The 57671-nt window shown below is 71.2% G+C and carries 47 protein-coding genes and 1 pseudogene (2 of these 48 cut by a window edge); 20 read left to right on the forward strand and 28 right to left on the reverse strand.

The window, feature by feature from the left end; translation table 11 throughout:
* Nucleotides 1-172: the end of a TetR/AcrR family transcriptional regulator gene (locus tag AC07F3_RS16075; RefSeq protein WP_479114445.1), read on the forward strand. It extends 392 nt beyond the left edge of the window; 172 of the gene's 564 nt are visible here — the last part of the coding sequence; its start codon lies beyond the left edge, outside the window; the stop codon is at nt 170-172.
* 227 nt (nt 173-399) lie between these two features.
* On the opposite strand, the gene AC07F3_RS16080 is transcribed toward AC07F3_RS16075, so the two are convergent.
* Complete coding sequence (locus AC07F3_RS16080; RefSeq protein ID WP_479114446.1) at nt 400-1068, reverse strand: HAD-IA family hydrolase; 669 nt, start codon at nt 1066-1068, stop codon at nt 400-402.
* A 62-nt stretch (nt 1069-1130) separates the two neighbouring features.
* Entirely contained in the window at nt 1131-1568 is a 438-nt protein-coding gene (locus AC07F3_RS16085; protein ID WP_479114448.1) for a VOC family protein, read from the reverse strand.
* A 117-nt stretch (nt 1569-1685) separates the two neighbouring features.
* Here AC07F3_RS16085 and AC07F3_RS16090 point away from each other — a divergent pair, with 117 nt between their 5' ends.
* The 7 genes and pseudogenes from AC07F3_RS16090 (at nt 1686) to AC07F3_RS16120 (ending at nt 8121) form a co-directional block, all read left to right on the forward strand.
* Nucleotides 1686-2885, forward strand: a complete 1200-nt coding sequence (locus tag AC07F3_RS16090) for a flavin-containing monooxygenase (protein ID WP_479114450.1) — start codon at nt 1686-1688, stop codon at nt 2883-2885.
* Entirely contained in the window at nt 2882-3688 is an 807-nt protein-coding gene (locus AC07F3_RS16095; RefSeq protein ID WP_479114451.1) for an ABC transporter ATP-binding protein, read from the forward strand. Before AC07F3_RS16090 ends, AC07F3_RS16095 begins: the two co-directional genes overlap by 4 nt.
* Nucleotides 3685-4557, forward strand: a complete 873-nt coding sequence (locus tag AC07F3_RS16100) for a hypothetical protein (RefSeq protein WP_479114453.1) — start codon at nt 3685-3687, stop codon at nt 4555-4557. Before AC07F3_RS16095 ends, AC07F3_RS16100 begins: the two co-directional genes overlap by 4 nt.
* A 108-nt stretch (nt 4558-4665) precedes the next feature.
* Nucleotides 4666-5343: a Pr6Pr family membrane protein gene (locus AC07F3_RS16105; protein ID WP_479114455.1), complete on the forward strand. Its 678-nt coding sequence runs from the start codon at nt 4666-4668 to the stop codon at nt 5341-5343.
* Nucleotides 5344-5671: 328 nt separating this feature from the next.
* Complete coding sequence (locus AC07F3_RS16110) at nt 5672-6898, forward strand: serine hydrolase domain-containing protein (RefSeq protein ID WP_479114457.1); 1227 nt, start codon at nt 5672-5674, stop codon at nt 6896-6898.
* A 227-nt stretch (nt 6899-7125) separates the two neighbouring features.
* Nucleotides 7126-7711, forward strand: a pseudogene (locus AC07F3_RS16115) (dihydrofolate reductase family protein).
* The gene (locus AC07F3_RS16120; protein ID WP_479114459.1) at nt 7708-8121 is read left to right on the forward strand and encodes a VOC family protein; all 414 of its coding nucleotides are present in this window, start codon (nt 7708-7710) and stop codon (nt 8119-8121) included. The pseudogene AC07F3_RS16115 and the gene AC07F3_RS16120 overlap by 4 nt, the downstream one beginning before the upstream one ends.
* Nucleotides 8122-8241: 120 nt before the next feature.
* On the opposite strand, the gene AC07F3_RS16125 is transcribed toward AC07F3_RS16120, so the two are convergent.
* Complete coding sequence (locus AC07F3_RS16125; RefSeq protein ID WP_479114461.1) at nt 8242-8997, reverse strand: hypothetical protein; 756 nt, start codon at nt 8995-8997, stop codon at nt 8242-8244.
* A gap of 522 nt (nt 8998-9519) precedes the next feature.
* Between AC07F3_RS16125 and AC07F3_RS16130 the strand changes: the two genes are divergently transcribed.
* From AC07F3_RS16130 to AC07F3_RS16140, 3 genes are all read left to right on the forward strand, one after another.
* Nucleotides 9520-10122, forward strand: a complete 603-nt coding sequence (locus tag AC07F3_RS16130) for a DUF998 domain-containing protein (RefSeq protein WP_479114462.1) — start codon at nt 9520-9522, stop codon at nt 10120-10122.
* 272 nt (nt 10123-10394) lie between these two features.
* Nucleotides 10395-13100, forward strand: coding sequence for an AAA family ATPase (locus AC07F3_RS16135; RefSeq protein ID WP_479114464.1), 2706 nt, complete (start codon nt 10395-10397; stop codon nt 13098-13100).
* Between the two features lie 111 nt (nt 13101-13211).
* Nucleotides 13212-14168: an AraC-like ligand-binding domain-containing protein gene (locus tag AC07F3_RS16140; protein WP_479114465.1), complete on the forward strand. Its 957-nt coding sequence runs from the start codon at nt 13212-13214 to the stop codon at nt 14166-14168.
* Nucleotides 14169-14195: 27 nt separating this feature from the next.
* On the opposite strand, the gene AC07F3_RS16145 is transcribed toward AC07F3_RS16140, so the two are convergent.
* From AC07F3_RS16145 to AC07F3_RS16185, 9 genes are all read right to left on the reverse strand, one after another.
* On the reverse strand, nt 14196-14852 hold the full coding sequence (locus AC07F3_RS16145; RefSeq protein WP_479114467.1) for an FMN reductase: 657 nt from the start codon (nt 14850-14852) through the stop codon (nt 14196-14198).
* A complete protein-coding gene (locus tag AC07F3_RS16150; protein WP_479114469.1) occupies nt 14849-15934 on the reverse strand; it encodes an LLM class flavin-dependent oxidoreductase in 1086 nt (361 codons plus the stop codon). The genes AC07F3_RS16145 and AC07F3_RS16150 overlap by 4 nt, the downstream gene beginning before the upstream one ends.
* Before the next feature lie 38 nt (nt 15935-15972).
* Complete coding sequence (locus AC07F3_RS16155; RefSeq protein WP_479114471.1) at nt 15973-16668, reverse strand: GPR1/FUN34/YaaH family transporter; 696 nt, start codon at nt 16666-16668, stop codon at nt 15973-15975.
* A 50-nt stretch (nt 16669-16718) separates the two neighbouring features.
* Complete coding sequence (locus tag AC07F3_RS16160; RefSeq protein ID WP_479114473.1) at nt 16719-18593, reverse strand: amidohydrolase; 1875 nt, start codon at nt 18591-18593, stop codon at nt 16719-16721.
* On the reverse strand, nt 18590-19543 hold the full coding sequence (locus AC07F3_RS16165) for an alpha/beta hydrolase (RefSeq protein WP_479114475.1): 954 nt from the start codon (nt 19541-19543) through the stop codon (nt 18590-18592). Before AC07F3_RS16165 ends, AC07F3_RS16160 begins: the two co-directional genes overlap by 4 nt.
* Before the next feature lie 41 nt (nt 19544-19584).
* Complete coding sequence (locus tag AC07F3_RS16170) at nt 19585-20364, reverse strand: alpha/beta fold hydrolase (RefSeq protein ID WP_479114477.1); 780 nt, start codon at nt 20362-20364, stop codon at nt 19585-19587.
* 185 nt (nt 20365-20549) lie between these two features.
* A complete protein-coding gene (locus tag AC07F3_RS16175; protein WP_479114479.1) occupies nt 20550-21137 on the reverse strand; it encodes a Dps family protein in 588 nt (195 codons plus the stop codon).
* 13 nt (nt 21138-21150) lie between these two features.
* Complete coding sequence (locus AC07F3_RS16180) at nt 21151-21660, reverse strand: DoxX family protein (protein WP_479114481.1); 510 nt, start codon at nt 21658-21660, stop codon at nt 21151-21153.
* Between the two features lie 6 nt (nt 21661-21666).
* Nucleotides 21667-22329: a hydrolase gene (locus AC07F3_RS16185; RefSeq protein WP_479114483.1), complete on the reverse strand. Its 663-nt coding sequence runs from the start codon at nt 22327-22329 to the stop codon at nt 21667-21669.
* A gap of 655 nt (nt 22330-22984) precedes the next feature.
* On the opposite strand from AC07F3_RS16185, the gene AC07F3_RS16190 reads away from it, so the two are divergent.
* Entirely contained in the window at nt 22985-26761 is a 3777-nt protein-coding gene (locus tag AC07F3_RS16190) for a terpene synthase family protein (RefSeq protein WP_479114485.1), read from the forward strand.
* On the opposite strand, the gene AC07F3_RS16195 is transcribed toward AC07F3_RS16190, so the two are convergent.
* From AC07F3_RS16195 to AC07F3_RS16215, 5 genes are all read right to left on the reverse strand, one after another.
* Nucleotides 26751-27281: a hypothetical protein gene (locus AC07F3_RS16195; RefSeq protein ID WP_479114487.1), complete on the reverse strand. Its 531-nt coding sequence runs from the start codon at nt 27279-27281 to the stop codon at nt 26751-26753. The two genes, AC07F3_RS16190 and AC07F3_RS16195, sit on opposite strands and share 11 nt — an antisense overlap.
* 38 nt (nt 27282-27319) lie before the next feature.
* A complete protein-coding gene (locus tag AC07F3_RS16200) occupies nt 27320-27880 on the reverse strand; it encodes a hypothetical protein (RefSeq protein ID WP_479114489.1) in 561 nt (186 codons plus the stop codon).
* Between the two features lie 390 nt (nt 27881-28270).
* Complete coding sequence (locus AC07F3_RS16205; protein WP_479114491.1) at nt 28271-29572, reverse strand: NRAMP family divalent metal transporter; 1302 nt, start codon at nt 29570-29572, stop codon at nt 28271-28273.
* On the reverse strand, nt 29569-30936 hold the full coding sequence (locus tag AC07F3_RS16210) for a magnesium transporter MgtE N-terminal domain-containing protein (RefSeq protein WP_479114492.1): 1368 nt from the start codon (nt 30934-30936) through the stop codon (nt 29569-29571). Before AC07F3_RS16210 ends, AC07F3_RS16205 begins: the two co-directional genes overlap by 4 nt.
* Before the next feature lie 574 nt (nt 30937-31510).
* The gene (locus AC07F3_RS16215; protein WP_479114493.1) at nt 31511-32446 is read right to left on the reverse strand and encodes a LysR family transcriptional regulator; all 936 of its coding nucleotides are present in this window, start codon (nt 32444-32446) and stop codon (nt 31511-31513) included.
* A gap of 135 nt (nt 32447-32581) precedes the next feature.
* Between AC07F3_RS16215 and AC07F3_RS16220 the strand changes: the two genes are divergently transcribed.
* Nucleotides 32582-33820, forward strand: a complete 1239-nt coding sequence (locus AC07F3_RS16220; protein WP_479114495.1) for an MFS transporter — start codon at nt 32582-32584, stop codon at nt 33818-33820.
* A gap of 97 nt (nt 33821-33917) precedes the next feature.
* Nucleotides 33918-34595, forward strand: a complete 678-nt coding sequence (locus AC07F3_RS16225; protein WP_479114497.1) for a cysteine hydrolase family protein — start codon at nt 33918-33920, stop codon at nt 34593-34595.
* Between the two features lie 129 nt (nt 34596-34724).
* Here the strand turns inward: AC07F3_RS16225 and AC07F3_RS16230 are convergent, their stop codons facing one another.
* Nucleotides 34725-35174, reverse strand: a complete 450-nt coding sequence (locus AC07F3_RS16230; RefSeq protein ID WP_479114499.1) for an SRPBCC family protein — start codon at nt 35172-35174, stop codon at nt 34725-34727.
* A 354-nt stretch (nt 35175-35528) separates the two neighbouring features.
* Here AC07F3_RS16230 and AC07F3_RS16235 point away from each other — a divergent pair, with 354 nt between their 5' ends.
* On the forward strand, nt 35529-35822 hold the full coding sequence (locus AC07F3_RS16235) for a hypothetical protein (protein ID WP_114040194.1): 294 nt from the start codon (nt 35529-35531) through the stop codon (nt 35820-35822).
* Between the two features lie 99 nt (nt 35823-35921).
* Here AC07F3_RS16235 and AC07F3_RS16240 read toward each other — a convergent pair whose 3' ends face one another.
* The 3 genes from AC07F3_RS16240 to AC07F3_RS16250 all read right to left on the reverse strand — a co-directional run bounded on the left by AC07F3_RS16240 (nt 35922) and on the right by AC07F3_RS16250 (nt 39059).
* Nucleotides 35922-36578, reverse strand: coding sequence for a hypothetical protein (locus AC07F3_RS16240; protein ID WP_479114501.1), 657 nt, complete (start codon nt 36576-36578; stop codon nt 35922-35924).
* A 74-nt stretch (nt 36579-36652) separates the two neighbouring features.
* Nucleotides 36653-37735, reverse strand: a complete 1083-nt coding sequence (locus AC07F3_RS16245) for a NucA/NucB deoxyribonuclease domain-containing protein (protein ID WP_479114503.1) — start codon at nt 37733-37735, stop codon at nt 36653-36655.
* A 595-nt stretch (nt 37736-38330) separates the two neighbouring features.
* Nucleotides 38331-39059, reverse strand: coding sequence for an MgtC/SapB family protein (locus AC07F3_RS16250; RefSeq protein WP_479114505.1), 729 nt, complete (start codon nt 39057-39059; stop codon nt 38331-38333).
* A gap of 463 nt (nt 39060-39522) precedes the next feature.
* On the opposite strand from AC07F3_RS16250, the gene AC07F3_RS16255 reads away from it, so the two are divergent.
* Nucleotides 39523-39936, forward strand: a complete 414-nt coding sequence (locus tag AC07F3_RS16255; RefSeq protein ID WP_479114507.1) for a hypothetical protein — start codon at nt 39523-39525, stop codon at nt 39934-39936.
* Between the two features lie 12 nt (nt 39937-39948).
* Here AC07F3_RS16255 and AC07F3_RS16260 read toward each other — a convergent pair whose 3' ends face one another.
* Nucleotides 39949-41322, reverse strand: a complete 1374-nt coding sequence (locus AC07F3_RS16260) for an FtsW/RodA/SpoVE family cell cycle protein (RefSeq protein ID WP_479114934.1) — start codon at nt 41320-41322, stop codon at nt 39949-39951.
* A gap of 522 nt (nt 41323-41844) precedes the next feature.
* Between AC07F3_RS16260 and AC07F3_RS16265 the strand changes: the two genes are divergently transcribed.
* Complete coding sequence (locus AC07F3_RS16265; protein WP_479114509.1) at nt 41845-42621, forward strand: isocitrate lyase/PEP mutase family protein; 777 nt, start codon at nt 41845-41847, stop codon at nt 42619-42621.
* Nucleotides 42622-42845: 224 nt separating this feature from the next.
* Here AC07F3_RS16265 and AC07F3_RS16270 read toward each other — a convergent pair whose 3' ends face one another.
* Nucleotides 42846-44060: an amidohydrolase family protein gene (locus AC07F3_RS16270; protein WP_479114511.1), complete on the reverse strand. Its 1215-nt coding sequence runs from the start codon at nt 44058-44060 to the stop codon at nt 42846-42848.
* A gap of 101 nt (nt 44061-44161) precedes the next feature.
* Here AC07F3_RS16270 and AC07F3_RS16275 point away from each other — a divergent pair, with 101 nt between their 5' ends.
* Nucleotides 44162-44629, forward strand: a complete 468-nt coding sequence (locus AC07F3_RS16275; protein ID WP_479114513.1) for a MarR family winged helix-turn-helix transcriptional regulator — start codon at nt 44162-44164, stop codon at nt 44627-44629.
* Nucleotides 44630-44722: 93 nt separating this feature from the next.
* Here the strand turns inward: AC07F3_RS16275 and AC07F3_RS16280 are convergent, their stop codons facing one another.
* On the reverse strand, nt 44723-45451 hold the full coding sequence (locus AC07F3_RS16280; RefSeq protein ID WP_479114515.1) for a TetR/AcrR family transcriptional regulator: 729 nt from the start codon (nt 45449-45451) through the stop codon (nt 44723-44725).
* A gap of 241 nt (nt 45452-45692) precedes the next feature.
* On the opposite strand from AC07F3_RS16280, the gene AC07F3_RS16285 reads away from it, so the two are divergent.
* Nucleotides 45693-46280 (forward strand): flavodoxin family protein, encoded by a 588-nt coding sequence (locus AC07F3_RS16285; protein WP_479114517.1) that lies wholly within the window; start codon nt 45693-45695, stop codon nt 46278-46280.
* A gap of 210 nt (nt 46281-46490) precedes the next feature.
* Entirely contained in the window at nt 46491-47480 is a 990-nt protein-coding gene (locus AC07F3_RS16290; RefSeq protein WP_479114519.1) for an aldo/keto reductase, read from the forward strand.
* 16 nt (nt 47481-47496) lie between these two features.
* Here AC07F3_RS16290 and AC07F3_RS16295 read toward each other — a convergent pair whose 3' ends face one another.
* From AC07F3_RS16295 to AC07F3_RS16310, 4 genes are all read right to left on the reverse strand, one after another.
* Nucleotides 47497-48351 carry a chymotrypsin family serine protease gene (locus tag AC07F3_RS16295; protein WP_479114521.1) on the reverse strand — a complete coding sequence of 285 codons (855 nt, stop codon included), beginning with the start codon at nt 48349-48351 and terminating at the stop codon, nt 47497-47499.
* A gap of 9 nt (nt 48352-48360) precedes the next feature.
* A complete protein-coding gene (locus AC07F3_RS16300) occupies nt 48361-52488 on the reverse strand; it encodes a hypothetical protein (RefSeq protein ID WP_479114523.1) in 4128 nt (1375 codons plus the stop codon).
* Between the two features lie 2 nt (nt 52489-52490).
* Complete coding sequence (locus AC07F3_RS16305) at nt 52491-56222, reverse strand: hypothetical protein (protein ID WP_479114525.1); 3732 nt, start codon at nt 56220-56222, stop codon at nt 52491-52493.
* A 644-nt stretch (nt 56223-56866) separates the two neighbouring features.
* Nucleotides 56867-57671 carry the end of an ATP-binding protein gene (locus AC07F3_RS16310; protein WP_479114526.1) on the reverse strand. It continues 1574 nt past the right edge of the window, so the window shows 805 of its 2379 coding nt (coding positions 1575-2379); its start codon lies off the right edge, out of view; its stop codon occupies nt 56867-56869.

Here is a 57671-nt window from a genome sequence, read left to right on the forward strand (position 1 = left end):
GGCGATGGTGATCGAGGCAGGCGCCGCGGCGGGGGAGCTGCGCCCCGACATCGACCCGGCCGACGTGGGCAGCATCCTCGCCGGTCTGCTCTCCGTGGCAGGCGCACCCGAGCAGCGCCCCCAGCTGACCCGCATGCTGGCCGTCGTCGTCGACGGACTCAGGCCCCGCTAGACGTTCGCGAATCGCCGTGCCCGCAGCGGTCGTTCGCTGGGCGCGGCGCGGCCGTGGGCGCTACCTCAGCAGTTTGTCGGCGCCGTGCCGCGGCCCCCAACTTGCCGAAGCGGCACGGCAAGAGACCGCCAAGCGGCCTTCTTCGGGACGGCTCCAGCGCGCGTCCCCCCTCACCGCGCCCAGATCGCACTGCGGCCGACGTCGGCGGGCCGCAGAAAGCAGATCGCTCAGACCGTGGAACCCCGAACTGATCCCCTCGCGAAGGCGAGAATGTCGGGAATCGCGTCGAGCAGGCTCGCATAGTGACGGTGTACGCCGTCGACGGGTGCCGGGGTATTGACGCCCCAGACCGTCATGTTGGCTCGCAGTCCGGACTCGACGCCGGACGGCGCGTCCTCGATGACCAGGCACTCCTCCGGCTTCGCGCCGAGGCGCTCCGCGGCCAGCAGGTAGGGGACCGGCGATGGTTTTCCTTCCTCGACGGCGGCGGCGTCCACGACCACGTCCGGGACCGGTAGGTCAGTGCGGGCGAACCGACCTCGCACCCGGTGCTCGTAGTTCGAGGTGACCAGCGCCCAACGGCCCGACGGCAAGCCGCTCAGCAGCTCCGACGCGCCGTCGAACGCGCCGTAGACACCGGATCGGACGTCTTCGTCCTCGAGTTCATGCAATGCGGCCAGGCACTGCCGCGGGTCCTGCTGCGGGGCCACCGCAGCGAAGGTCTCCATGGGGCGCGTCCGCAGCGCGACCTCGTAGACCGAGGCGCCGTCGAGTCCGTACCTCCGTGCCCACATCTCCCAGACCCGACGCTGGTTGGCCACCGCGTCGATCAATGTTCCGTCGACATCGAAGAGGACGTACTGAGCAGGGCCCGGGCGGGGCGGTTCGCTGGTCACGCCGCGATCATGCCATCCGGCCGGGTGCGGGGCAGCACTTGCCAAACAGACCTGATCACCCGTCAGTTCTTCTTCAGCTCCTGCGCGAGCATCACAAGGATGCCGCTGGGGCCGCGGACGTAGGTGAGCTTGTAGATGTCCTCATAGGTCGCCACACCGCGAAGGGGATGGCATCCGTGCCTTGCGGCCGTCTCAAGGGCTTCGTCGATGTCGTCGACGGAGAAGGCGACGCGATGCATGCCGATGTCGTTGGGACGCGTGGGCTCCGACTCGATCGGCTCGGGGTGGACGTATTCGAAGAGCTCAAGGTGACCCTGGCCGTCCGGCGTCTGCAGCATCGCGATCCTGGCGTGATTGCCGTCGAGGCCGACGGCGGTGTCCGTCCAGTCACCACTCACCGTGTCGCGGCCGAGGACCGTGAGGCCGAGGTCGGTGAAGAAGGAGATCGCTGCTTCGAGGTCGCGCACGGTGATGCCGACGTTCTCAAGTTTGATGGCCATCGGCGCACGCTATCGACGCGGGCCGGGCTCGCGTGTCCTTTGCATGGGGGGCTCGTTGACGCGGTGATGCCGAAGACACCCCCAGCACCCCGAGAAACTCGTAGGGATGGCGCGCCCGTGGTCGTCATCGGAGCGGGGCCCAGCGGCCTTGCTGTCGCGGCGACCGTGCGCCGGACAGGCGTTCCGGTCGTGGTGGTGGAGCGCGGGGAACAGGTAGGCGTGAGCTGGGCGCAGCGCTATGACCACCTGCGGCTGCACACTGCCCGGGGCGGATCGCACTTGCCCGGTCTCGCGCTGCCTCGCCGGTTCGGCCCGTGGGTGGCGCGCGACGACTTCGTCCAATACCTGGAGCGCTACCGCGCACACCATCGCCTGGAGGTGCGGCTGACGACCCGGGCGCGACGCATCGAGGCCGTTCCAGCCGCTTCCGGATCCGGTACGGCAGGCCCGCACTGGAAGGTGTGGGCCGGTGACGAGACCATCGCGGCGCGGGCGGTGGTGGTGGCCACCGGGCGCTGCCACACGCCGCGCGTGCCCGACTGGCCCGGACGTGAATCGTTCAGCGGCGACTTCCTGCACTCCGCCGACTACCGCAACCCCGCGCCCTACCGGGGGCGCTCGGTCCTCGTGGTGGGCGCCGGCAACAGCGGCACCGAGATCGCCAGCGTGCTGGCCCGGGCCGGCGCGAGGAAGGTGTGGATCGCGTTGCGGACCCCGCCGAACATCCTGCCGCGCAGCTCCAGCCGCTGGCACACCGTCGGGCGCATGACGGAGTTCCTGCCCCTGTCCTGGCGCGACCGTTCCGCGCTGCTGATGCAGCGCTGCGCGGTGGCCGACCTCACCCCGTTCGGCGTGGCTCGCCCCACCGCCGGGCCGTTCACGCGCAATGCGCGCGAGGGAAACAACCCGGTCCTGGACCACGGCTTCGTCCAGTCGGTACGGGCCCGTTCGGTCCAGCCCGTGGCTGCCGTAATCGCCTTTGCCGGTCCGCGAGTTGAGCTGGCCGACGGCTCTCAACTGGTCCCTGACACCGTGATCGCCGCTACCGGCTACCGGCCTCACCTCGAGTCACTGCTGCCCGGCAACGACATGCTCGACGGGCTCGGGCAGCCGGTCGTGCACGGCGCGCGGACGATCCCGGGAGCGCCCCATCTGTACTTCGCGGGGTTCACCAACCCCCTCAGCGGCGCCCTCCACCAGGCCGGTGTGGAGGCCCGCGCCATCGCCCGTGCGATCGCGGCCCAGTACCCGTCCGTTCCCGGACAGCGCAGCGCCGCCTCCAACTCCGCGTCCGATTCGGTGAGTTCCGCCCCATGACAGGACGAGATCCGTACCCGGCACTGCCCGGCGAAGGACAGCACGGGCCGGCGCACACGCTGCTGCCCCACCTCTGTTTCGCCGAACGCCCACCGCACCGCGACCGTGGCCAGGCGCAGGCCGCGCCCCAGGTTCCCGCGCAGCACAGACCGCCGACGGCGAGGACCCCGGGCACCAGCGTCGGCCCGCCTCGGTTGCTGCTGAGCGGCATCAGCAAGTCCTACGGGCCCACTCGGGTCCTCGACGGCATCGACCTCACGGTGCCGCCGGGCGCCCTGGTGGGCGTGGCGGGGGAGAACGGGGCGGGCAAGAGCACGCTGCTGCGCATCGCCGTAGGGCAGCTGGCACCCGACCGCGGCCGCGTCGCTCGGTCGGGCGTCCTCGGCTACTGCCCGCAGCGGATCCACCTGGACGACACCCTGACCGTGGCCCAGCACTTGCGCCTTTTCCAGGCCGCCTACCGGCTCGCCGATCTCGACCGGGCCGGTGAACTCCTCCGCGTGCTGAACTTCGCCGACAGCCGGCATCAGCGCCTGGGCCGGCTCAGCGGCGGCACCCGCCAAAAGCTCAACCTCACGCTCGCCCTGATGCACGCCCCCGACCTGCTCATCCTGGACGAGCCCCACCAAGGCTTCGACTGGACCACCTATGAGCGCTTCTGGACCTTGGTGAGCCACCTCCGCGACGACGGGTGCGCGATCGTCGTCGTCTCCCATCTCCTGCACGACCAGGCACGCTTCGACACGGTCCACCACCTCCGCGCCGGTCGTCTCACACCGCTCGCGCAAGGAGAACCCCGATGAGGCCGTGGACCACGGCGTTTCTGGTGGCGCTGCGCCTGACCCTGCTCGGGCACGTGCACAACCGCCTCGCCGTGCTGATGGCCGTCGTCTTCATCCCGGGATGGGTGTGGATCGGAGGTGCTTCGCTGGCGCACACCCCCCTGACGTTCCGACTGGACGTCCTCGACGTCCAGGTCGTCAGCGACGTCAGCCAGGCCACTCAGATCACCAGCTCCTTGCCCGGCGCCGCCACGGTGATCGGCTTCATGATGTTCATGACGACGTTCAAGGCCCGGGAGATGGACCAGCGGCTCGTTCTCGCCGGGTACCCCCGCACCGCGCTGACCCTCGCCCGCTTCACCGCCATGATCGCCGTCGCCGCCCTGCTGGCAGTGCAGATCACGGCAGTGCTCCGTCTGGCCGTGGGGGCGCCGCAGCCCGGGATGCTCTGGCTGGCGGGCTGGGCCGCGGCACTGGCCTACGGGGGCATCGGCACCCTGCTCGGCGCGTCGCTGCGCAGCGAGCTGAGCGGGTTGTTCGTCGTGATCGCGTGCATCTTCGTCGAACTCACCCTCCAGAACCCACTGACCAACCCGCGCGCGGACCAGCCATGGCTGGTCCTGCTGCCCCTGTTCGGGCCCAGCCAGACCACGGCCGCCGCCGCGTTCACCCACACCAGCCCCGGCCTCTCCTACGCGGCGCTCGGCGTGCTGTGGTGCCTGGTCACCAGCGGTGCCGCGGCGGCGGTCCTGGCCGTTCGGACCCGCGGGTGCGGCGCGGCCGCTTCACCGGCGGACACCTCCCGTTCCCCGCGGCTGCCCTCGCCCCACACCGCCGCCGAGACCGGGCACGGCCCGGTCACCAGGCGGCGGGCATCGGAGCCCACCTGACGCGGCCTGATCCCAGGAGCCCGCAGCGTGCGGCGCGTGTCCCAGAGGTCGGCACTCACGCGCTGCTCGGGGTCATCCGCCGATCTACACGCAAGTAACATCCAGGCCATGTCAATAAGCACCAGGCTGGAAGGGTCGGTCAAAGCAGGGCTCGCGCTGCTGGCCGTCGCCGCACTCGCCGCCACACTGAACCGAGCGACGCATACCGACGAGGGCGCCGCGAACTGGATCTCGTACTTCACCAATCTCTCGAATTTGTTCGGTGTCGCCGTCCTTCTGACGAGTGCGGTGGCCCTGTTGCGGGGCACCCGCCCCGTCCCGGACCTGGTGCGGGGCGCCGCCACCCTCTATCTGGTGATCACCGGAGCGGTCTACTGGAGCCTGCTTGCCGGAACCATCGACGCGAACACGATCATCTGGGCCAACGACGTCGTGCACGGCGTCATGCCGGTCCTCTTCCTCGCCGACTGGCTCCTGCGCCCTCCGCCGCGCCCCATCCCGTGGACCAAGGCCCTCCCGTGGCTGGCCTTCCCGCTGCTCTACCTCGCCTACTCGCTGCTGCGCGGACCGAGCGCGGGCTGGTACCCCTACGACTTCCTCGACCCGCGCAACCCGGGAGGCTACGGGCACGTGGCGACCTGGTCGGTGATCATCACGCTGGCGTTCGCGATGGTGGCGTCCCTGCTCGTCCTGTACGCCAACGCGCGGAGCAGGAGCGGCGGAACGGGCGGCGCGGGCGGCATCGGCGAGCGGGACGGGCGGGACCAGGAACTGACGGCGGCCTGACGGCAGCTGGGCAGCAGGAGCTGATCCGGCCGGTGGTTTTCCGGCCCAGGGGCCCTCATCGAGGGGGTTCCGGGAGACCGCCTGAGCGCTCTGCCGCTCGGGGGCAGGGCCCGGGGCGTGCGGCCACGGCCGAGCGGGCGGCCATCGCAGGCGCCCCGGGACGGTGAGTCCCGGGGTGCCTGGGGTTGTCCCCACCCCGGGCCGGGTGGTCGCCCCATCGTGCCGCCCGCCGCGCCCCCGACACGATGGGGGAGGCGCGGGACGACGCGTCGACCCGAGGACGACGCGCGGCGCTGGACCGGGACCGGACTCACCATCGGGGACACACATGACCTCATATCCACGTGCGGTGGCCGGTCTGGTCGCACTGGTCGCGGTGGTCGGCGGCGCGGTGGGAGCGCGGGGCGACGACGGTTCGGCACGGCAGAACGCCGCGCATGCGACCACCGCTCATACCGCCGCCGACGACGCCCGGCTTCGCGTACTCCTGCACCAGCTGACCACGACGGACGGCGGTCCCGGGGCGCTCCTCGCAGTGACGGGCCGTCCCGGCACCACCGTGCTGACCAGCGGCGTCGCCGACGTGAAGAGCCGCGCGCCGATGCGTGGCGTCAGCCGGTTCCGGATCGGCAGCATGACCAAGCCGTTCGTGGCGACCGTCGTGCTTCAGCTGGCGGGAGAGGGCCGCGTGGGCCTCGACGCACCCGTGGAGCGCTACCTGCCGGGCATCGTGCGGGGCCACGGCAACGACGGACGACGGATCACCGTCCGCCAGCTGCTCCAGCACACCAGCGGCATCCCGGACTATCTGGACCACCTCCCGCCGCAGGACGTCCTCGGCCATCCCCTGGCCCATTACGACCCCCGCGACCTGGTGAAGCTCGCGCTCGCGCACCCTCCTGCGTTCACGCCAGGCAGCGGCTGGAGCTATTCCAACACCGGTTACTTGCTGGCCGGCCTGCTCATCGAGCGGGTGACCGGCCACCCGTACGGCGATGAGATCCGCCGACGCGTCATCGAACCGCTCGACCTGCGTCAGACGTCCGTCCCGGGCGACGACGCGGAGATGCGCGGGCCCCACCCGCGCGGCTACGCCCGGCCGGGCACGGACGCTCCGCTCCAGGACATCACCGCGTTCAACCCCACGCTCGCGGGGGCGAGCGGCTCGATGATCTCCAGCGGCGCCGACTTCAACCGCTTCCTGGACGCACTCGTGCACGGCAAGCTGCTCCGCCCCGCCCAGCTCCACGAGATGATGACGACCCGTCCGACCGGAAGCCCCGACGGCGGGGCCTACGGCCTCGGCCTGGAGAGTCACCCCCTGCCGTGCGGCGGTCTCGCCTGGGGACACGACGGCGGCGTCCCGGGCTTCCAGACGACCGGCGCCGCCACGGCCGACCGTCAGGCCACGGTGATGGTGAACCTCTACCCGGGCGGTACCGACGCCCAGAACGCCGACATGGCATCCATCGTCCAGACCGCCCTGTGTGAAGGCCGCGCGCCGGGAGCGCACCAGAACGCGGCACTCTCCGGGTCGGAGGTCGGCGGCCCGTGAACGTGCCCCGCCCGCTCGCCCGGGGGCGGGCCGGAACTCCGAACCGAGCGCCCGGCGCAGGCCCCGCGACGCACCCCGAACGACCGCAGCGGATCGACCCCTTCGGGAATCGCGCCACGTCAGGGCGATGAGTTTGCCCGCTGCCTGAAGTCTCCCCTTCGACACCCAGCCCCGACGGGGCAAGAGGTCAGGCGTCCCCAGACGACGGAGAAGAGGTGGAGGCCACCATGGGCAATCCGATTCGGCTGTACATGTCGATGTCGCTCGACGGCTACATCGCCGGTCCGGACGATCGACCGGGCCAGGAGCTCGGGCGCGCCGGTGGTCGTCTGTTCAACTGGCTCGACGACCCGGGAATCCGACGGGCCCAGCGGCCAGATCTACCGCGAGGCGCTGGAGACCGGCGCGCTGATCTCCGGCCGCAGGACGTTCGAACTCGCCGGACGCTGGCAGGGCGACCATCATGACGGCGTGCCCATCTTCGTCCTCACCCACCACGTGGACGACGGTGACGTGCCACCCGGCCACGCGCACTTCGTCACCGACGTCGAGGACTGCGCCCGGCAGGCCCGTGCGGCCGCCGGGGACCGGCCGGTCATGGTCCATGGGGCGAGCGCGGCCCAGGCGCTTCTGCGAGCCGGGCAACTCGCCGAGATGGAGATCCACCTGATCCCGGTGCTCCTCGGAGCGGGCCGGCGCCTGTTCGACCACCTCGGTAGTGATCACATCGAACTCGACCTCGTCCGACGGCTCGACGACCGAGACGTCACGCATCTGCGCTACCGGGTGCGCCGGACCGGGGAGGCCGCGTGAAGACGCTCTTCGTCTCCTACCGCGTCACCGACCTGGACCGCTCGCTCGGGTTCTACACCGCCCTGGGCTACGTCGAACTCGGCAGGGTCGAGGGCGGCGACGCGGGCCACCTCGTGATCCTCGGCTTCCCCGGCGAACCGGCGGCCTCGCTCGAACTGGTCCACCGCCCCGCGGGCGGCCGCGTCGACGTGGGCACCGGCTTCGACCACCTGGCGATCCAGGTGGACACGCTGACCGACACCCTGGAACGGCTGGCCGAAGCGGGCCTGGAACCGGGGCCCGTCCAGTATCCGGGCGGCCCGCGCGGCCCGAAGACTGCGTGGCTCACCGACCCGGACGGCTACCGGATCGAGTTGGTGGAGTGGCCGCCGGGACATCCCGATGGCATGACCGCCGCCGACTTCTCCTGAGCGGTTCGGCGAGCGGAGGCAGAAGTCCGCTCGGGCGGGGGCGGCGCTCGGGTCCGAGGCGCCTCGCCGACCGGGGGAGGACCGCACCGGGTTCCGGCACCAGCTGTGGGGCAGAGCCCGTCAGGTCTGGTGGTTTCGCAGGTACGCCAACGGGCCTTCCCGCACGCCCCGTTGGCCGTCGGCCCCGTCGACGAGGAAGGCTCTGCGGGCGCGTTCGTAGTCTTCACGGTGGAAGGGCTTCGGCTGCTGCGGGGCCAGCCAGAGGATCAGAGGGCGGACACCGGCCCGGCGGTAGGCCGCCAGTTTGTGATGGCCGTCGAGGAGATATCCCACCGGGCCGGACGGGGCCGGGAGCAGAACAATCAGCGCGGGCAGGCCGCCCCTCCTGATCCGCCGCGCATGGTCCCGTATGACGCCTTCGCGGCGCGGCGGCCAGTTGTCGGTGGGCAGCAGGGTGAGGTCCTCCTCCGGGTACCACTGCTCGACCTCATGGCCGCGTGGGTGGACGATGCGGAGGTGGTGGGGAGCCGGTTGGACCGTCATCACATATCGGCCCGGTGCCAGCAGCGTCAGCAGTGGCCGGAGCCGTCGCGGGTCGGGCGGCAGGTGGTGGCCGGTGGCGGGGTCCACCTTGAGATCCGGGCAGCCCAGCCATTCGGTGAGGGCTTTGACTTCGCTGATGCGGGGTGCGTCGGCTCCCGCCCGGGCGGCCAGTTGCCCGATGCTGCCCCGACCGTCGCCGCCCTCCAGCAGCACGGGGGCGCCGGCGAGTACGAGCAGGCTGGTCCTGGCATCCCCGGTGACCTCGATGACGCCGAGTCCGTCCGGGACTTCGCAGATGACGGCGGGCGGGGGTGGAGGGGGTTTGGCGGCCATCGGTCGAGTTTAGGGGGCCTGTCACCTGGACGATCTGGCCGCTCCACCCAGCGGGTGCCGCGGCGCCCTGCGGGACGCTGTCGCCGCGGTGGCCGTGGAGCGTGGCAAGGCGTCAGTGGGGTGGCCCACCGGTGGAAGCTGGGGTGTCGTGGTCTTGCTTCCGGAGGGCGTGTAGGAAGGTACCGCTATGTCCTTCGTCAAGCGGGGCGGGAAGTTCGCCAACGTCCCCGACATCGGCATGCGCGGGAGGTACCGCCGCAGAGCGGTGCGGAACGCGCTGATGCGGTGCCGGGCCAGGCGCAAGTGGGCTTGTGCGCGGGTGTCTCCGGACACTGGCGCTGCCAACAGCACGGTCCGAGCCCGCTTCAGACGGGGCGGCGCACCATGGTGGACGACGTCGGTGGTGGGCACATGGCTGGGCGAGACGCCGTGCCGAGATTCCGCGGGGTGCCCGGCGGACCGGGGCGCTACGGTTCGGGGTTCGACCGACGGCTGGCGGCGGGATGTCTGGCCGCCGGAGCGGTGGCGTACAACGACTGGCTTCTGCAGTTCTGGGTGGCGACGGGGCTGGACCAACGGAATTCCTACGTCAGTGAGGCCTTTGCCACCGACCAGCCCTGTCGACTGCTGTTCAGTGCGGTGGAGGTGGTCACAGCCGTCTTGGTGCTGACCGCCGCGTGCCTGGCCGTGCGGACGCGGCCGGGGAGCTGGCCTGCCGCCGGGTGGGGCGCGCTGGCGATGTTCGGGGCATGTTCGCTCGTGGACGTGGCATTCCCGATACCGTGCGCGCCCTCGCTGGAGGCGAGGTGCCCGGTGGACAGCGTGGCACACACGCTGACCAGCGGGCTGGTGCATTTCGCTCTGTTCGCCTCGATGGCTGCCTTCGTGATCGCGTCCCGGTCGGGTTCTGCTGAGGGGGTGTGGGCGGGACGTTGGGCGTGCCGGCTGCTGCCGGTGTCCTTGGCCGCGGCGGTCCTGTCCGCCGGACCGTACGTGGGCCTTCCCGGCGGACAGGGAGTGGCCCAGCGGGTTCATCTGATCACCGTGGGCCTGTGGCTGGGGCTGTTGGCGGTCTCCCTGAGGCGGGGCGCCGCGTCGAGCACTCACCGGGCTTTGGACCGCTGAAGGACCGGCGAACGTCCCCGCGAGGCCGGACCGCGTCCGCGGCTGCCCTCTTGCGTGCCAAGTACCCGGTAGCCCGGGTGGATCGGGCTCCCGCCGACCGGACCAGCTGCATCGCCGACGCGGCCGGTCCTCCCGCAGGGTCTGCCGGGGTGGCGCCTCGGGCGTCGGACGGAAAGGACTCGTTCCGCCGCCGACTATGCTCCCTGTCGTGCCGTCCGCTCCTCCGTACGTACGGCGGATGTCACTACTGGTGTGAAGGTTCGGTACCCCTCGTGTTGATCGGGCGTCAGGACATACGGTCGGCCATGGCCGCGGCATTGTCGTCGCGGACGGCTCCCGCGGCGATGTTGCTGCTCGGCGAGGTCGGCGTCGGCAAGACCACTCTCCTGGACATGGCGGTCCACGAGGCCCTCGACGAGGGGACCAGGGTCCTTCGCGTACGGGGCAGCGCGGCCGAGACCGAGCTCGCCTTCGCGGGGCTGCACCAGATGCTGATGCCGCTCCTGGACCGGGCCGAGCAGTTGCCGACTCGGCAACGGGCCGCGCTGCTCGGCGCCTTCGGGCTCGGTGACGACCCCACGCCTCCTGACCACATGATGATGAGCCTGGCCGTGCTGACCCTGACGTCCCAGTTCGCCTCGGAGCAGCGGCTGTTGCTCGCCGTGGACGACGCCCAGTGGATCGATCACGGCAGCCTCCAGGTGCTCGGGTTCCTGGCGCGGCGCCTCGCGGGCGAGCCGATCGGGCTGCTCGTCGCCGCGCGTGGCACGCGGCGGCCCGACTGGCTCGATCCGTCGGTCCCGGAGTTGTTGGTGCCCGCGTTGTCTCCGGCCGAGGCGGAGGAACTGCTCGGCGCTCAACCCGCACCGCCGGCAGGAGCCGTTCGGCGCCGCGTCCTGGACACGGCGGCCGGTAACCCGCTGGCCCTGGTCGAGCTGGCGCGTTCGGCGGCCCGGGACGGCGGCGTCTCGCCCCTGGGCCACCTCCCCGTGACCGATCTGGTCGAGCGGACCTTCACCGCGCAGGCCCGCGAACTTCCGTCGGCGACACAGGAAGCGCTGCTCGTCGCGGCGGCGGCCGAAGGCGCCGACCTGGCCGCGGTCCTCGCCGCCCTCGCGCCGGGCACGGACATGGAGGTCTGGAAACCCGCCGAACAGGCGGGCCTCGTGCGACTCCACGCGGACCGGATAGCCTTCCGGCACCCCCTGATCCGGTCGGCGATCTACAGCGCCGCGCCGTTCTCGGAGCGCCGCCGGGTCCACTTGGCGCTCGCCGCCGTGCTGGAAAACAACCCGGACCGTCGAGCGTGGCAGCTGTCGGCGGCGACCGTGGCCCCCGATCCCGGGGTGTCCGCCGCCCTGGAGGGCACCGCGATGCGGGCGTTGAGCCGCGGCGCCCTCGCCGAAGCCCTGAGCGGGCTTGAGCGCTCCGCCCAGCTGCACCCCGCGGCCGCCGACCGGACGCGCCTGCTGACGACGGCCGCCTACGTGGGGGTGCTGGTCGGTGACATCGCGCAGGCGGAGACCCTGGCGGCGAAGGCCGCGTCGGTGAATGAGGATCCGGCGGCGACACCCTGGATATCGGCCCTGACAGGGCTGGTGAACATGCTGATGATGCGGATGGAGTGCGCCTTCGCCCTGGTCGTCCCGGACACGTTGAGCGACGTGGCACGGCTGGACGAGGGCACCTCCACCATCGCCACCGGAATCGCCTACCACTCGGGCATTCCGAGCCAGCGGGAACGGCTGCTGCGGCTGCTGGCCGACCGTGCGCAGGAAGGCATGGAACAGCGCCCGTACGACCTGTGGGACGCCGGTGTCACCGACCCGTTCGGCACGGGGCACCGCGTGCGCGCCCACCTTCGGGCCGCCGCCTCGGCGCCGGGCCGGATTCCCACCGAGACCCACACGCTCGGGGTGCTGTGCATGCTGCTCGACGAGACGGAGACGGCGGTCGCCCTGCTCACCGAGGTCGCGAACCCGCAGTGGGAGCACGCCGCCGCCTTCCATGGCGGGATGACCGCCGCCGATCTGGCCTGGGCCCATCTCGACAGCGGCCGGTGGGCGGACGCCCGGCTCGGCGTCGAGGCGCTGGCCCAACGGTTCCTGACGGGGGAACACATGCTGGGAGCCGTACGGGCCCTGACCGTCCTGGCCACGCTGTGCGCCCTGACCGGGGAACCGGAGACCGCACTGAGGCACGCCCACGCGGCCCTGGCCGTGACGGAGCCCGCGGGAGCGGCCGGCACCGTGGTCCGCGCCCGCCGGGCCGCGGGCCTGGCGGCCACCGCACTGGGTGACCATGCTTCGGCCTACGGACACTTCCGGTCCCTCTTCGACTGGTCGGGGACGCCGGTCCACTACCACCTGTCCTGCTATGCCGTCGCCGACCTCGCCGCGGCGGCCCTGCTCACCGGGCACACCGACGACGCCTCGGCGGCCCTCAAGCAGGTCGTCGCGGAAGTGGCCGACGGCGCATCGCCGCGACTGCGGCAGATCCTGGACCGGGCACGAGCACTGCTGGCCGATCCGGGGGAGGCGGGCGCGCACTTCCAGAGCGCTCTGGAGGACCCGGCCGGACACCGCTGGCCCTTCGAACGCGCCCAGATCTGGCTGGAGTACGGCGAGTGGCTGCGCAGGCAGCGGCAGATCGCGGAGGCACGAGCCGCTCTGACCAAGGCACGTGAGGTGTTCGACGGCCTCGGCGCGGTGTACTGGAGCGAGCGCGCCCAGGCGGAGCTGCGCGCGGCGGGCGTGGCGATCGAGGCCGCGCCGCACAGCGCGTTCCGCACCCTGACCCCGCAGCGCCAGCGGATCGTCCGGCTGGCCGCGCAAGGGCTGACCAACCGTGAGATCGGAGAGCGCCTCTTCCTGTCGCCGCGGACCGTCGGGACCCACCTCTACCAGGTCTTTCCCGCACTCGGGGTCACCTCGCGGGGACAACTGCGCGACGTGGTGGAGCGCGAAAGCGCCGATTGAACAGAGGCGGGGCGATGACGTAACAGAGGCTAAGTCATCTGACGGATGGCACCGGCGGCGCGGGATTCAACACTGGCGACAAGACAGTCCCACCCCCGCTCGGAGGATCCGTTGAGCGTCGTCACCACCTCGCTGCTGTCGCCCGGTGAACGGGCGGACCACTGGCACAGCCTGTTGTCCGACACGTTCATCCCGCTCGATCTCACGCTGCACGAAGCCGATCCGTCGCCGGGCTCCATCGTCAGCCGACGGCTCGGGTCCCTGCAGTTCTCGGAGGTGGAAGCCGGTCCGCAGACGGTGTCGCGCGACCGGCGCCTGATCGCCCGCGGCGGGGCCCAGTTCCTGATGGTCACCCTGCAGCACGCGGGAACCGCCCGGCTCACGCAGGACGCCCGCCAAGCCCTCGTCACACCCGGCACCTTCACCTGCTCGGACGCCGGGCGCCGCTATACGCGGGAGCAACCGGACCACTTCCGGTTCACCGCGGTGCGCGTGCCCAAGAGCGAGCTGGGCGTGTCCGAATCCGACCTGCGGGCGATCACCGGAACGGTCTTCAACGGCCGGCACGGCACCTCCGGTCTGGTCGCCGGGCATCTGACGCGGCTCTCGCGCTGGGCGGCCGGATACGACGTGTACACCGCGAGACGCCTGGCCATGACCGCCACCGATCTGCTGGCCGTCCTCGTCCGGGAGCGCCGGGGCCTGCTGCACCCACAGTCCTCGGAGGCCACGTACGCCCTGCTGGCGCGCATCAAGGAGTACGCGCTGCGGCACCTGGCCGATCCCGGGCTCTCGCCCGAGCGCCTCGCGGCCGAGCACCACATCTCGGTGCGCTACCTCCACAAGCTCTTCCGGGCGCAGGGAACGACGGTGGGCCGCTGGGTGCGGCACGAGCGGCTGGAGCGCTGCAGGCGCGATCTCGTGGGGCGGCCGGGGGCGGCGGCTCCGGGCGTGTCGGCCGTCGCCCAGCGCTGGGGTTTCGCGAACCCGTCTCACTTCAGCCGAGCCTTCCGAGACGCCTACGCGGTGTCGCCGCGCGAGTGGCAGGCCGGGGTCCGGAGCGTGTGATCCGGGCACAGGCCCGCACGGCCCGCTTCATTGCCGCCGCGGCCGCAGCCCCCTCAACTGCGCGTCGAACGGCACCAGTTCGTCGAAGGGGTCCGCCGGGCGGCGGTGCCCGGCGCGCATGAGTCCGGCCAGTTCACCGGCGGCACGCGCCACCCGGGTGTCGAGCGCGGCGGTGTTGCGGACCCCGCCGCTCGCGCCCCAGTCCTCCGGAGCCGCGAACACGGCGGTCGGCGTCACCGTGGCCCGCAGGTGGGCGAAGAGCGGACGCATCGCGTACTCCAGCGCCAGGGAATGGCGGGCGGTGCCGCCCGTCGCGCCGAGCAGCACCGGTGTGGCGACGAGCGCGTCCCGGTCCACGAGGTCGAAGAAGGATTTGAACAACCCGTTGTACGAGGCGTTGAAGACGGGGGACACCGCGATGAGACCGTCCGCGGCCCTCACTGACTCAAGTGCCGTGCCGAGCGCGGGCGGTGGGAACCCGGTGACCATGTGGTGGGCGATGTCCACCGCCCGCTCGCGGAGGTCGATCACGTCCACGCCGAGGGTGAGGCCCGTGCCGTCCAGTGCGCGGGTGACAGCGGCCGCGATCCGGTCGGCGAGCAGCCTGCTGGAGGACGGTGCCGAGAGCCCGGCGGACACGACGGCCAGCCGCAGTGGACGCGCCACCGGTGTCGGCGCGCTCATCGCGGGTCCCCGACCGTGGGAGTGGTGCGCGACGCGTGGGTGGGGCCGGGCGGGACATCGGCGGGACGTCCCACCGCGAACTCCTTGCGCAGCACCGGTACGACCTCCGCGCCGAGGAGGTCGAGCTGTTCGAGTACGGTCTTGAGGGGCAGGCCCGCGTGGTCCATCAGAAACAGCTGCCGCTGGTAGTGGCCGAAGCTCTCGCGGAACGTCAGGGTCTTCTCGATGACTTCCTGCGGACTGCCCACCGTCAGCGGGGTCTGTTCGGTGAACTCCTCCAGGGACGGGCCGTGCCCGTAGACGGGGGCGTTGTCGAAGTAGGGCCGGAACTCGCGGACGGCGTCCTGGGAGTTGCGCCGGATGAAGGCCTGTCCGCCGAGCCCCACGACGGCCTGCTCGGGTGTGCCGTGGCCGTGGTGGGCGAAGCGGCGGCGGTAGAGCTCGATCAGGCGCCGGAAGTGGTCCTTGGGCCAGAAGATGTTGTTGGCGAAGAACCCGTCGCCGTAGTAGGCGGCCTGCTCCGCGATCTCGGGGCTGCGGATCGAGCCGTGCCACACGAACGGCGGCACACCGTCCAGTGGGCGCGGGGTGGCGGTGAACCCCTGGAGCGGAGTGCGGAATCGGCCTTCCCAGTCGACCACGTCCTCGCTCCAGAGGCGTCGCAGCAGTGCGTAGTTCTCGATCGCCAGGGGGATGCCGTCGCGGATGTCCTGCCCGAACCAGGGGTAGACCGGGCCGGTGTTGCCGCGGCCCATCATCAGATCGACGCGCCCGTCGGCCAGATGCTGGAGCATCGCGTAGTCCTCGGCGATCTTCACCGGGTCGTTGGTCGTGATGAGGGTGGTGGAGGTGGAGAGGATCAGCCGCTCGGTGCGAGCCGCGATGTAGCCCAGCATGGTCGTGGGGGAGGAGGGGACGAACGGCGGGTTGTGGTGCTCTCCGGTCGCGAAGACGTCCAGGCCCACCTCCTCGGCCTTGAGCGCGATGGCGACCATCGCCTTGATCCGCTCGTGTTCGGTGGGAGCCCGCCCGGAGGCCGGGTCGGGCGTGACGTCGCCCACGGTGAAAATGCCGAACTGCACTGGGGTCTCTCCTCGTCGTGAAGGTGGGGGAGGGGGTGTCACAGGGTGCGGCGCACGCCCGCGTGTCGCTCCAGGTCGCGGAGCTGGGTGGTGAGGTCGCCCTCGACGGCGTGATGGGCGGGTCCGCTGCGGCCGATGGGCAGGACTTCCTCGCTGCGCATGTCCTCCAGCATCAGGGCGTAGGCGGCATAGGTCGCGACGAGAGCCACCATTAGGCCGAGTGCGCCGGATGTCCGCGTGAGCCATTCCGCTCCGGGGAGCCCGGCAAGGGCGGTGGCCGCCCACCGGGGCAGCGAGGTGACGATGACGAACCACAGCGCCCGCTTGGGACGCGTCACGAAGGCCATCAGCGCGCCGAAGCACAGGAACGCCAGATTGAAGACGCCGAGCACGCGCACTCCTCCGGGCGCTCCGCTGCCCAGGACGAGGGAGTACGCCAGCCAACTGCCGGCGAACGTGCCCATGAGGGTGGCGGCGATGACGTCCCGGGCCCCGAACGCCAGGACACTGACGAGGAGTTGGAGGAAGAAGGCGGGCAGCACGCACAGGGCGACGGCGCGCCGGTCGGCGGGTTCGAAGACGCCCAGTTGCAGGCAGCCCGTCATCACCGAGGCGATCGCCACGGTGAAGAACCCCAGGGGCAGGGGCGAGGCGATGGGGCGCAGGGTGATCCGCGTCATCGCTCTGAGGTCGGGTTCGAAGCGACGGCCGCCGTCGGCGGGGTCTGTGGTCATCGGATTGGTTTCCTTGTGTGGTTCTGTGTCGGGTCGGCGAATGTCGGACCTCAGTGCGCGAAGCACGGGTCGACGAAGGACGGCGGCGCTTCGGAGCCGAGGCCGCGGACGGCCCGCCACTGGCGGTGGCGCTCGGATTCGGCAACCGCTTCGGCCATGGCGGCCGCCTGCCGCGCCCCGCCCGACTGGTAGCCGCCGAATCGGGCCACCGGTGCCCAGCCGGGGCTGACCGGGGGGATGTCCTCGTCCAGGCCCGCGTACTCGGCGGCCGCGTAGACGATCCGGCCACCGACGACGGTGCACACGGACTCGATGTCGGGGATCATCGCTTCCGGCACGCTGAAGTAGTCGTCGGAGAGGATCGCCAGGTCGCCGTAACTTCCCACGCGCAGACGCCCCTTGACGTGTTCCTCACCGGTGAGCCGGGCTCCTCCCTGGGTGTACAGGACCAGCGCGGTCTCCCGGTCGAGGAGGTTCTCGCGCGGATAGAGCGCCCTGCCGCCGACCGTGCGGCCGGTCACCAGCCAGTGCAGGGCCACCCACGGGTTGTAGGAGGAGACCCGGGTGGCGTCGGTGCCGGCGGCCACGGTCAGGCCCCGGTCGAGCATGGCTCTGACGGGCGGCGTGTGCGCGGTGGCCTCGGCACCGTACCGGTCGAGGAAGGCCGAGCCCTGGAAGGACATGCGGTTCTGCACCGACAGGGCGCCGCCGAGGGCCGCGATACGGTCGAGGCTGTCGCCCGAGACGGTTTCGGCGTGGTCGAACAGCCACCGGTTGTCGCCGGGAAACAGCCCTTCGGCGGCCAGCTTCTCGAAGACCGCCAGGTCACGGCGGATCGTCTCGTCATAGGTGGCATGAAGGCGAAAGCCCCATCCGTTCTCCAGGAGCAGTCGGACGGCCTGCTCGAACTCGCCCTCGTACGGGCCGAGTTCGGGCCGTGGCTCGGAGAAGTTCTCGAAGTCGGCGGCTGCCCACGTCAGATTCTCGCCCGCCCCGTTGAGGCGGAGCCACTCGTCTCCGTCCCCCGGTTTCACGGTCTCGGTCCAGCGTCTGAGATCGGCGAGCTCCTGCCCCGCGGTCTGCGGGAACAGGTGGTAGGCGATGCGCAGCGACAGCTCTCCCGACCGTGCCAGATCGACGACGGTGGCGTAGTGGTCGGGGAAGTTCTGGAAGCCGCCCGCGGCGTCGACCGCCGACGTCAGCCCGAACCGGTTGAGTTCGCGCAGGAAGTGCCGCGTCGAGGTCCGTTTGTCCGCCTCGTCCAGGGCGGGCGCCTTGGCCAGGGTGGAGTACAGGACGAGGGCGCTCGGCGCGGCCAGGAGGACCCCGTTCGGTTCACCGTCCCGGCCCCGGACGATCTGGCCGCCGCGGGGGTCGGGGGTGTCGCGGGTGAACCCGGCGGCCAGCACCGCGGCCCGGTTCATCAGGGCCGACTGGTACAGGTGCAGGACGAACACGGGAGTGTCGGGCGCCGCGGCGTTCAGTTCGGCGACGGTCGGCATCCGGCGCTCGGCGAACTGCTCGGCGGTCCAGCCGCCGACCACCCGGATCCACTGTCCCCTGGGCGTGCGGCCGGCCTGCTCGCGCAGCATCGCCAAGGCGCGACCCAGGCTGCGCACACCGTCCCAGCGCAGTTCCAGTACGTAGTTGAGGCCGCCGCGGATGACGTGCAGGTGAGAGTCGTTGAGACCGGGCACCACCCGGCGGCCCAGCGCGTCGACGACCCGGGTGGCCGGACCGATCAGCCCGGCCAGGTCGTGGTCGTCGCCGAGGGCCGAGACCCGGCCGTCGCGGATCGCGACGGCACGGGCCTCGGGACGGGCGGGGTCTCCCGTGAACACCTTCGCGTTGCGCACGACGACGTCGGCCGCCGGGTGCTCGGGGTGCTGGGCGGGCTGCACCCCGGCGACGGGCATGCTCGTCATGCGAGAGCCTCGCGCAGCGCGGTGACGGCGGTGGTGATGGCGAGCGACGCGGCCTGCGTGTCGCGCAGCGTGTTCAGCATGACGAAGTCGTGGATCGTGCCCAGGACGCGCAGGGCGGCGACGGGAACGCCCGCGGCCCGCAGCTTGGCGGCGTACGCCTCGCCCTCGTCGCGGAGCACATCGGCTTCGGCCGTGATGACGACGGCCCGCGGCAGACCGGAGAGCTGGCCGAGGGAGGCCCTCAGCGGGGAGGCGGTGATGTGCGCGCGCTCCGCCTCGTCGGTCGTGTACTGGTCCCAGAACCAGCGCATCGCATCGCGCCGCAGGAAGTAGCCCTCGGCGAACTGCCGGTAGGAGTCGGTGTCGAAGGCGGCGTCGGTGACCGGGTAGAACAGCACCTGGGCCGCGAGGCGGACGTCACCGCGCTGCTTGGCCATGAGGGTGAGGGCGGCGCTCATGTTGCCGCCCACCGAGTCACCCGCGACGGCGAGCCGGGTGCCATCGAGGCCTCTGCGGTGTCCTTCGTCGGCCACCCACTGCGCGACCCGGTAGTTCTGCTCGATGGCCACGGGGTAGCGGGCCTCGGGCGACAGGTCATACTCGGGGAACACGACCGCCGCACCGGTGCCGACGGCGAGTTCGCGCACCAGCCGGTCATGGGTGTGCGCGTTGCCGAAGACCCAGCCCGCGCCGTGGATGTAGAGAATGACGGGCAGCGGGCCGGTGACGCCGCGAGGACGGACGACGCGGACCCGGACCTCGCCGGTCGGACCGCCCTGGACGGTGATCCACTCCTCGTCGACCGGCGGCAGGGTGATCCCGTCTCCGCTCTGGACGTCGTCGACAGCCTTGCGGCCGTCCTGCACGGGCAGCTGGTAGAGGTACGGCGGCTCGGCGGTGGCCTCGGCGAAGGCCTGGGCGGCGGATTCGAGTACGGGCAGTTCGGACATGAGGGGTCTCCTTGTGGTGGAAGGTGTGGTCGGAGGCTTGTTCAGCAGGTGCTGCGGATGGCGTCGAGAACGACGCGGGCGACGGCATCGGGCCGTGACACCGCAACGGCGTGCGAGGCGTCGACCTCGGTGACCTGCGAGCCTGCGCGCTCGGCCATCCACCGCACGGCGGCCGGGGGGATGTTCTTGTCCGCGGTGGCGATGAGCGCCCACGACGGGATCGACTTCCACGCCGCGTCCCCGGCCGCCTCCTCCAGCGCGGCCGTAGCCACCGGACGCTGGGTCGCTGCCAGCACCGAGGCGTCGGCGAGGGGCACGTCGGCCGCGAACTGACCGGGGAACTTCGCCTGGTCGATGACGAGTTCGGTACCGGTGCCCTCGGGGAGGGGGTACGGCAGCTCCTGGACGGTCTCGCCGAGAGTGGAGCCGGGGAACTTGCCGGACAGCTCCAGCGCGCTCTCGCCGCGGTCGGGAGCGAAGGCGGCGATGTAGACGAGGGCCCTCACCTGGCTGTTGCCCACGGCCGCGCTGCTGATGACCGCACCCCCGTAGGAGTGGCCGACCAGCACGACGGGGCCTTCGACGGTGGCGAGGACGCCGCGCAGATAGTCGGCGTCGCCGGAGAGGCCGCGCAGCGGGTTGGCGGGTGCGATGACCCGGTGGCCCGCGTGGTGCAGTCGACGGATGGTGCCGCTCCAACTGGAGGCGTCGGCGAAGGCGCCGTGAACGAGGACGACGGTGGGCCCGGGGTGCTGCGGCTCGGCGGTGTCCGAGGCTGGTGTGGCCGCATCCGCCGGGCCGGGACGATGGGTCGAAGACATGAAACTCCTTCAGTGCATGGGTGGTTGGGGTTGATACGTCCTGGCTGAGCCGAGGAAGGGCGACCGGCCGAGCACGTTGCTGTGCACGCCGCCCGGCGGGGCGGGGGAGGGGCCGAAGGCGTCGTACGGACTGGCCGGGCCACCAGGGGTGGTGCTTATGGCCGCGACGCCCTTCGTCCGTCCTCCTACGCGCGCACCAGCGGGGTGTCGACGAGGTGCTCCGCCAGGAACCACACCTGCGCTTCGCCGGTGCGCAGGACCTGGGAGACGAGGAGGTCTGTGCTGCCCTCGTCTCCCTCGGCGGAGATGCGAGCTGCGGCATCGCGGGTGTCGATCAGGATGCGCTCGTGGGCGTCGAGCAGGCGCGACAGCATGACCGGGACCTCTTCGACACCGTCCGGCGGGCGGGGAACGGAGGTCAGCTCCGCGACATGGCGCGGGTCGGCGACGGCGACGCCGCCCAGGCTCTGGATCCGCTCGGCCAGGGCGTCCACGACGGCCAGTTGTTCGTCCGCGTGCTTGTCCAGCATGAGGTGGAGGGAGTAGAAGGTGGCTCCCCGCATCAGCCAGTGGTGCTTCTTGTAGAGGGAGTACAGGATCTGGGTGTCGGCGAGCACACGGTTGAGTCGCTGGCAGGCGTACAGCCGGGTGTCGTGGCTCAGGCCGATGGGCAGTTGCTTCAGGGTGCCGAAGGCCTGGGTCTCGGGTCCGCTCTGGTGAAGCAGCGGCTGGCCGCCGCTCCGTGCGGGCGAGGCAGTGGGGGCAGTGGGCAACGGATGCTCCAGTTCACAGGGTGTAGGTGGGGCGCGACGGGTTCGGGCGGTGCAGTACGAGTCGGGTGAGCAGGCCGCTGCCCGCCCCCGCCGCGACGACGAGGGCCGTCCACCACAGGGGGTACGACGCCAGTCCGAGGGCGGCGTCGAGGGAGAACGCGCCGGGCCCGATGGCGGCGAGGGAGCCGGACGTGACGATGAGCACCAGCGGGTACTCGTAGCCGTCGTTCTGCACCCAGAGGCCGTTGGGCCACTTCACGGTGAGGGCGACGGTCATGACGCCGATGGCTCCGGTCGCCGCCAGCGGAGTGAGGAGGCCGGCGGCCAGCAGCAGCCCGGAGCCGATCTGACCGCCGCCGGCCGCGAGCGCGGTGAGCGTGCCGCCGCGGAAACCGTCGGAGCTGAACTCCTGCGTGCCGCCGGCCAGCCCCTTTCCACCGAGGTGCCAACTGACCTTCTGCACGCCGTGGCCCGCGACGAGCAGGCCCACGAGCAGACGCAGGATCAGGATGCCGGTGTCCACGGTCCGTCAGCCGGCCGCGTGCGCGCCGAGCAGGCTCTGGGCGTACACGACGCCGAGCCCGTAAGCGCCCGCGTGCGCCTTGACGATCTCCATCACGGCGCCGTACGTCTCGGTGCGCGCCCAGTCGCGCTGGAGTTCCAGCAGTACCTGGACCCATGTCACCGGCACCGCGCCGGCGGCCGTCATCCGCTGGACGGCGTGCTCGTGCGCGAGGGGACTCACGCCACCGGAGGCATCCGACACCACGTAGATCTCGTAGCCCTGTTCCAGCGCGGACAGCGCGGGAAGCACGAGGCAGACCTCGGTCCACAGACCGGAGAGGATGATCTTCTGGCGTCCGGTCGCCTTGACCGCGGCGACGAGCGCCTCGTCCTCCCAGGCGTTCATCGACGTACGGTCGACGATGTCGTGGTCGGGGAACAGGTCGGCGAGCTGCGGCAGCAACGGCCCGGAGAACGATTCGGCGGCCACGGTGGTCAGGACGACCGGCACGTCGAAGGCCACCGCCGCCTTCGCGAGGCCGACCGTGCTGTTGATGATGGCGGCACGGTCGCCGCTCCCGGTGCCGAAGAACATCTGCGGCTGATGGTCGACGAAGAGCATGACCGAGTTGTCGGGGGTGAGCAGATCACCGCTCGGGGCTGCGTGCACGTTGTCGATGTCGAACATGGGTGGACCTCTTGGTAGGGCGGAAAGGAAGGCCGCCGCGATGACGCGCCGCGGCACACCCCGAAACTACGGAGGCCCGGGTGAGGAGAGTTGCCCGTGAGCGAACGGGCTGTGGCACGACAGCGCACTCTCGTCCGAGCCCGGTGCGGGCCCGTCGGCGGGATCGCTTACCGCCCGCGGCCGGGCCACCTGAGGCACTAACCCACCGCGCACTCCACGCACGGTTCCTGCTGTCCGGACCGCTGGACGGTTACGCGTCGGCCACTCGAACCGGGGTGACGCAGTGGGACACCCGCCGGTCGTGCACGGCTTATTCCGGACGGCCGGACTGGCCAGGTGAAGGCCGACGTGGACGGGCGCCAGGCGCAGTTCGGGCAGTTGGAGCGCCCGGGCCAGGTCGGCGCGAAGGAGGGCGGGCCATGAACTTCTCCCGTCTGCGGCCGTCGCCGGTGAGGCTGCTCGCCCGCGGCAGCTTCCTCGAACACGCTTTACGGAGTACTCCATTCCGGTAGCTTTCTCTCCGATGATTACAACGTGCATGCAAGCGATCGCGGTATGCAATGCCCGCTGGGTTGAGGCCGAACGCCAGGCCCGGGACTGGGCGTTGGGCCATGGCCTCGTCCCCGGGGAGGAGCAGCAGCGTCGGCTGGCGCGGATGGGGCACGGGCGCCTGGCCGGTTGGCTTGCCCCCCATGCCGGCAGCGCGGAGCTGGGAATTCTCGCGCAGTGGAGCGCCTTGATCGCGCTGGTCGACGACGGCTTCGATGAGCAGGGCACGTCGCCGGAGCAGGCCAGGGCCGTGCTGGATCAGCTCCTCGACGTCATCGGGGGCGCGGACGGAACCAGGTGTCCCGTATCGGCGGCGCCCGCGGTGCACGCTCTCGCCGACCTGTGGCAGCGCACCAGGATCGCGGCCCGGCCGGGATGGAGACAACGCTTCCTCGCGCTGTACCAGGACTTCGCCGACGCCACCTGCACCGAGATGCGGCTGCGTGCCCGGGGTGAACGGCTCGGACTCGACGACTACTTGGCGCTGCGCCGCCGCACCATCACGGTGCTGCCGGTGCTCGCCGTGGTGGAACGCGCTCTGCCCGCGGCCGGGGAGCTCGATGGGTTGCGGGACGCGGCCGCCGACATCGTCGCCTGGACCAACGACGTGCGGTCCGCGCCGCGGGAACTCGACGAGGGTACGGACAACCTCGTCGGTGTGCTGGCCCGCCACCACCGGTGCAGCCGGTCCCAGGCGGCGTCGCGGGCCCGGAGCATGCTGGCGGAGCGGATGGACGACTTCGACGGGATCGCGGGCGGCGAGCGGGCGGCGCCGATCCGCCAGGTTCGGGACGGATCGCTGGCCTGGCAACGGGAAACCCACCGCAACCCCACAGGCGCGGGCGTCACCGCCGACCCTCACGAGCGGGGCGTGCGCGCACTCACCCAGCACTTGGCCGCCGCCCTGGATACGCGTGGCGGCGTGGACGACCGGTGCGCCAGCCGTGTGCTGGAGTCCGCGCTGTTGCTGGCCCTGCTGCGCGCACAAGGGGTGGCAGCGGGGGAGCAGAACCGGCTGACGCGCTTCCTTGAAGGGCGTCGGCCGGGTGCGAGCCGCCTCGACGCCCTGCTGATCGACGCTTGTCTGGACCCGGCGGCCATGGCCGGGCGGGCAACGGAGTTGGCGGCCGACCTGCCGACGACGGTCAGCAGCGGCACCGCCGGGCGAGGACGGCTCAAGTCCGCCATGCTGGCCACGGTGCTGCACCTCTTGTGCGGGGCGCCCGTCGATCACGTGGACGCTCCGGCGGCGGCCGGGCCCGACGGCATCACCACCTTCACCGACGTGCATCTTCTGTCGACGCGGGTCATCCACGCGCACGCCAGCGGCCGTCCGTACGCGGTCACCGACGCGGAACGGGCTCGTCTGGTGTCACTGATGTCCTTGGGACAGGACAGGGTGTTGTGGGAGGCCAGCGCCACCACCCACCTGCTCGGGCTGCACGCCGTGCGCACCTTCCGTCCGGGTGCGAAAGTGCTCGACGACGGCGTGCTGCGGTTGTGCCTGGCGATCAACGCCGACGACGGCATGCCGTTCCTGGACAGTCAGGACCTGTGGCTCACCGCCGTGGCGGGACTTGCCTTCACCGGCGAAGACGCCCTGGCGCCGTTCACCGCCCGGATGGCTGATCTCGTGGCGTCCTGGCAGGCCCCGGACGGGGGCTGGCCGTTCGCCACGGGCATGCGGCAGACCGATGTGGACACCACGACCCGGTGCATGGAGTTCCTTAACGCGGCCGCACCTGACCGCCACCGAGGCGCCCTTGAGCGGGCGACCCGGTACCTGACCGACATCGCCGGTCCGGACGGCGCCTTCCCCACCTGGGTGCGCGGCGACGCGCCGGATCTGGACATGACCGCCGGCGCGATCCTCGCGCTGGCCCGCGACGCGGCACAGCACGAGGAACTCCTCGCTGGGGCACTGGAGTTCGTTCTGAACGCGCAGCTTCCCGACGGCACCTTCGAGCGCAGCTGGACGGTCAGCGAGTCCAGCGCCATCCTGCGGGCCCTGGACGCGCTCCACGCGATCCCCGTGACGAATCCGGAGGTGGCTGCCCGGATCGCCGCAGCCACCTCTCGGTCGGTGGCACGTCTGGCCGCCACACAGCACCTCGACGGCGGCTGGGGCCAGTTGCCCGACGATCCCAGCGACGTGCTGTCCACCGCGCAGGCCGTTCCCGTTCTGGCGCGCCACGGCGACCCGCTCGCGGTCGGCCGGGCGGTCACCTATCTGCTGGACAAACAGGACCCCGACGGCGGGTTCACCTCGCCGCCCGACCAGGTCGGCCCGCGCCCGCTGCCGTTCGACTACCCGGTGCTCACCGACCTCCACACCCTGTCCGCCCTGCGTTCCGCCCGGGTCCCCACCATTCCGGCGCTGCCCGGCGCCCGTGTCCCCACGCCAACAGCTCGCCGGTCGCTGTCAGGCACGTCCCGCAACGGTTGGTCGGCGCTGCACGCCGGGCTGCGCGGCGTGCTCCTGACGCCGGAGCAGGCCGCCTACGAGCAGGCCCGCCTGCTGGTCAACCAACGCTTCGACGGCATCCGCCCGCAGGCGATCGCCTACCCGGCCGATGTCCAGGACGTAGTGGAATGCGTGAACTTCGCGAGGGCCGAGGGCATCGCGCTGGCCCTGCGCTCCGGTGGCCACAGCTACGCCGGGTACTCCACCGGGCCCGGCCTCGTGCTCGACGTCAGCTCGCTCAACTCCGCCCATGTGGGCGGGGGACGGGCGCTGTTCGGAGCCGGCGTCAAAGGCGGGCAGGCCCACCTGGCGCTCGGCGCGGCAGGAGCCGGGCTGCCGCTGGGCCGGTGCCCGACCATCGGGCTGGCCGGGGTCACCCTCGGTGGAGGGCTGAGCGCGTTCACCCGAGCGTGGGGGCTGGCCTGCGACCGTCTGACCGAGATCGAGATCGTCACCGCGGACGGCCGAGTCCGCCGGGTACGCCCGGACTCACCGTCCCCGGCGGACGACCTGTTCTGGGCCCTGTGTGGTGGAGGCGGAGGCAACTTCGGCGTGGTCACTGCGTTGGAATTCGCCACCGAGGACATCCGTGACCTCACCTACACGCGGTTCATGGTCACCTGGCCCGCCACGGCGACCGCTTCCGTGATCCAGGGCTGGACGGTCTTCAACGCCGACCCCACGACCCCGCGTGCGGTGTGCAGTGCCTTCGAGCAGCTCAGCGACTGCGGCATGCCCTCGCTGCCCACGGTGACCGGCACCTTCATCGGCTCGCCCGGGGAGCTCGAACCCGTACTGGACCGCCTGGTCGCGGCGGTGGGCGGGCCTGAAAGCGGCCGGGTGATCGTCCCTTGCGACTACACGCGGGCCGCCTGCGAAGCCGACCGCTGGGGCGGCGGCACCTGGGGCCCCCGAGTCGCGTTCGCGGCGAAGTCCCACATCGTGCGTGAACCACTCGACTCGGCTTCAGCAGCCGAAATGGCCGCGTGCGTCGAGGAGTTGCACCATCTCCCCGGCGTGGGCGGGGCTGGCGGTCTGCTCATCGACGCCCTCGGCGGTGCGGTCAACGACCGGCCCTCCCACGCCACCGCCTTCCCCCACCGCTCAGCCGTCGGTGTCGTCCAGTACCACTCCTACTGGCACCAGTTCACCGACCGCACGCACGTCGAGCGGCGGCTCGCGTGGCTCCGTGACATCCACGGCGCCATGCACACCCATCTCGGAGCCGGGGGCTACACCAATGGCATGGACCCCGAACTCACCGACTGGCAGGAGGCCTACCACGGCGCGAACTACCCGAAGATGCAACGCGTCAAGGCCGCCTACGATGCCGGGCAACTGTTCACCTTTCCTCAGGCGGTGACACCTCCGGGCAGTGTGGAGACAGACGGCGCGGGGAGCGCGGCGGTCAGGTGCTGAGCAGCCGGTTGAAGAACGAGCGGTACTGCTGCAGTGCGACGCGCAGATCCTCGGTCGCCACCTCCTCGCCGCGATGCCACTGGTTTTCGAGGTCGCGCTTGTGCGTCGAGAAGGTCGTGGCCAGGGCCTGCATCGTCTCGGCGACCAACTGGTCGGCCGCGTTGACGGAGTCCTTCGGGTCGTCGACGAATTGGCTCTGGATCCGTTGCCACCTGGCGCGGAACTCCTCCTGTTCGGCCCCCAGCAGCGGTTCGTTGTCCTGAGCGGCTTCCGAGTCGTCGCCTACATGGTCGGATACCTGCCCGGCATCATCCCGTCGCTCCTCCCGACCGCCGGTGGTGGCCTCACCGGGGTATGCGGGCGCGGTGTCGTCGAGTCCCGGCGCCTCGCTCTCGATGTCCTGCTGCCCGGTGCCGGCCAGGTCCTCCGTGGTCAGAGCGCCGCTGTCATCGGGTCGGGGTGTTTCCGTGTCACGCATCTCTACACATCCATCCGTACGTCGCAGTTGGTCGAACGTCACGGTCGGGCTCCGCTGGGCGCCTGCCATGGGACGTGGGCTCATGCCGTGCCCTGGCCGGGCCGGCATCCGTTGTGGAGCAGTTCCTCGAACAGTGCGCGATAGTGCACCATCGCGCCGCGCAGTTCCTCGGTCGTCGCTTGATGGCGGCTGCTGCGTTCGTTGACGTCATGGGCGGCGCGGTAGTGCTCCAGGGTCTTCCCGTGTTCGACGGACAGGTCCTTGAGCTGCTGCTCGTACCCTTCGGTGGGGTAGCCGCGCTCGCCCATGAGCGTCGTCACGAGCCGGTCCGCGTCGTGGACGGCGTCGTCGGGCCGGTCGACGAACTGCTCCTGCACCTGCGCCCAGTCCTGGGCGTAGCGGTCGCGGGCAGCGGCCGGCAGCGGCCTGATGTCCAGGGCGTCGTGGCGTTCCTCGCGCTCACGCAGCTCGTGCTCGCCCGCCCGGCGGCTGTCCTGCGCCTCCACGGTGCGCTCGTACTCGGGGCCGAACCGCTCTTGCAGCCTGCGGCGACGGACCATGGTCATGCGCACCGCGACCGCGCACGCGATGAGCACCAGCACGACGGCGACGATGATGATTATGACGACGGTGAGGGACATCGAGTCCTCCGCTCGTTGGCGGCCTGGCGCACCGCGGCCCTCCGGGCCCGGCCGTTTCCCTCACCCGGGGGCCGCGGCCGCGCACTCACCGAAGGGGTGGGACGCGTCAACGCCGACGTTGTCGTATGGCGAACCTTCTTCATCCATCAAGAGCGCCGTCGTCCGACAGCGTGCCCGGCAGGAATGGGGGCCGTCGCCACCCAGGACGGCGCGGGTGGGTTCGGCCGGGGGAGTCGTGATGCGACGACTCCGGTGCCTGTACGGCAGTCGCCTCCGACCCATGCGGACGCTCTGCCTCCGCTTCCCATCGTGCTCCTTGTCGCTGCCCGGGACAAGGAGCAGGGGCCATATCCGGTGCGGTTCGACGGATGGCGCCCGCAGTGCCCGGGTTCAGGCCCAGCCGAGCCAGCTCAGGATGGTCTGGACGAGGAGGATGGTGGACATGGCGGCGACGGCCAGTACGACGATGGTGGCGGCGATGCGGTAGCGCGGTCCGTTGGCCGCGGCGCCCAGGACGGTGCGGCGGTTGGTCAGGACGAGGAGGTAGACCAGGACGATGGGGCTGATCAGGCCCTGGAGCACCTGGGTGCCGATGAGGAGCTGGATGACGTTGACGGGGGTGAGGGCGACGGCCGCTCCGAGGATGATCTGGGCGGTGAACAGGCCGAGGAACAGGGGTGCGTCGCGGAAGCGGCGGGAGACGGAGCGTTCGACCCCGGCGGCTTCCCCGATCGCGTAGCTGGCGGACAGCGGCACCACGGCTCCAGCCAGAGCGGAGGCTCCGATCAGGCCGAACGCGAAGAGAAGTTCGGCGCCCTGCCCGGCGACGGGCTTGAGCGCCTGGGCCGCTTGGGCGGCGGATTGCAGGGGGCCCGTTCCTCCGATGGCCGCGGCGGTGGCGATGATGATGGTCAGGCTGATGAGGCAGGCGAACACGGCGCCCAGGATGGCGTCGGCCCGGATCAGCTTGTAGTCCTCGGGCTTCGCGCCGCGGTCCACGACTCCGGCCGCGGCGTAGAACTGCATGTAGGGACTGACCGTGGTGCCGATCAGCGCGACCGCGAGCAGGATGAACGCCTGGCTGCCCTCCATGTGCGGGATCGCGAGGTGTGAGCCGACCTCGCTCCAGTCGGGGTGGCCGAGGATCATGGCGACGGGGTACGAGAAGAAGGCGAGCGACATGATCAGAAAGATGCGCTCGGCCCATCGGTAGGAGCCAAACAGCACCAAGGCCCACAGCAGCAGCGCGGCCGGGGGGATGACGGCCCACTTGGGTACGCCGAGGAGCTCGAACGCGGCGCCGATCCCGGCGAATTCGGAAACCACGAGACCGGTGTTGGCCAGCAGCAGGCAGAACACGGCCAGGGCGGTCAGGCGCAGGCTGAACTGTTCGCGGATCAGGGCGCCCAGTCCTTTGCCGGTGTACGCACCGAGCCGGACCGCCATTTCCTGGACCATCACCAGGGCGACGGTGACGAGCACCATGAAGAACAGGGTGGAGTAGACGAACTGAGAACCGGCGGAGGCGTACGTGGCGATGCCCGCGGCGTCGTTGCCCGCGTTGGCGGCGACCAGGCCCGGTCCCGCGACGGCCGATACGGCGACGATCTTCCGCCAGCCTCTGCGAGGCGCCGGTTGCCGGGTGCCCTGAGGGGCGACGTCCCCTTCGGTGGTGTCTGCGTCGCTGGTCACTGCAAGAACCTCCGGAAGTGGCGGCGTCCGCGCTCGGGGAGAAGCGCGTCGAGAATGTCGTCGGCGAGCATGCGCCCCAGCGGGATCTCGTTCTCGTCGATCACCAGCAGGGAGGACGCACGGGAGGCCAGTAGATGATCGGCGGCCTCGTCGATGGAGGTGTCGGGACGGACGGCGATCTGCAGCCCGAACTGGGCGAGCCAGTCCACCACATCACCCATGGTCGAGGTGTCCTCGGCCACGGTGAGGTGGAACAGCGGAACGTCGGTGATCAGCCGGCCGCCGGCGTCCACGACGGCAACGGCGTCGATCTCGGTGCGGTGCTCGGCCTGTTCGGCCAGCTGGCCGCGGACCTGGGCGATGGTGTGCTCGCGCTGCGCGGTGACGAGCCGTGTGGTCATGGCGCCGCCCACGGTGTCCTCAGGGCGGGCCAGCAGCCCGCGCAGGTTGCTGGCCTGCGCTGGCGCCATGCGGTCCAGGAGGGTGCTGCGCTCGCCCGCGCCGAGGTCGCGCAACGCGTCGACGGCCTCGTCTGGTTCCATCTCGCCCAGCATCTGTGCGGCGTAGGAGGGGCCTGCCTCGCGCAGAAGGTTCTCCAGTTCGCCGGGCTCCATCTCCTCCAGGGCGTCGGCGGCGTGCCCGGGTTCGAGCCAGGTCAGCAACTGCTGGCGCTCCGCGCGGCCCAGGTCCTCCAGGACGTCGGCGAGGTCCGCGGGCCGGAGCTGGTGCAGTGAGGAGCGCGTACCGCGGAGGCTGACCTCGGCCGGTCCTTCGGTGGCGTGCTCGGCGAACGGGGCCACCGACTGCCAGTCCAGCACGCGTTCGGGGGTGGGCCGAACCTGCCAGCGCCGCGGCCCCAGCCTGCGCAACAGGGTGGGTAGCGAGACATCCACGCCGACCAGGACGATGCGTTCGGCGAGGGGTGCGAGGTACAGGTCGGCGGCCCGGGTGACCTGGATGCCATCCACGTCCACGAGTTGATGGTCGAGCACGTCGCGGGCCAGGAGCACCTCACCCGGGCGGCGCTCGTACTCGCGCAGATCCATCCGCGCCGACCGCAGCCGGACCCGGCCCGCGTCGACGTGTTCCACGGCGTCGATGGGGAGGAAGGCGCGTCGCCGTCCCACGCGGATGACCAGGCCCGTCACCGGCGGGTAGGGGTCCGTGCCGTACAGCCGGGCCACCACGTCGACCACGCGGCCGACGTCCTCCCCGGCCTGATTGGTGACGGGACCGCCGGTCAGACCTGCCAGGGACACCAGGGAACTGCGCACCGTCTTCGCGGCGGTGGCACGGCGTGCGAGCTTCACCCGACGGTCGCGCAGACGCGCGGAGGTGGTCATGAACAGCTGGTTGGCAGACAAGGAGAAACCCCCTGAACCCGCCGTGGCGGGACCGGGCAACACCAGGTCGAGCCGCCCGTGCCGCCCCGGCCGGACGAGCGGCGCCGGGACGGGAGCACGGGGTGCGGCGGTTACCTGGTGTCGCGGAGAGATGACGAAGAACACGACAGGTGGGGCCGACTATGGCCCGGACTACTGTCCATTTCGCCTCCCCCCGCTCGTGAGCACCCAACGTTCCGTCGTCCCAGCTGACACCGGCTCAGCCAGATGGCAGCTCTCGGCGGTGCTCGAACCCTGCGCACCCAACCTCCGGCAGGGGAGGTCTGGATGAGCGCGGCGCCTGGGCAGCATACCGGAATTACTTGCCTAGTTGCGCAAGCGGCGCTTGGGTCCGAACGGGCGTCGAACAGGGGCCCGCCACAGGAAAACTCGCCTCGCCGACCCGGTGCGGTCGCGGCGGGCCTCGTAACTCCCGCTTTCTGCGCAGCACTTGAAGGCCCGGCCCGCGCACATGCACCGCTTGCGGCACGGACGTTGCTGCTCAGGCCCATGGCGGGCACGGCCGACGCCGGTCACGCTGTTGATGCCGGGGCGCTCAGCGTGGAGACACCCAGCCCGGCGTCCAGGTCCCTTCGGCGTCGTGGCCCAGCGCCGCGTCACTGAGGTGGATGCGGAGCGTGGCCAGCGCCGGATGGGTGTTGTCGCGGTGCCAGAGGAGCGAGTGCGGGTAGACGGGCACCGGATCGGTCACCGGGATGCGGCGCAGGCCGTGGTCGGCGGGCCAGACGAGGCGGGTGTCCTCGCCCACGAAGGTGGCCAGCGCCGGTGTGTCGGCGATGGTGTCGAGGAGTGCGTCGGAGCCGAAGTTGGGGCCGGTCGCCTCGATGGTGAGACCGAATGCGGCGACCAGGTCGTCGTAGTAGGCGCCCCACTCGGTGCCGGGCACGACGCCGGGCATCCAGATGCGGTGCCCGGTGAGTTCGGCGACGGCCACCGACCGGGCGCCCGCCAGTGCGTGGTCGGCGCCGACCAGCAGCTGAAGCGGTTCATCGAGTGCCCGGACGGACTCGATGTCCTCGGGCAGGGGGTGGCCGGGCGCGGAGACGGCGCGGAAGGAGGCGTCGATCTCACCGGAGCGAATGGCGGTGACGGCCGTCTCGATGCCGAACAACATCATCACGTCAAGGTCGATCCCGGGGTGCGCGCGGTGGAAGCCCCGCATCAGGCTCGATGCCGCGCCGCGCGAGTTGATCACGTCCACGCGCAGGGGGCGGCTTCCGGGGCGTACGGATGCGACGGCGCGTTCGGCGCTGCGCAGCAGCTCGCGGGCGTGCGGCAGGAACGCCCGTCCGTCGATGGTGAGCTCGGCCCCGCGTGGAGCGCGGGTCAGCAAGCGGACTCCGACGGCGCGCTCCAGCGCGGCGATGCGTTTGGAGACGGCCTGCTGGGTGATCGACAGGTCGGCGGCGGCCAGCTGGAACCGGCCCGCATCGGCGACGGCGACGAAGGTGCGCACTGCTTCGAGATCCATGCCGGACACCATAAGGAACAACCATTGGTTGTGGGTGCGGGGCAGGCTGGTTGTTTGACCTGCCGAAGTGCGGCCGCTTAGCTCTCTCTGGTCAACATCGGTTTGTTCGGGCGGGCATCGAAGGGGGCGAGCTGAGTGGGCAGGAGACGGCTGGGCCGGCAGTTCGGCTGGTTGTGGGCGGCGTACGCGGTGAGCGCCTACGGCTCCGGGCTGGGGTTCGGGGCTCTGCCGCTGATCGCAGTGGTGGTGTTGCGCGCCGGGCCCGCTGAGGTGTCCGCGCTGTCCGCGGTGGGCCCCGCGGTGGGCGCCCTGATCGCGGTGCCGCTCGCCCCATGGGTGGAGTTCCGGCGCAAGCGCCCCGTCATGATCATGATGGATGTGGCCCGGTTCGCGGCCATGGCGACCGTCCCGGTCGCCTACGCCCTCGGTCGGCTCAGCTTCGTCCAGCTGCTTCTGGTCTCGGCCGTGGTCGCCGCAGCCAAGATCACGTTCAACGCGGCGGGCGGGGCCTACCTCAAGGCCCTGGTCCGGCCGGATGACCTGCTCGTCGCCAACGCGCGGTTCGAGTCCACGAACTGGAGCTCCATCGCGGTGGGCCCGCCACTCGGCGGGGCGGCCATCGGCCTGCTCGGGCCGGTCACCACGGTGGTGGCCGACGCCCTCAGCTACCTCCTCTCCGCCCTGGGCATCACCGCGATCCGCGGCCAGGAAGAAGCGCCACGAGCCAGCGACAAGAGCCCGGTCCGGGCGAGTGCGTTGCTCGACGGCTGGCGCCACATCCTGAGCCACCCCGGGCTGCGGCCGCTCTACCTCAACCAGATGCTCGTCGGCGGTCTGATCATGGCCACCGAGCCGCTCCTGGCCGTGCTCCTGCTGCGCCAGCTCGGGTTTCCGCCCTGGCAGTACGGCCTCGCCTTCGCCGCCCCCTGCCTCGGCGGCCTCATCGGGTCGCGGCTGGCCCGCCGTGTCGTGGCCCGCTTCGGACGGCACTGGGTCTTCCGGACCGTCGGCACCCTGCGCGCCATCTGGCTGATCGGCCTGGCCTTCGTCGGTCCCGGTGTCGTCGGTCTCCTCACGGTGATGGCCGTCGAGCTGGCGATCATCGTCAACATGAGCCTGTACAGCCCGGTGCTCGCCACCTACCGGCTGGAACACACCCCCAAGCATCTGGTCGCCCGCACCCTGTCGGCCTGGTCGATCGGCCAGCAGGCGTCCATCGCCGTCCTCACCGCACTCGCCGGCCTGCTCGCCGACGCCACCAGCGCACGCACCGCCCTCACGGTCGCGGGACTGCTCATCCTCACCACCCCGCTTCTGCTTCCCCGCCAGGACCAGACGCAGCCCAACCCGGCACTGTCCCCCAGCACGTCGTGAGGCAGCGCACCCCGCCGACCGGAGCCCGCAGCCACGGCGCGCTCGGACAGCGGGCGCCGCGTCCACCCGGTACACCACCACCAAGGAGAAGCCCCACGTGAGCACGGCCCTCGCTCTGAACCCCGCGCGCACCGCGCTGCTCGTCATGGACTACCAGCCCGCGACCCTGGCTTTTGTGCCCGAGGGAGAGGAGCGCGACGCCCTCATCGGCCGCATGGAAGCGGCCATCGCCGAGGTTCGCGCACACGGCGGCACCATCGCCTACGTACGCGTCGGCTTCACCGACGCCGACTGGGACGCGATCCCGGCCTTCAACAAGTCCTTCGCCCCGCTGGCCCAACACCGCGTCCTGCACGAAGCGGACCCCGCCGCCGCCATCCACGAGAGCCTAGCCCCCCAGGACGGCGACATCGTCGTTCGCAAGACCCGCTACGGCGGCATCTCCACCACCGATCTCGACCAGCAACTACGTGCGCGCGGCATCACTACACTGGTCGTTTCCGGCGTCAGCACCAGCGGAGTCGTCCTGTCCACTGTCCTCGACGCGGCCGACCGCGACTACCAGCTCTACATTCTGTCCGACGGCGTCGCCGATCCGGACCCGGACGTCCACAACGTCCTGCTCCGAGATGTCCTCCCCTCACGGGCCCACATCATCGACACCACCGAGCTGCACGGCCTGCTGCGCGCCGACGGACAGGGAGAGCGCGTCGGGCCCGAAACCGTCAGCCCGCTGCCCCCGCCCTGGGCATCACCACCGGCATCACTCCGGTAGTTGCATGCACGTGGGGGAGCGGCTGGATGGCATGAAACCTTTGGGTCGGGAGCCGGTAGCGGTGGGGACGCCGTGCCCTCTTGGCGCGGCGTCCCCTGCGGGCGGATGACGCTACAGATGCTCCGACGGTCAGACCTGGCCGCGCCAGGCCCCCGTCTCGTGGCCGCGCTCCTCGATGTACTTCTTGAAGCGCTTGAGGTCTCCGGTGACCTGACGCTTGACGAAGCCGAGCTTGTCGCCGAGGTTCTCGGCGAAGCCGTCCGGGTCGTACTCCAGCTGCAGCATCACCTTGCAGCTGCTGTCGCTCAGGCGGTGGAAGGTGACGACACCCGCCTGCTTCACCTCGCCGCCGAGGGTCGTCCAGGCGACGCGCTCGTCGGGGATCTGCTCGGTGATCTCGGCGTCGAACTCGCGCTCCACGCCACCGATCTTCGCGACCCAGTGGGTCATCGTGCTGGTGCGCTGCTCGATGCGTTCCACCCCGTCCATGAAGTGGGGAAACGTCTCGAACTGGGTCCACTGGTCGTAGGCGGTGCGCACGGGAACGTCGACCTCGACGGATTCTTCGACCTGCGACATGAGGGGTCCTTCCTGGTTGCGGAACCGGACGGCAGTGCCGGTCTTGCGGGGGAGGCCCGCTCCCCGCCAGCTCGCCTGCCCCCGATGGCACGGACCATGAACCCCGAACGTCACACGTCCTGAATTCGCGATCGATGGAGAGGCACGGTTTCCGCCTGGGACCCGCGGTGGTGCCGCCCAACCGCCTGGACAGCCGCGCCGCATGACGCCTGGTGCTGAGCACGCGGGGCACGGCGCGCGACTCTCCCTGCTCGGGGACCGTGTGTCCCAGAGTGAGCAGGGCGTCGTCAGAGGTCAGACTTGAGACAACCGGGTCCGGCTTCGCCCGGTGCTTCTGCAAAGTAAGGGAACGATATGACCTGGGCATCTTGGACCACGGTGGGCATCCACGTCCTTCCCGGTGTAGTGCAGGCCGAGGGGTTCGGCCAGATGCAGGGGGACCTCACCATCCACACCACCTGGTCGGAGCACGAGGCGCACCTGGCCGTGCAGTACTCCGGCGCCTCCGAGTGGTACACCCTCGTCGGCAGTCCTGTGCCGTGTCACTCCGAGGAGGACAGCCGCGCCTACCACCAAGCCGTCGTCGACGGCGTGCGCGAGGGCGAGCGCGCACAGGACGTGCTGAAGAAGCTCTCCCGCACCGCCTGAGAGACCGGTGACGTACGGCGTGCCGCAGGGCTGCGCCTCACCCGCCCGGCTGTTGGGTACTGCTCTTGCGGGCGGCCCGCCGAGCAGCGGTGCGGTGGTTCACAGCCGTCGGCCGCCCCCGCCCGGCCGCTCGGCCCTGGGGTCGACCGCAGGAGTTCGGGCGACGTCCTGCTGTTGGGCCGCGGGGTGGTCGGGGCCGTATCCGCTGGTCTTCTGGTCGTACCAGTCGGGGCGCCGGCCGGTGGGTGCCGGGGCGGGCTCGCGCAGGGCGGCGCCGTAGGCGCTGGTGGCTTTGTGGATGACGGGGTCGGCCAGGGGCGCGGGCCAGAGCTGGAGCAGGTAGGTCTCAACGGGGTCGGAGGGCTCGCGTACGTCGCCGTCGTCGCGGTTCTTCCCGTGGACCAGGAGGCGGTAACTGCCGGGGCCGGGCAAGGTCAGAACGGGTGCTTCGGCGGGGTCTGCTTCGCCGGGCCCGATGGAGATGCGCTCCGTGGTCCAGGTGAAGGAGACCTCGGCGGCGTCCTGCCAGTCGTCCAGGCGAAGGGCGGGCGGGCCGTCCCAGAGTTCGGCGGTGACGCCGATGTCTCCGCCTTCGACGGCGCAGACGATCGCGGCGTAGTCATCGCGCGCGGCGACGAGTCCGTTGGCGGTGTGGTCGAGGGGGACGTCGTCGAAGGTGTCGAGGTCGATGAGGTCCAGCGTGCCGTGGGCAATGAAGAGGTGAGGGCTGGAGACGCGGTCGATGAGCGAGGCCATGGCAGGGCTCCTTGCGGCGGAAGGGGGACAGCGATTTCGCCGTCCCCCAGGGGTTTTACGCTACGCGCCCGGTGTTACGGGCACTGGACCAGCGGGCGCATCGCGGCGCCGCTGCGGACGGTCGGGATGTTGGCGACGTTGACCCAGAACTTGTCGTTCTCCAGAAGCCGGTTGCTGTTGTACCAGGATTGCCGGGCGCGGCCTTCGAGGCGGTTCTGCGCGGCGGGGACCATGTGGCAGGAGAAGTCCGGGTTGGCGCTGGCGCCCTGATGGGTGGAGGCGAAGGGGTATTCGTCGCAGCTCTTTCCGGGCGGGCGCGGGATCGAGGACGGGCAGGCGGTACGCCGGTTGGCGCCTGTCAACGCCTGGTCCATGGTGCGGGTCAGCGCGGGGCCGTGGCCTTGCCATCCCCAGTGGTTCTTGAGGTTGTGCTGGGCCCAGTCGATGTGCCAGGCCACCTGGTCGAAGGGGCCGGTGACGGAGATGTCGTAGGTGGGCGTGTAGTCGGGGTAGACGCAACCCCCGGCGGCGGCAGGGCTCATGCGGGGGGTGTTGTCGCACCGCACGTTGAGCTTGGGGCCGAGGTCGATGCTGACCGGCGTGTAGGGAGCGGCCTCGTAGTGGAGGTGCGGGGCCTGGGCGTCGGTGCTGGTGACGGCTCCGGGGGAGTCGATGACGATGTCCCAGTTCCGCGTCGTGCCCAGGGTGGTGATCTGCGGGGTGCCGCCGGTGGCCGTGCAGTGACCGCAGGTTTCGGTGAGGGTGGCGACGCCGAGTTCGGCGGCCGCGACGGTCGTGGACAGCAGGCGCAGGGTGACCTGGTCGGTCCAGCGGTGCCGGTCGCGGGCGTCGAGCTGGACGTTCGATGTCCACGCGAAGTTGGCACTGCCCTGGTATTGGTGCTCGGGCTCGATGTAGAAGTCGACGCGGAGACCGCCGGAGGCGCACGAGCTGGTGCGGTCCGTTCTGACTTGGCCGACGGTACAGGTCACGGCCGCGTCGGGGGCGACGTTCTGCGTTGTCAGCGGGGTGAGTTGGGCGGTGGCGCTGTGGTGGGGCCGGGGCGTGGGCGCGGCGTCCGCCGACGCGACTCCCGTGAATGCCGAGCTGACCGCGACGAGTGCGGCCAGGAGGATTCCCCCTCGTTTCGCTTTCACCGATCATGGTCCTTTCGCTCGGACAGGGCGGAACCATGGTTCTGGGGTGAAAATGGGAACGTCAACGCCGTGTTGGGCCGAGGGGGCTGCTTTCGGTCGGCGGGGTCGGGGAGTTGACGTTTCCCATCTGCTGGCTGTGGGGTGTCTGCGCAGGTGGAGGATGCGGGAATCGTTGTCCGTAACTCATCGTCCGCATACCGGAAGAGGGTGAGTTCCGGCCTCTACCGTCGAGGATTTCGGGATGAGGGAGCCGAGCAGCACATTTCCCGCGTGGGTTTCGGGAATCAGATCATCCCGTGGAATCGGGATTGCGCGGCAATTCCGGACTCGGCTCCCAGGTCGGCGCATTCCCGCGCCGGTCGGAGACGCGATTCATTCCGCGTCGTAGGGGGCATCGGCGGGGTTGCCTTCCGCGGAGCCGCCGCTGTCGCCGAACGCCCGCCCCGTCCGTGAGCAGAGCTGGCGGGCAGGGGAGTTGTGCGCTGACACCCCACGGGCCGAGCTCGTACACGGCCGGGTCGGCGCTTGCTCGCCGAGGGGTCGGGCCGCGAAAAGGACGGTGCGGCGTTCCGGGGGCTCGTCCGGCCGTTGCTGTTCAGGCCACCGCGTCGCGCTCGGTGTCGGTGGGCGTGGCGTCCAGGTGCCAGTGCAGGTCGTGGATGCCGGGCTCGAGGGAAAGGCGGGCGATGAGCTGTTCCAGGGCGCGGGCGGGGTCGCCGCTGATCGCGACGACGGCCCGCAGCTCCGTGGTGTCGTCGTCCTCGCGCCGCACGCGCAGGCCGGTGGGGGCGAGTCCGCTGCCCGCCATGGCTTGCAGGAGCAGGGCGCGGATGTGGGCGTCCTCGCCGCGGTCGCAGACGAGGTGGACGGTGGCCCGTACGCCTTCGGTGTCAGGGTCGTGCTGGGGCACGCGGTCGATGAGGCGTCCCGCGGGACGCAGCGTCAGGTGGACGGCGAGCACGGCGCCGGTGCCGATGAGGGCCAGGCCCAGGCGGCCGGAGGCGGAGAGGACCCCGACGGCGGCCGAACACCACAAGGTGGCGGCGGTGTTGAGCCCCCGTACGGACGCACCGTCGCGCAGGATCACACCGCCGCCGAGGAAGCCGATGCCGGACACGACGTAGGAGGCGACCCGCGTGGGGCTGCCCGCATCGCCGACCGCCTCGCTGTACAGGACGAACAAGGTGGCCCCGACGGCGACCAGCGCGTTGGTGCGCAGCCCGGCCATGCGGGCGCGCCACTGGCGTTCGACGCCGATCAGCGCGCCGCAGCCGACGCCCACGGCGAGCCGCAGCGCGAAGTCGAAGGTGGTCAGCTCGGCCATGGCGGCCTCCTCTCGCCCTGCGCGGGCCGGGCGCTCCTGCGTGCCGCCAGACGATGGCGAATGGGGTCGGAGCCGGTGCCGGCCCTGTCCACTGTGACGGTGATGCGTGCCCTCCGCCTCCTCACCGGCGCCCTCAGGGTCAAGGGGGCTGCCCTGATGTCGTATGCGTGCGGCTGGGCTGTCCATGCGCCGGGAACTTGCGTCGTCACGCAAAGATGGTGGAGGGCAGCGCTCGCCCGGGGCGAGGCCTTTCCCATGTGGCGCATGGCGACCATTTCCGGTGGAGACCGGACTGGTCTGCGGAGCGCGACGCGTGCCGCAGTCCGCAAGACGCGGTCCGCGCGGCTGACCAGGGGCCGTGCGAAGGGGGTATCGGCTCCAGCGGCCGTCGAGCGTGCCTCTGAAGGGCCGTCGATAGAGTCGACCGGGCACAGTGGGTTTTCAGTAGACGGGACCGTCCTCCATGCCTTTCGCGCCTCGGGTCATAGCTCGGGTCCTGCTGGTGACCGCCGCCGTTCTGCTGGCCTGGACCGTGGTGCTGGGGTTCTTGCTGGACGGCCAGACGCAGGTGCGCAACTGGTCGGTGTCCTGGGTCGGATTGGACTTGTTGCAGGCGACCGGACTGGTGGCGACCGCCGTCCTCCTGGCGCGTCAGGTTCGGACGGTCTCGCCGGTGGCGTCGGCCACCGCCGCGCTGCTGGTCCTGGACGCCTGGTTCGACGTTGCGACGTCGGAAGACGGCGGTGCCCAGTACGTGGCGCTGGGCATGGCCTTCCTGGTGGAGCTGCCCGCCGCTCTCTGGCTGGCCTGGCTCGCCGCCTTCGCTCTGGACTGGGCGGCCCCATCAGGCACCGCCAAGGACAGCGACCCTGCGTGAGAGCGCGGGACGTCACGGCTCCAACGGGGATGGTCCCGTCGGTTCGCGGCGGCGCTGGGCGCTGTCGCTGATGCGGATCAGCAGGGCGACCATCAGCCAGTTGGCGACCATGGACGAGCCGCCCTTGGCCAGGAACGGCAGGGCCTTGCCGGTCAGCGGGATGAGGCCCATGACGCCGCCCGAGACGACGAACACCTGAAGCAGCAGCGCGCCGGACAGGCCGGCCGCCAGGAGCTTCCCGAACGGGTCGCGGGCCAGGACGCTGATGCGCAGTCCGCGCTGCGCGAGGAGCGCGTACAGGAGCAGGACGGCCATCACCCCGGCCAGGCCGAGCTCTTCGCCGACGGTCGTGAGAATGAAGTCGCTGTTCCCGGCGAAGCCGATGAGTTCGGGGTGGCCCTGGCCCAGCCCGGTGCCGGTGATGCCGCCGCTGCCGAAGCTGAACAGGGCCTGGCCGAGCTGTTCGGAGATCCCTGCCTTCTGTCCGGCGGGCGTGAAGGCGTCCATGGGATGCAGCCAGGCGACCACCCGGCCGTGGACGTGCGGTTCCATGGAGCCGACCACTCCGGCCCCGACCACGGCCATGAGCAGACCGCACACCACCCAGCTGGTCCGCTCGGTGGCCATGTACAGCATGATCACGAACACGCCGAAGAAGATCAGGGAGGTGCCGAGGTCCCGCTCGAAGATGAGCACCAGCAGGCTGAGGACCCAGATCGTCGCGATCGGCGCCATCTGCCGCCCGGGCGGCAGCCGCATCCCGAGGAACCGCCGCCCGGTCAGCGCGAGCGCGTCGCGGTTAACCGTGAGATAGCCCGCGAAGAAGACCGCGATCATGACCTTCACGAATTCGCCGGGCTGCACGCTCAGCGGCCCCAGCATGATCCATCGCTTGGCGCCGAACTGGTCCGCACCGAAGAAGGCCGGAGCCATCAGCAGCACCAGGGCCACCGCCATCATCAGATACAGGTACCGCTGCAGCCAGCGGTGATCGCGCAGGGCGACGAGCACGCCGACGCAGACGGCCATCCCGATCACCGTCCACATGAGCTGGCCGCTGCCGGCCTGGGGGATCCTCAGGCGGGGCTCGGCCGCGTAGGTGATGTCGAGCCGGTGCATCAGCACCAGGCCGAGTCCGGTCAGCAGCAGAGCGAGCGGAAGGATCAGCGGATCCGCCCGCGAGGCCCAGCGCCGTACCGCCAGGTGCGGCACCGCGGCGAGCAGGAAGACGGCGACGGCGAACCCGGTCAGCCCCGAGGGCAGCCGGCCGTCCATGGACAGGCTGGTGCAGGTGTAGCCGCCGACCGTGATCAGTACGACGAAGCCGAGCAGCCAGGCCTCGGTGCGCCGCCGGTTGGGCGCCTGCGCGAGCGCCGCGAACGACATCGTGCGCCCGAAGTCGTCCTCGGGCTCCGCACCGCTTGTGGATCGCGACCGCGTCGCGTTCGTCAGCCCCCGCACAGAAACCTCCCACGCCGGGAGAACCGCGGACCCGGGAACAGCACGCCCCCGCGTCCGCGGCGTGAACGCACCGCGAGACAACGGGCAGCCTGAGCCGGTCCCTGCGGGGCTCTCCTCATAGACACTTGCCGAGTTGCGCCATTATGCAACTAACCAGGGCTACGTTACGCCCCATCGGCCGAAACCGCGGACACGGGGCAGGTCGGACCGATCCGCGCTCAGCCCTTGGCGCTCAGAACGTCCCTGCTTCCGGCCCCATGGCGAGCCGCCGGCACGGGGCCTGTGCGGCTGTGGTGGGTCGCAGGCCGCGATTTGGCCACGGCGGCCCGTGGATCTGGCATGTCTCCGCCACTCGGCGAACCCCGAGCGCCCCACCTGGCATGCTCGTCTCCACCTGTCCCTGTCCACGCCCGGGGGAGCGGGGCCGCCCGAAAGGTCGTCACGAACATGACGTTCAAAGAGCTCCACCACCAGCACTCCCCGCTCCTGCTGCCCAACGCCTGGGACGTGGCCTCGGCGCTCGCCTTCGCGGACGCGGGCTTCCCCGCCGTCGGCACGACGAGCTTCGGCGTCGCCGCCTCCGGTGGAAACCCCGACGGCGGCCGTGCCAGCAGGCAGGCCACGAGGGCCCTCGCTCAGAAACTGAGAGGCGCCTCCTTCTATGTCTCCGCCGACATCGAGGACGGCTACGACGACGACCCCGAGTACGTGGCGGCCTACGCCGCGGCCCTCGGCGTCGACGGCATCAACATCGAGGACAGCACCGACGAGCGGCTCATCGATCCCGTGCTGCACGCGGCCAAGATCACCGCCATCAAGCACGCCGCGCCCGACCTCTTCGTCAACGCCCGCATCGACACGTACTGGCTGGGCCAGCGGGCCACGGTCGAGGAGACCTTGGCGCGGGCCCGTGCGTACGTCGCGGCGGGTGCCGACGGCATCTTCATCCCGGGGGCGACCGATCCCTCCGAGCTGCGCGAGCTGACCGACGCCATCGAGGCGCCGGTCAACACCCTGGCCCACCCCACGCTTTCGACGGCGGAGCTGGGCCGGCTCGGCGTGCGGCGCGTCAGTACCGGATCACTGCCCTACCGCGCCGCGATGGACGCCGCCGTACGCGTGGCCACGGACGTGCGCGACGGCGGCACCCCGCCCGCGGCAACGTCCTATCCCGTGATGCAGGAGCGGCTCGTGCGCTACCACCGGGGACAGCAGCAGGGATGAGAGCCCCGGGACTCCGGTGACCCGCCCAAGGGCGAGCACCTGCCAGGCGCGGTGTCGCGGTCCCAGCTGCGAATGAGAACGCAGATCAGGCATCCGTGAAGCCGCCACCAAACCCGGTGGGCTGATGCGCGGCGGTCAACTCGCCGTAAGGGCAGGGCGATCGGACGTGACCGGGGCGCGAGGGCCCGCTCGGTTTCCTCCCGGACGGTGTACGCGACCTGCGGTCATGCCGCCAGGCGGGTGCCGCGGCGCCAGATGGCGCGGGTGTTGAGGGTGTCGCCGATGTCGCTGGTCGGGTCGCCGTCGACCAGCAGGAGGTCGGCGCGCAGTCCTTCGGCGATGCGACCCCGGTCGCTGAGGCGGAAGCGGCGGGCCGTGGTCGCCGTGGCTGCGCGCAGGGCCCGCGCGGGGGTGAGGCCGGCGGCCACGAGGTACTGCAGTTCGTGGTGCAGGCTCGCTCCGTGTGCCAGACCGCCGAAGAACGTCTCCGGCATGGAGACGTCGGTGCCGGCCAGCACGTCGATGCCGGCGGCGTCCAGGGCGCGCACCGTGTCGTACACGTCGTCGAGCTTGCCCTGCGGGTAGCGGTCGTAGCTGGAGCGCAGCGTCCGGTCCCACTGGGCGTCGAGGCGGGCGGCGACCCGAGGATCGTCGGCGAGTTCGCTGCCGGTGATGCCCATCATCGAGGCGTTGAGGCTGATGCAGGGAATGACGAACATGCCCGCGTCCTTGATCACGTCGATGATCTCGGCCGTGTGCGGCTGGTCCATGAACACGTGGGCGAGGCCGTCGATGCCGGCTTCCGCGGCCATCCTGGTGGCCTCCACGGTGAGCGCGTGGGCCACGGTCAGGGCGCCGTACTTCTTGGCCTCCGCCACACCCGCGTTCACGGTGGCCTGGTCGAGCGAGGGCAGCCCGGGGTGGCCCTCCACGCTCCCGTCGTCGATCATGAACTTGATGAAGTCCGATCCCCGGCCGAGGAGTTGGGGGACGAACGCGGCCGCTTCCTCGGGGGTCGTGGAGAACGGCATCAGGGGCATGACCGGGGGGAGATCCCACTTCGGCCGGAACCCCTCGGGCATCAGCTCGCTGGGGTGGCCGCCGGGCGGTGTGATGCCGAATCCGGCCGAGCGCACGTCGGCCACGGTGTCGTCGTCGGTGATGTGGCCCCGGTTCTCCCGAGTGTTCATCCCCTGCATCTCCAGTTCGGTCGTCACACCGAACCGCAGGGCGAGGGCCAGGGATCCGGGGGCGGAGTGCACATGGGCGTCGATGAGTCCCGGCAGCAAGGTGGCGCCGCCACCGTCGACGATCTCGCTGTCCCGGGGAGCGTCGCCCCCGACCCGCGTGATCCTCCCGCCATCGATGACCACGGTCTGTACGCCGAGCGCCTTCTCCCCGTCGAAGACGTGGGCGTTGGTGATCGCGGTGAGTGCCATGGCGGCCCGCCTCGTTTCCTTGCTCGTCAACATTTACATACCCGATGCTATGCATGTGTCAGCGGGTATGCAAATACCGGATGCGGGCTAGACTCGCCCCCATGAGCAGCGCCTTTTCCCCCGATCAGGACCCCGACGACCTGGCACTCGACCAGATCGGCCCGGCGCTGTCCCGTCTGCGCCGCCGCGCACCCGCTTCCAGCAAGGACCTCTCCCGCAACCTCGTCCTGAATGTGATCGCCGACGCGCCGGGGGAGACCACCGTCGGTGGCCTCGCCGCCGAGATGGGTGTCGCCCAGCCCGTGGCCAGCCGGACGGTGGCCGCCTGCATCCAGGACGGTCTGCTGCGCCGGGCGGCCTCCCAGGCCGATGGGCGCCGCACCGTGCTCGAACTCACCGAGTACGGCGAGGCCGAGCGGAACCGCTTCGCCGCTGAACAGCGCGAGGCGTTCGAGGAGATCACCGCGGCCTGGTCGGCGGAGGAACGTGTCCAGTTCGCACGCCTCTTGGCCCGTTACGGTGCGGACGCCACCGCGTGGTCGAGGAAGCGGGCCGCCGGCCGCGACTGACGGGGCGTCTCGCGCGGCCGGTCCTGTCGGCCGAACCCCTCCCGCGGGGAGGTGTGATCGGCTGACTCCACCGCCTGTGCGGAGGTGGCCGGTTCAGCCCGCCAGTCGCTGGAGCCATTCGCGGAGCAGGGCCGTCTCCGTGGCGCGCAGCGGTACGCCGGTGCCCTCGGCCGAGGACTCGGTGGTGAGCGCGGATTGCAGTGCGGCATCGAGGGCGAGTGCGCGCGAGGCCAGGTCCGAGCCCGACGGGGCGGGTGAGTCCGTGGTGACCGAGGCGATGACGGTGTCCCGCAGGCGTGCCGACGTGGCCAGGTCCCGTTCCGAGGGCTCTTCGCCGATCAGCGCGAGCGTGGCGCCCGTCGTCGCCGCGTGGAGGACGCGGGTCGCCTGCTCCACCGGGACCCGCAGCCGCCCGGCCTCGGCTGCCCGGCCCAGCAGTCTGACCAGCAGGGCGTGCGCCTCGTCCGCGGCCGGGGGGCGCCGACCGGGCTGTGCGGTGCCGTACATGAGCATGTAGAACGCGGGGTGCTGCACTCCGAAGTCGACGTGCAGGTCCCAGCCGCGGTAGAGGTCGCCCACCGGGTCGTCGGGGGTCAGCGCCAGCGCCTCCCGCTTCTCGGTCAGGTACATCTCGAATCCGTAGGCGGCAAGCTCCGCCAGCAGTCCGTCCTTGTCGTCGAACATCCGGTAGAGCGCGGGGGCCGTGATGCCCGCGGCCGCGGCGACGGCCCGTGTGGAGACGGCTTCGCTGCCGCCCTCCTCCAGAAGCTCGGCGGCCACCTTCAGTACCTGCTGTCGCGCGGCGCGCCGTCCCTCGTTCATGGAACGACGATATCGCATCTTGCGTAACGGCGCCCTATCGGTGCTAACGTTTAAACCGTAACGCCGATCCGGCCGAAGGTGGTCGGCGCCACCCCGCGCTAGCTGGACCCGTGCCGCGCCACCACTCTGGCCGCTGGCACCCCGGGCACGGAGTGGCGCGGCCGACCACCGTGGCGTGCGACTTCTCGTCGTCCGCCGACACAGCACCGAACATGCCGCCGTGGCGGCAGGAGGAACACCCATGTCCGACATATCGATCGTCATCGCGTCGCATTCCGGCTACGGCCACACCGCGCAGCTCGCCGCGGCCGTCGAGGACGGCGCGCGCTCCCTGGCCGGGACGCGGGTCCAGCGCGTGGACGTCGCCTCCCTGAGCGATGCCGACTGGGACCTGATGGACGCCGCCGACGCCATCATCTTCGGCACCCCCACCTACATGGGCACCGCGTCCGGAGCGTTCCACGCCTTCGCCGAGGCAACCAGCAAGCGCTGGAGCACCCGGTCCTGGAGCGACAAGCTCGCCGCGGGGTTCACCAACTCCGGTTCCATGAGCGGCGACAAGATGCACACCCTTCAGTACCTCTCGCTCCTGGCCGCCCAGCACGGAATGCTCTGGGTGAGCCTGGGCCTGCTGCCGGGCTGGAACACCACCACCTCCAGCCCCGAGGAGGACAACCGCCTCGGCTTCTACCTCGGCGCGGGCGCACAGAGCTTCAACGACACTCCCGCGGTCCATGACGCGGACCTGAACACCGCCCGCCACCTCGGCCGCCGCGTCGCCGAGCAGACCCGTATCCACCACAACGGACTGGCCGCCGCAGCGCTCTGAGCCAACGGCCGCCAGACACCACACCTCCAGTGCCGCCCCCGCCCACGTCCGCCCCGGCGCGACGCCCGGCCCACGCGCTCGCCACGTCGGCCGCACGCCCAAGTACGCCCCCCTCGTACGAGGGCATCGGCAGCCGTGCGCTCGCGCGCACCGGACGCCGCGGCGGCGGGCAGGCGGGGGCGGCACTGGAGCCTTCCCAAGGAGTGAGCCATGCAGTACCGGACCCTGGGAAGCCAGGGCCTTGAGGTCTCGGCCATCGGCTACGGCGCGATGGGCCTGACGATGGCCTACGGACCGACCGACGAGGCGGCCGGCGTCGCCGCCCTCCGCCGCGCCCACGACCTGGGCGTCACCTTCTTCGACACCGCCGAGATGTACGGCTGGGGCACCGGCTCGAACGAGCTGCTGGTGGGCAAGGCGGTCAGGGACTTCCGCGACGAGGTGGTCCTGGCCACCAAGTTCGGCGTCGACATGTCGGTGCCCGCGGAGCGGATCGGCGGCCCTCTCAACAGCCGGCCCGACAACATCCGCAAGGTCGCCGACAACAGCCTGCGCTACCTCGGCGTCGATCACATCGACGTGTTCTACCAGCACCGTGTCGATCCCGACGTGCCCATCGAGGAGGTCGCGGGCACGGTCAAGGAGCTCATCGACGCGGGCTGGGTGAGGTACTTCGGCCTCAGCGAGGCAGGTCCCGAGACGATCCGGCGAGCACACGCCGTGCAGCCGGTCTCCGTGCTCCAGACCGAGTACTCCCTGTTCGAACGGGACGTCGAGCAGCTCATGCCCGTCCTGGACGAACTCGGCATCGGCTTCGTCGCGTACTCGCCCCTCGGCCGCGGGTTCATCACCGGCACCGCCAAGCCCGCCGGCCAGTACGAAGGCGGCGACATACGCAACGTCGACCCGCGCTGGCAGCCCGGGAACTTCGAGAAGAACGTCGAGGCGGTCGACCGGCTTGCGGCCCTCGCGGCGGCCAAGGGCGCCACGGTCTCCCAACTGGCCCTGGCCTGGCTCCTGACCCGGGGTGAGCACATCGTGCCCATCCCCGGCACCCGCAGCCCGCAGCGCATAGAGGAGAACGTACGAGCCGCCGGCCTCACCCTCACCGAGGCCGACCTCATGGCCATCGACGAGATCCTGCCGCACGGGGGCTTCGGCGCCCGCTACGCCGACGGGCACGTGCCCACGTGGGTCTGAGTGCCGTCCGGTCCTCTCATGCCAGGGCGCGGCAGTCCCGGGGCGGTGGCGGGACCGGGTCGCCCGACTCCGCGTCGGCGGTGGTCAGCACGCTGACGTTCAGCGCGCATTCGATCTGTTTCACGGTGTGGAAGGCGAACAGGTCCGCCCGCCCGCCCTGCACGCGCGGCCCGCCCGCCACCAGCATTCCGACGATCACCGCGCCGTGCACCGGGTGCCCGTCGACGACCCGGTCGACCGGCACGAACACCGGGGCCCCGCAATCGGCCGCCTGCGACACCTGGGTGTGCTCCTTCACCGCGATCGCCAGGCCGAAGGTGCAGCGCCTGGGCTGAGGCTTGTCCTCGCACTCCTTGCCCTCGCTCAGCGAGAACACCTCCACGTCACAGAGCAGCTTGGTGACCTGACCGCTCACACACACCTTCTGCCCGACCACGGGCGCGTCCGCCTTGCCGAGCACCCGGCGGGCCACCGGTTCACCGGCGGGGCCGCCGTCCGTCCAGATGGTCGGGGCGTACAGCTGCGGCTTGGCAGGGGTGGCGGCGATCAGCCCGGCGTCGGCCCCGTCGTCGAAGAAGGCCCGCGCGATGGTGCCGTAGGGGGTCTGGCCCGAGACGACGGGCACGTTCTTCTGGGCGTCCGAGCAGTGCCCGGCCGTGACCATGGCGCGCTTGCCGTCCTCGACCCGGCGCACCGCGAAGCCCGCCGTGCAGTCGAACAGGGTGTCGCCGACGGTGGTCGTGATCGCGGCAGCGCCGCGGTGCGGCGGTGGGTCGTTGGACCGGCCGGCCGGTGCTCCGGTCGCGGACGCACAGGGCGCCAAGGTCAGGAGTGCGGCCATCAGGCAGGCCGGAAGCGGTCGTCCCCACATGCTGTGCTCCTAGAGGGCGAAGTCGATGCGGCCGAGCAGGCCGACGGTCAGGCCGAAGTAGTCCGCGTGCACCAGGCGCCGCGCGGCGGGCAAAGCGCTCCCGTTCACGGTGACGGTGTCGGTGGCCGTGTCCTGGTCGGTCCGGTACAGCTCGTACTCCTGCACGAGCAGCCGGTACAGGGTGAGCAACTGGCCGCTGGGCGCCGGGAGTCCGCCCGTCCAGGCGAACCCGGCGCCATCGGCCCGGCAGGTCAGTTCCACCGGGCCGCCGACCTGCTGCCAGTCCATGTCGTCCTCGTTGAGGCCGGCCCGGCTCTGCAGGGACACGACGACCCGGCGGCTCGCTCCTGCCGCGACCGCGTTCGCGCCGCTCAGTTCGCCCAGTTCGTTGTACGGCGCCGGGCCGGTCAGCTTGACGGTGAGGCTGTCGTCCTCCCGATGGCCCGTGACCGACCGGAGCGGCACGAGCTGGGCGAACTCGGCCCGTTCCACCTTCGACAGCTGCAACGGCTCGACGGAGAAGGGCTGGTAGCGGGCCAGGGCCAGGCGCAGGTAGGGGAAGTACGCCGTGTCGGTGCCCGAAGCGGCGGTGAAGTCCACGTCGATGTCGACGTACCACAGCCGCCGTTCCTCGTGGTAAAGGGGCGTGTAGGCCACCGCGTTGACGAGGAGGGGGGCCGTGTCGGGCGACTCGGCGAGGCGCAGCCCCGTGAGGACCTTCGCCGCGTTGGGGAAGTGCGCTGCCGTGGGGCTCGGCAGCCGCGTGGTGTCGCCCCAGACCGGGTCCACGCCCCACCGCGTCGCATACGGGTCGGGCAGGGAGGTGCCCGGGTCCAGGACGACCGCCAGCATCTCGTCGTCACCGGAGGAGAACCAGGGCCGGTGGAGATGGACGCGCAGCCCGGCGGAGTGACGGCTCTGGGTCACCGTGCCGTGCTGGGCGTCGACGGTCCGCCCGCGGCGGTACGTCGGCACGGCGTACGCCACCGACGGCGGCTCGGGGCGGCGCGAACTGGGCACCGCCACGATGTCGGAGGCGGGGCCGACCCGGGTGACGTTGGCGCGGTCCTCGGTGATGCTGGGGTGGAAGTACTCCCGGAACCGGGTGACGGCGGTCGGCGTGTAGGTGACGTTGCGGTGCCGGGTGTCGCCGAACTCGTGGGTGCGGCTCACCGTGGCCGCGTCCTCGGCGGCGAGCAGGGTGATGTCTTCGAGGTGGGTGTGCCCCTCGGCCCGGGTGGGGGCGGGTTGGGTCACGTCGTCGAGCCACTCGCTCCAGCCGGCGTCCAGCTCGACGTGGCCGGTGCTTTCGGCGTGACTGGTCAGGTGGCCGCCGAGGAGCGCCGCGGTCTGCCCGGCGTCGCGCCCGGTGGTGAGGTGGCTGAGCTCGGGTCGGTGCACGGGCTTCTCCACCGCGTGCACCAGGGTCAGTTCGACCCAGGGGGTGAGCATCCAGTTCTCGCCGTCGGCGCTGGCCTGGGTCACGAACGCGCGTTCGGAGTCGGGCAGTTGGGTCCAGCACGAGGAGGCGGTGAGCAGGTTCCACTGGCGGAGCAGCGGCAGCTTCCGCGGGTCGAGGTAGCAGCTGAGCCGGACGGTAGCGACCTCGCCCTTGGTGAGGAAGACGTCGAGGACCCGGTCCAGGAGGCCGTCGCGCCACTGGGGTTCGCCCGAGCCCTCGTTGACGCGCAGCCGGAACGGCTTGGCCTGCGGCCACGGACCGGGGAAGGGGATCTTGCGGTTCTCCGGGTCGCCGGGAAGACCGCGCAGCATGACCCCTTCGGCGAGCACGTCGGGCAGGTAGGGCAGCAGCAGTTGGTCGCCGCTGTGCACCACGTACTCGCCGCGCTTGAGACCGGCTCCGCGCCGTGGCAGGGGCAGCGGGGTGAGCGGGTCCGGATCGTGCACGGTGTGCTTGGCGATGTGGATCTCCTGCTCCCGCAGCAGGTCGTGCTCGCCGTGCGGCCACTCGGGATCGCGGACCACGGTGTCCAGGAACGACCCGGACTCGCGGGAGGCGGCCTCGAAGTACTCCTCGCGCAGCCGCTGGGGCTTGTCGGCGCCGAAGGCCGCGTCGAACACGCCGTGTTCCTCGGCCATCTGGAGCGCGGTCTTGGGCGGTGCGACATGGCGTTCGGAGACCGGCTTGTACCGGCGGTCCAGGCCGTCCACCGCGGAGTGCGCGGCGTGGTCGGGCACGTTGGAGCGCAGGGCCGCGTAGGCGTCGGTGGAGATCTGGCGGTCGTCATCGGTCACGGTGCTGCGGATGACCAGCCGCTCGGTGGACTCTCCTTCGTTGAACGGCAGCAGCGGCACCACCACCGGCTGGGGCACCGGCTCCCAGCGGCCGTAGGCGAGGGCGTCGGAGTGGACGGTGTCGGGTGTGGTCACCGTGTGGTCCAGGCTGTTGCCTGCCAGGTCGACCACGCGGGCGCGCATGCGGTACGTGCGGCCGTAGCGCAGGGCGGGCAGCGAGCCCGGCTCCGGCACGAACGTGGTGTCCAGCGGCACGTCGGGCGAGACGGGCGGGGCGGGGACGTGCGGCTGGTCGTCGAGGCCGATGGTCCGGCCGGGGCGTGGTGCCGCGAGACTCCAGCCCTGCCAGCCGAACACGGCCTGGTGCCCGTACAGCTGGCGGTCGTCGGCGGCGTCCACCGTCACCGTGCTGGCGCGGACCAGGCCCTCGTCCGGGGCCACCGGGATGGCGACGGGCGCCTGACCCGGACGGCGGATGGTGTAGCTGCCGCGGCGCCGCAGCAGGGAGCGCCACTGGGTGACCCGCCCGGTGGCCGGGTCGACCGTGCCGATGTCCACGCGGTAGCCGCGGACCAGGTCCTGCGACGTCAAGTCGCTGTCCCCGGTGGCGCCTTGGCGGCCGCGGTCGGCTCCGATGAGTCGGGCGAGGTGCCGGTCGCGGTCCGTGTGCAGCAGCGTGATCCCGCCGCCCCGGGCGGCGGGGGTGGCGGTGCTCACCAGGAGCTCGGCGACCGACCCCGTGCCGGTCGGCAGCCGGTCGCTGCGCAGGGTGTCGACGGTGCGGGCGTAGTCGAGGTGCTTGAGGGCCGCGCCGTCCACGTCCAGCTCGGTCAGGTGCCAGGTGTCGGGGGCGCCGAGGTTCAGCATGCGGTCGCTGATCAGCCCGCCGTCGGCCGCCGCGAAGACACTGCCCCGCGTGAAGCGCAGCCGGGTCCAGGGACGCTTTTCCGGGGCGTTGAGCTCGGCGGCGCCGACGGCCCGGTCGTCGAAGCGCACCCGGATCCGCGCCCCGTCGACGACCGCGGCGGGCACCGAGAACCGCAGGTCGAGCACGAGCCCGAACCTGCGCTGGAGTTCCGGACAGTCGCCGAGGAGAGCACACGCGTCGTGGAAGTCGACGCGGTTCTGCGGGGCTTCGACGAGCGCGGCCGACGCCGTGCCGCGGTGGTAGAAGCGCGCGGCTTCGGCGAGTGCGAGCATCCGTTTGGCGTCGGTGTAAGGGGCGCTCGTACGGTCCATGCAGACGGGTGCGTGGTCGGAGCCGTCCCCGACCGCAGGCCCGGAGTCGCGCGGGAGCAGGGCGGCGTCCACGGCTGCGTACCCGGACTTGAGGTCTCTGGCGAGGGCCAGAACGGGCTCCGAGATCATGCCGGTCAGCCGGAACAGCGGGGGATGCTCCCAGCCGCGGTGGTCCGTCGGCGGCTCCTCGCACAGGAGTCGCTCCTCCCGCGCCCAGGCACGGCGCAGCCTGCTCTGCGTGGTGTCCACGGCGACGGCCGCATAAAGACCGGTGATCTCGTCGTGGACCATCTTTCCCGGATAGGACCGCAGGGTCTGGCGCGTCGCCGCGGCGAGCGCGGGCGGTGCCTGCGGCGGCCGTACGAAGGTGTCGTCGGTGAACAGGGTGCGCCACAGGGCGGAATCGGCGGCCGGGTAGCGGCCGGTGGGCTGCCATTCCTTGACCAGGGTCTGCGCGGGCGCGTCGAACTCCAGCCACAGCGAGGGCAGCAGGGCGGCCAGGTGGCGGGGCCAGTCGGTGAAGAGGGCGGAGTCGCCAAGCCGGCTGATGCCGGTCAGTCTCGGGCTGACCAGGACGGAGACGCGTACCGCGGAGCCGTCGGCCACGCCGTCGGGGAGCACGGTCCACCGGATGCTGTCCATGGTCAGGCCACCTCCGCGAAGGCCGTGCAGTAGTCGAAGACCGGGTCGACGCGGGCACCGGTCACCGGGTCGGGGTAGGGCGACATGAGGTCGGCGAAGGTCGGCGGGGCGACGGCAGGGTCCGCGGGGGCTGCTGCGGGGGAAGCGTCGGCGGGGGCGAGCGTGGCGTGCGAGGCGCTTCCGGCGAACCTCTTCTCGCAGTGGATCGTCACCGACTCCTCGAAGAAGCCGATCTCGATGCTGATGGTGAGACTGGCCCGGCCGACCGCGTAGCCGTCCTCGTAACCCAGTTCCATGTACAGCTCGATGGAGGCCGAGACGATGCCCAGGACGTCGACCTCGCCGCGGGCGCGCAGATAGCCGACCAGTTTGACGCTGTTCTGTGCCAGGTCGAGGCGGAAGTAGATGCCGGCCATCACGGACAGGCTGCCGCTGGCCACCCCGAAGTTCATGGAGATGGCGGCACCGAACTCCAGGGCGGCGTCCAGGACCGCGATCTCCTTGGGGGTGAGGACGATCCCGAAGTAGCCACCACCGCCGAGCATGGACACGGTCAGCCGGAAGGGTGCCTCCCGGCGGCAGAAGGAGAAGCCGGCCTGAAGCGGGGTGTCGCCGATGAACGGCACCGACAGGCCGGCGTTCAGGGAGAGGTTCTCCAGGCTGAAGACGCCGACGGCCGCGTTGGGCAGTTGCATCGAGTAGTTGGCGTGGATGCCCGAACCGTCCACGGTGATCGCGGGAGGGTCGCTGAACCCGTCACCGGGGATGATGTTGCGCAGTGTCTGGACGAAGTCGAGGTTGCCCACGAAGTCGACGCCGGTGAACTTCACTTCCACGTCGGGCTTCTGCCCGGCGCGCATGGTGAACCGGATCCGCTCGAAGTGCAGGACGACGGCGTCGAAGCCGGGCACCATGCGCAGGTCGAACTGGCCCAGCGTGCAGGTGACGTCGGCCGCTTGCGGCAGGTCCGGGCGCAGCGAGCCGCGCAGGTCGGTGACGAGGGTCAGTCTGCCCACCGGCCAGAACACGGCGTCCTCGGCCCGGGTGGGGGTCGGTTTCCCGGGGGTCCATGCGTGGATGTCGGGCTGCCACTGGAGGTGGGAGTTGACCACGTCGGGCAACTTGGCGCCCAGCGCGGCGAGTTCGATGGCCTTCTTCAGGGCGAGGGCCTGGCCGACGGTGCTGTCCCAGGTGGCGACCTGGTCGGCGATGCGGCCGAGGAGCTGGCGCACACCCGTGTCGACCGCCGCGGGCAGGGCGTTGCGCAGCGCGGTCAGGGCGTCGGAGAACGCGGTGAAGGCGTTCTCCACCTCCTCGATGGTGGTGGGGTCGGGGGAGTGGTCCAGCTGGCTGACGAGGTAGTCGAGGAGGATCTGGGCGAAGGCCGCGGCGGCGTCGGTCACCCGGATGACCAGGTCGGCGATCTGCGGGAACTGTTCCTCGACCCCCGACAGCAGATCGCGCAGCCCCCGCAGGTCACCCAGGAACGAAGTGACGGCGTTGACGGTCGCGGTGAAGAAGTTCGGCGCCTTGAGGTTGTCCAGGCCGAGCTCGCTCATGATCTCGGTGAGCGGGAACATCCCGAAGAGCTTGGCACCGGCCAGCGCGCCGAAGTAGTCGAGGGGGTTGAACCGGCCCTGGGCGAGCTTGGCCCACTTGTCCGACGCACCCGCGTCGGCGCCGAGCAGGTGCGCCGGTGTCGCAGCCACCGGCCCGGTCAGCCGGGAGAGGCCGGAGACGGGGAAGTTGGGCTGGGCCAGGGCCCCGGCGCTCTGGCCCCCGTCGCGGAAGGTCAGGTCCACCGGCTGGGCCAGCTCGACGAAGACCTGGCCCTTGTTCGCGTCGGTGAATCCGTCCTGGACGTAGGGCGCGGCATAGAGCACCGATTGCGGCTGGTCGCCGCCGAAGCCGGTGCCGAAGCGGCTCAGCACCGGGACGACGGCTCGCGCCCAGCGGACGGTGGGCACGAAGCGCGGGTTGTCGGTGGGGTCCAGGGCGAGGATGGCGTCGGTGGTGGCCGCGCCCCAGATCAGCTGCCCGGTGGACAGGGTGGTGTCGTCGGCCTTGCGGCTCGGCGCGTACGCGAGGGCCTGGCCGCGCACATCGGCGACCACCCGGTTGGCGCCGGGCCGGGTCAGGTCGGGTGGCCCGGGCACCGGGTCGGTGCCGAGCCCCTGGTAGTGCTGGATGACCGTCTGCACGTCGGCCTTGGTCTCGTGCACGATCTTGCCGATGAACGCCATCGGCGTGCGGAACTCGAGGACCCGCCCGTCAAGGTCGACCATGGCGACCTGGAAGGAGAAGGGGTCCTCGCTGTCGGTCACGGGGAAGAAGGCGAGCTTCTCGTCGGGTTCGTCGCCGGTCGAGGACAGGCCCGGGATGGTCCCCGGCGGCTGGAGGTCGGGGGTGGTCAGGGTGAGCAGCCGGACGCTGCCGAACGGGAACAGCCGGTGCAGGCGGGTCTGGTCGTCGTTGTCGCCCGGCCTCCCGTAGGTGCGCACGGGCTCGCGCACCATGATGAAGTACCGCTGGTTGAGGTAGGCGGCGCCGTCCGGGCGGCCGTGGTCGAACTTCCGCTCGGTGACCTTGACCAGATCGGCCAGATGCCCGAAGGGGAACAGACGGCCGCGGTACATGACCCGTACGTAGTGGTCCCGGCCGAGGGCGGCGCGGTGCCGCCACTGTGTGACGTCGAAGCCCGAGGGCGGACGGTCCCACCGGCCCAGGGAGTCCAGCCAGCCGCCCATGCTCGACAGCATGAGACGGTCGACGTTCAGCGGCGCGGGCCGGAAGGCGTCCGGCAGGTTGGTGTTGGAGCTCAAATGGACCACCGACGAGCGGTCCTTGCGGTCCATCGCCATGGTGAACTCGCTGCCGCCCCTGGGCAGCGGGTGGGGGGCGGAGGGATCGAACCCGGTGTCGCGCGTCCACACCGCGCGGGCCCGCGATCCGACGAGCCGGGTGTGCCAGAGTTCGATCCGGCCCGCGGGGTCGCGCTGGGCGACGGTGTGGCTCCAGGCGGCGGTCTGCGGGGGCGACAGCAGCAGCCGGTAGGGCAGCTCGATGCCGGTTCGCGGGTTGGCGCCGTCGGCGAGGGGGTTCTCGGGCCCCGGACCGGAGGCGGGGAGCTCGGTGGGAGGTCCATCGGTACGGAGTCCGGCATCGGCCGGGCCGTCGGGTCCGTGCCGCGCGGCCAGTTCCGCGATGGTGCGGGCCAGCCGCAACACCCGGTAGACGTCCGGGGATTGGCCGATTGCGGTCGCCTGGAGCATCGCCGCCGCGGCCGGCTCGCGAGCTGCGTCCACCACGCGCAGCGCGAGCGTCCGCATAGCCGTCAGCAGTCCGGCCTCGCTGTACTCGATGGTGTCGTCGGCGCCCACCGAGAACACCAGCACGCTGCGGCCCGCGATGCGGGAGTGCACGGGAGGCGGCTTGTGGGGCTCGCTGCTGGACGACGGGGCACCCGGTGCCGCCACCGTGGAGGCTGGGGAGTCGGAGAGCGGCGGGACTGGTTCCGGCAGGCCCGGGCTGAGCTCGAAGAAGGCCTGCTCCACCACGTGCTGCGGTCCGAACGTGACGACGAGGTAGGCCGGTTGGGCCGCATCCTGGCGCACCAGTCGGCGGGCGCCGAGCAACGGCCGGTCCAGCCGGAGCCCGAGAAACGTGAACTGGAGGTCCACAAGGTCGGTGGCCCGTAACAGCCGGTACGGGGGCGGTGGTTGAGAGGCGGCCATGTCAGTCCCCTGTCAAAAAAGTCTTGAGGCCTTCAAACCGTTCGACCGTGCGAACCAGGGGGCACTCTAGGAGCGCCGCGATGGCGGCGGGAGGGCCGTGACGGACACGTCCCGCAGGAACGGCACAAGTTGAGCCACGGGCGGAGTGGGTCCGGATCGGATCAGGAGCGCAACGCGCGCGCCGATGGTTCCGGAGAGCCGGGCCGAGGGCCCAGTGCGCAGACGTGCGACGCCGCTGCCGCGCGTATCGAGCGGTAGCGGCACGGAACCGCCGCGCGCCGCAGCGCGCGTCGAGGCGGGGTCTCGCCGGCGAATGCTGCCCCCATGCCAGCCCCCCTGGCCGTGCGTGCGCACGATCGCGCACGTGCTGCGTGTGAAACGTCCCGTCGAGGCTGTCCAGGCTGGCTCCGACCCATGCGGGAGGGGCCGGTGGTTCACCTCATCGAGTGAGGACCGGCGTCGGGGACGGGAAGGTGCCGAGGGCACCGGCACGGTGGCTCCCAGTCATTGCCACCGTTGCCCATCCAGTTCAGCGAGGAACGGCGAAGGCCATGGCGCTCTGCTGACTCGGGCGTTCGGCCCGGTGCGGAGGGCCGTGGGTGAGTGACGGCGGGCGGGGCGTGTCGAACGTGTACCGGATGGCGTCAGTGTCCTCGGTTCGGGCTTGGGCCGAGGGTGTCGAGGAACGCGGTGAGTTCGGCGGTTTCGGGGGCGCTCAGTTCGCCTCGGGCCGCGAGTGCCTGCCTGGCGTGGTCGCGGGCGGCGTCGGGGTCGTCCGGGGCCAAGGCATGGGCCATGCCCTGGTGGGCGCGAGCGATCTGCGGGCTGTTGTCGATCGCGCGGGCGATGTCGAGCGCCCGCTGGTGGCGGCGGCGCGCGGCATCGCGGCGATCGGCCGCGTGGTAGGTGGCGCCGAGGTCGTTGAGAACCTCGCTCTCGGCGCGCCGGTCGCCCATCCGGCGGCTGAGGCAGAGTGCCCTCGCATGGTGGGCGACGGCCTCGCCGAACCGTCCCAACTGCCGGTAGCCGGTGCCGATGTTCGTCAGGGTGAGGGCTTCGCCCCACGGGTCACCGATCCCGCGGTAGCGGTCGAGCGCCCGCCGATGGTGGTCGAGGGCCTCCTCGACCCGCCCGAGCCGCGCATAGACCGTGCCCAGGCTTGTCTGGCTCAAGGCCTCGCCCCAGGGGGCGTCGATGCCGCTGTACAGACGCAGCGCCTGCTGGTGGAGGTCGATGGCCGCCTCGCTCTGCCCCAAAGCGCCCTGCGCGATGCCGAAGTTGGTGAGGATCACGGCCTCGCCCCACGCGTCGCCGAGCTCACGGCACAGGGCCAGCGCCTCCAGCCCGCGGTTGAAGGCATCCTCGGAGCGCCCGGCGTACCAGCAGGCCACGGCGAGGCTGGTCAGCGTCTCGGCGTGGGCCAGGCGATTGTCGAGGTTCTCGGTGGCG

The organism is Streptomyces sp. NPDC045846, from assembly GCF_056431605.1.

Bases quoted from the DNA above. Each gene is read 5' to 3' on its own strand.
- AC07F3_RS16295 (WP_479114521.1), bottom strand. From the start codon at position 48,351: ATGTGGGGACGACCGCTTCCGGCCTGCCTGATGGCCGCACTCCTGACC.
- AC07F3_RS16095 (WP_479114451.1), top strand. From the start codon at position 2,882: ATGACAGGACGAGATCCGTACCCGGCACTGCCCGGCGAAGGACAGCAC.
- AC07F3_RS16125 (WP_479114461.1), bottom strand. From the start codon at position 8,997: ATGGCCGCCAAACCCCCTCCACCCCCGCCCGCCGTCATCTGCGAAGTC.
- AC07F3_RS16255 (WP_479114507.1), top strand. From the start codon at position 39,523: ATGCCTTTCGCGCCTCGGGTCATAGCTCGGGTCCTGCTGGTGACCGCC.
- AC07F3_RS16200 (WP_479114489.1), bottom strand. From the start codon at position 27,880: ATGTCCCTCACCGTCGTCATAATCATCATCGTCGCCGTCGTGCTGGTG.
- AC07F3_RS16240 (WP_479114501.1), bottom strand. From the start codon at position 36,578: ATGGCCTCGCTCATCGACCGCGTCTCCAGCCCTCACCTCTTCATTGCC.
- AC07F3_RS16155 (WP_479114471.1), bottom strand. From the start codon at position 16,668: ATGACCACAGACCCCGCCGACGGCGGCCGTCGCTTCGAACCCGACCTC.
- AC07F3_RS16170 (WP_479114477.1), bottom strand. From the start codon at position 20,364: ATGTCTTCGACCCATCGTCCCGGCCCGGCGGATGCGGCCACACCAGCC.
- AC07F3_RS16280 (WP_479114515.1), bottom strand. From the start codon at position 45,451: ATGAACGAGGGACGGCGCGCCGCGCGACAGCAGGTACTGAAGGTGGCC.
- AC07F3_RS16100 (WP_479114453.1), top strand. From the start codon at position 3,685: ATGAGGCCGTGGACCACGGCGTTTCTGGTGGCGCTGCGCCTGACCCTG.
- AC07F3_RS16290 (WP_479114519.1), top strand. From the start codon at position 46,491: ATGCAGTACCGGACCCTGGGAAGCCAGGGCCTTGAGGTCTCGGCCATC.
- AC07F3_RS16215 (WP_479114493.1), bottom strand. From the start codon at position 32,446: ATGGATCTCGAAGCAGTGCGCACCTTCGTCGCCGTCGCCGATGCGGGC.
- AC07F3_RS16300 (WP_479114523.1), bottom strand. From the start codon at position 52,488: ATGGACAGCATCCGGTGGACCGTGCTCCCCGACGGCGTGGCCGACGGC.
- AC07F3_RS16270 (WP_479114511.1), bottom strand. From the start codon at position 44,060: ATGGCACTCACCGCGATCACCAACGCCCACGTCTTCGACGGGGAGAAG.
- AC07F3_RS16185 (WP_479114483.1), bottom strand. From the start codon at position 22,329: ATGTTCGACATCGACAACGTGCACGCAGCCCCGAGCGGTGATCTGCTC.
- AC07F3_RS16165 (WP_479114475.1), bottom strand. From the start codon at position 19,543: ATGTCCGAACTGCCCGTACTCGAATCCGCCGCCCAGGCCTTCGCCGAG.
- AC07F3_RS16275 (WP_479114513.1), top strand. From the start codon at position 44,162: ATGAGCAGCGCCTTTTCCCCCGATCAGGACCCCGACGACCTGGCACTC.
- AC07F3_RS16250 (WP_479114505.1), bottom strand. From the start codon at position 39,059: ATGGCCGAGCTGACCACCTTCGACTTCGCGCTGCGGCTCGCCGTGGGC.
- AC07F3_RS16160 (WP_479114473.1), bottom strand. From the start codon at position 18,593: ATGACGAGCATGCCCGTCGCCGGGGTGCAGCCCGCCCAGCACCCCGAG.
- AC07F3_RS16260 (WP_479114934.1), bottom strand. From the start codon at position 41,322: ATGTCGTTCGCGGCGCTCGCGCAGGCGCCCAACCGGCGGCGCACCGAG.
- AC07F3_RS16190 (WP_479114485.1), top strand. From the start codon at position 22,985: ATGGGGCACGGGCGCCTGGCCGGTTGGCTTGCCCCCCATGCCGGCAGC.
- AC07F3_RS16265 (WP_479114509.1), top strand. From the start codon at position 41,845: ATGACGTTCAAAGAGCTCCACCACCAGCACTCCCCGCTCCTGCTGCCC.
- AC07F3_RS16085 (WP_479114448.1), bottom strand. From the start codon at position 1,568: ATGGCCATCAAACTTGAGAACGTCGGCATCACCGTGCGCGACCTCGAA.
- AC07F3_RS16305 (WP_479114525.1), bottom strand. From the start codon at position 56,222: ATGGCCGCCTCTCAACCACCGCCCCCGTACCGGCTGTTACGGGCCACC.
- AC07F3_RS16145 (WP_479114467.1), bottom strand. From the start codon at position 14,852: ATGAGCGCGCCGACACCGGTGGCGCGTCCACTGCGGCTGGCCGTCGTG.
- AC07F3_RS16235 (WP_114040194.1), top strand. From the start codon at position 35,529: ATGACCTGGGCATCTTGGACCACGGTGGGCATCCACGTCCTTCCCGGT.
- AC07F3_RS16105 (WP_479114455.1), top strand. From the start codon at position 4,666: ATGTCAATAAGCACCAGGCTGGAAGGGTCGGTCAAAGCAGGGCTCGCG.
- AC07F3_RS16230 (WP_479114499.1), bottom strand. From the start codon at position 35,174: ATGTCGCAGGTCGAAGAATCCGTCGAGGTCGACGTTCCCGTGCGCACC.
- AC07F3_RS16110 (WP_479114457.1), top strand. From the start codon at position 5,672: ATGACCTCATATCCACGTGCGGTGGCCGGTCTGGTCGCACTGGTCGCG.
- AC07F3_RS16285 (WP_479114517.1), top strand. From the start codon at position 45,693: ATGTCCGACATATCGATCGTCATCGCGTCGCATTCCGGCTACGGCCAC.